Consider the following 53516-nt stretch of genomic DNA (forward strand, 5'->3'; position numbering starts at 1 on the left):
GCTGCCTGATGGTTGGGACAGCGTTCTACCCACCTACACCGCTGAAGACAAAGGTTTGCCTTCCCGCAAATACTCTGAAATCTGCCTCAACAAACTGGCTCCGATTCTTCCTGAACTGATCGGCGGTTCGGCTGACTTGACCCACTCCAACTTGACGGAACTCAAAGGCTTCGGCGATTTCCAGAAGGGGCACTACGAAAATCGCAACGTCCACTTCGGCGTTCGTGAACATGCCATGGGCGCAATTTGCAACGGTATGGCGCTGCACGGCTCTGGCTTGATTCCCTATGGCGCGACCTTTCTGATCTTCACTGACTATATGCGGGCAGCGATTCGTCTGTCGGCACTGTCTCAAGCCGGATCGATTTGGGTGATGACCCACGACTCCATTGGTCAAGGTGAAGACGGCCCCACGCACCAACCCATCGAAACCCTCGCGTCTCTAAGAGCCATTCCTAACTTGACCGTGATTCGTCCGGCAGATGGGAATGAGTCGTCTGGAGCTTACAAAGTGGCGATCGAAAATTCTAAGCAACATAAGCCGACGCTGATGGCGTTCTCTCGCCAAAACTTGCCTAGCTTGGCGGGTAGTTCCATGGAAGGCGTTGCCAAAGGTGGCTATGCGGTAATTGATTGTGAAGGCACACCCGACATTATCTTGATCGGCACGGGTTCGGAAGTGGGCTTATGCGTCACCGCTGCTGAAAAGCTGGCGGCTGAAGGCAAGAAAGTCCGCGTTGTATCCATGCCTTCGACCGATTTGTTTGATGCTCAAGATGCGGCGTACAGAGAGTCCGTCCTCCCTAAAGCTGTGACCAAGCGTTTAGTTGTGGAAGCCGGAACTAGCTTTGGCTGGCACAAGTATATTGGCACTGAAGGCGATGCTGTGTGTATCGATCGCTTTGGCGCTTCGGCTCCGGGTGGGGTTTGTCTGGAGAAGTTTGGCTTCTCGGCAGATAACGTGTTCGACAAAGCAAAAGCATTGTTGGGCTAATTGAATGGGTTGACTAAATTTGATTGAGTTAGCTCAATTGTAAAGAGTCCCGGCATTTTTAACGTGCCGGGACTCTTTGTGTTTTAGGATGCTTCAAAAGCCATGACAGAGAAATTAGAGCCGCGATCGCTGAGTATCAAATGAGCGAAGATAAGGGCGATCGGTGGCGAGTAAAGTAGCAGAAATCATTCTTGGAGTAGCAATGATCATTCTGAAAACAGCAAAAATTATTCCAAGAGCAGCAAAGACCATTCCAGAAGTAAAAACCATCATTCTGGAAGTAATGAAGATCATTTCAGGAGTAGCCATGATCATTTCAAAAGTAACAACGATCGCGATCAAAGCAACAAATCACGTAACAAAGGTTAGAGCGACCCTTGCGGTATCTGCAAAGCAGCGCGCGCCAACACAAGCTCATGCTTTATTAATCCTGCCCAAGTGCTCGAACTTGTGGATAATTAACGCAGACACATCCAAATCTGCCCATGCCTGACTCTTCGCGAAACCAGGGAATTGATCAAACGACGCTGCACGATAGCGCGATCCAGCAGACGCAAGCCGGACAGGATGCCCTGAGTTTTCAAAATTCGCCCCATGCGATCGTCACGATTAATCATGTAGTGCAAACGCTGTTTCCGCCGCAGCCCCAGCTTCAGGTCGATTGGCAATGGGCAACGCAGATTTTGAAACAACGACAGCAGCCAGAGATTCGGGGAAGATTGAAGGACGCGTTAATTCAGCAGCAGCAGTTGTGGGTAGAAGTGGAAGAGCAACCGCACCAGGTGGGACGGAATCCGTTGGAGACAGTACGACAGTTGCAAGTTGCAGACAAAACTCCAGAAACCCTAGAACCAGGGCAACTGATGGTTGAGGTGTTGGGGCGCGATGATATTCAGGGTCGGCTGTTGATTTTGGGTGTGCCGGGGGCTGGAAAAACGACGGTTCTCCTGCGTTTGGCAGAACAGTTGGTGATAGGAGCGCTGCAAAACCCCGAAACGGTGATTCCGATTATTTTTGAATTGTCGGCTTGGAAGGACGATCGCCAGGGGCTAGAAGCCTGGTTGATTGAGCAGCTTTACGATAATTTTGGGGGCAACCGTAAGACTTACAAGCAGTGGCTAGATCGGCGAGTATTGCTGCCGCTATTGGATGGGCTGGATGAGTTGGGCATGGAGCGGCAACGGAAATGTTCGGCAAAAATTAATGAGTTTGCACTGCATTATCCGCAGCTAGTGGTTTGCTGCCGCCTGAAGGAGTATGAAGAAGCGGGGGTGCGGCTGGATGGATTGCAGGGGGCAGTGTGTTTGCAGCCGTTAAGCAATGGGCAGATTCAAAACTATTTGGCGAAGATCGATCGCCTGGAACTATGGCAAGCAGTACAGGCATCGGATGAAATGCAGCGGTTACTAGAGCCGGACGCAGAGGGCGAAGTAGGGTTGTTGCGGGTGCCGTTGTTTGTGGCGATGGCGGCGGCGGTGTATGAGCCTTCGCAGCGGTTTGGCAGTAAGGCGGAGTTGCTGGAGAAGTATTGGGAGCGACAGTTGGCGCGGGATACGCGGGAGAGCGATCGACGGCAGAAGGTGGGCGATCGGCAGTGGGCTTATAAGACAGTGGAGTTGGAACCCGATCGGCGGGATACGCGGCAGTATTTAGAGTGGTTGGCAAGAACGTTGAAAAAGAACAATCAGACCGAGCTATTGCTTGAGAAAATGCAGCCGAGGTGGTTGGATACGCAGTGGCAAAAGTGGCACTATCGAATAATGGCTGGGTTAATTACTAACCTCATTTATGGACTGATTTTTGGGTTATTTCTTGCCGCATTGATAGGGCTGTTAATTTACCTTGGACAGAGTCCAGACATTTCGCTTGATGAACCAGTTGCAATCGTTGCCGCAATTCTTGCCTGTTTATTTCTGGGCTTAATAGTTGGACTAGCTTTTGGATTAATCTTCGGACTAATTGGTAAATTTTTTTTCAAGTTGGATAATATTCAACCTGTAGAATCCTTTCAGATTTCACTAACACTTGCAGTAAGACGTAAAGTTTTACAGAGCGTGATTTTTGGGTCAGTTATTGGGCTAATTTTTGGTTTGCTTGAGGGTTTGCCCCAGGGATTAGCTGTAATGCTAAAGCGTGCGTTATTCTATGCTTTGTTTTACGCAGCGTTTTATGGAGTTCCTTATGGATTAATTAGCGGATTGAAAGAGGAATTAAAAGTGCGATCGCGCCCCAACCAAGGTACTTGGAATTCCCTACGAAGCATGATATTTACGGCTGCCTTAAGCTACCCGCTTAGTCTTCTTTCGGTGGCATTCTATCTGCCTGCCCAAACCTTAAATGGTGCAACCGAAGAAACGAAAGCAATAATTTTGTCTCCTCTCCCGTTTCTAAGCTTAGGCACAGGACTCTCGATCTTCATCGGCTTTTGGTTTGGTGGCGGATACTCCTTCCTTAAACACTTCGCTCTCCGCTTCATCCTTGCCTGCCACCACTTCACTCCCTGGCGTTACGTCCGCTTCCTCAACTACTGCACCGAGCGCCGCTTGCTGCAACGGGTCGGTGGGCGCTATCGGTTTATTCACCGCGAGTTGTTAGAACACTTGGCACAGGGCGAGTACGGCAGCAACATAGAATAGCTCTTGTTTTATACTGAGGCTATGCCTAGGTTAGACATCATTCACGACGCTGTAAAAACAGCCCTAATCAAAGACGGTTGGACGATTACCGATCCTTACGTGATTCAGTATCAAAAAACAAAGCTTTACGCCGACCTAGGAGCAGAACGCCCGATCGCAGCTGAACGGGAAGGGCAAAAGCTCGTCATCGAAGTCAAAAGCTTCATTGGTGCATCAAAAATCCAAGACCTCAAAGAAGCACTGGGTCAGTATGATATCTACCGCTATCTTTTAGAAGCAACTGCCCCAGACCGCAAGCTTTATGTCGCAGTCAGCACGATCGCCTACAATACCTTCTTTAATCAAGATGTGATTCAGCTAATCCTTAACAGACACCAACTGCCGCTGATCGTAGTCAACATAGAAATAGAGGAGATTACACAATGGATAAATTAACTGAATATCCGACACTGATCAAACAAATCCTCACAGAGTACATTGAACTATGTAACCGCGCTCCTCAGCCGGGGATTGAAACCTTTTTAGTAGTTGATGAGCTAAAAGGTCACTATATCTGGATGAATCTGGGTTGGCAGAATGGGGAGCGGCTGGCTGGCATGACAGTTTACGTTCGTCTCTACGCGGGGCAATTTTGGATCGAGGAGGACTGGACTGAAGAAGGAATCGCTACGGAGCTAGTCCGGGCTGGAGTTCCGAAAGAAGATATTGTTCTAGCTTTTCATGAGCCTAAAATGCGGCAATATACCGACTTTGCAGTTGCTTCTTAGCCTATTGCACTTCTTGACGCTACGTCCGCTTCCTCAACTCCTGCACCGATCGCCGCCTGCTGCAACGGGTCGGCGGGCGCTATCGGTTTATTCACCGCGAGTTGTTAGAGCATTTGGCGCGGAGCGCGGAGTGAAGTACCATGATCAGCATGAGGCGATTAGATTTGGGAACCACTAATCATGAATAACAAAGTCTTAAATCTCACCTACGAAGTTGAACTTCAAGCAGGCGAAAAACTCTCCTTGCCTGATAGTTTGCTAAACAACATCGGTGCAGGACGCTGGGTGGTTACCGTTCAACCGATACCTCCTGAAGACTCTGTAGCAATGCTTGATCACACTGCTTTCCTAAACGGCTACGCTCCCGAAGACGAAGGGCTTTACGATGACTATCTAACCCGGTGAACTTTGGGTTGCCGATATTGCTTTTACAAACGGTATCGCTTCAAAAAAACGCCCTGTTTTGGTTCTCTGGTTAGATGACAATGATGCCGTGGTCGCAGTAGTCACTTCAGCCTTACCCCGAAACCCAACCGATTTTTGCCTCAATGACTGGGAACCTAGCGGTCTACGTGTGGCTTCCACGGTGCGCCTGTCTCGGTTGGTTTGCCTGACCCAATCGTTGCTTTTGGGTAAAATTGGACTTATCTCTCCAACGGACGCAGCTCAAGCAAAAGAAATTTGGCAACTTTATATCAAGCCTCAGTTTTAGATGACATCAGCCTAAAAGATCTCACTTGCTACCTCCCGCACCTTGCTTAGAGCAGATTGGCGTGCTCTTCGATATACCCGCAAGGGGTCGCCATAGATTTAATTTTCACGAGTTGCTAGAGCATTTAGCAAGAATTCACATTTCTAGAATTGCCACCTTACGTATCAGCAGCAGGCAAAATCTGTACGCCCTCTGACAGAATTTGCTGAGATTCAATAGATAATAAGGGTTCTGCATCGGGTCAGGCAACTATCGATCGCATCAATAAGGAGAATCTGGAATGAAAGCTACGGAATTAAAAGGTAAAACGATCGCATTTGCAGGTTCTGGTGGTTTGGATAGCTGTACGATCGCTCGGTGGTTGACTGATTTAGGGGTACAGGTCATTTGTTTTACTGCTGATTTGGGTCAGCCCGATGAAGACGACACCGATGCAATTCGTCAGCGAATGTTGAAAGCGGGAGCCGCTGATTTCGTGTTGTTGCCTGTGCAAGAAGCGATCGCCGAAATTGGACTACAGGTCATTCACGCCCAAGCCTGTTACGAAGGACGCTACTGGAATACTACTGGCATTGCCCGCTGCGTGTTGACCCAGGCAATGATTCAAGAAATGCAGAAGCGCGGACTCACCATCTTCAGCCACGGCGCTACTGGGCGCGGCAACGATCAGGTACGGTTCCAACTGATCACCAATATGCTTGCCCCCGACTTTGAAGTGTACGCACCTTGGCGAGACGACAACTTTTTAGCACGCTTCCCCGGTCGCAGCGAAATGATCGACTTCTGCCAGGAAAAAGGCTTATCTGTCACTGCCACCAAGGAAAAATCTTACTCAACCGATGCAAACCTGTTGGGTCTAACCCACGAATCGGGAATGTTGGAGGCGCTGACTACACCCGCCCATTTTGTCAAACCTGTCATGGGCTGCTATGCGGTTGACGCGCCCGATGCTGCTGAAGAGTTTACCGTTCATTTTGAACAAGGGCGACCTGTAAAGGTGAATGGTCAGGAGGTCGGTTTAGTTGAAGCGTTTAAGCAAGCCAATGCGATCGGGGGAAAACACGGAGTTGGCATTGGTACACACCTGGTTGAAAATCGCTTTGTCGGCATTAAATCACGTGGCGTTTATGAAAGCCCTGGGGTAGAAATTTTAGGAACCTGTTACGGTCTACTGCTGCAACTAGTGCTCGATCGCCGCGCCCGCGAATTTTATGAGCAACTTTCTCTTCTGATTGCCAAGCAAATTTATCAGGGCTATTGGTACGACCTCGCTACTCAAATGGCGCTGCAAGCCCTCCAGCCTACCGTTAACCTTGCCACCGGAACCATTTCTGTTTCCCTTTATAAAGGCAATATTTCCTTTACCGCCGCTAACCACGCGCCTCACTCCCTCTACTCCGAAGAAGATGCTTCAATGGAAGGGATTGGCAGTTACAACCACGCTGACTCGGAAGGATTGCTGCGGGTATATGGCGTAAGTGCGCGGGCGATCGCCACCAGTGGACAAGTTAAAAAGCTGTAGAGGGAAGAAAACCCAATGAGCGATCGCTCTATTAATCGCCAATACGCCCCTGCCACCGAGCGCAACCGAGAACCCATCCTTAAGGTTTTGCTAGAAGTCTTGCCACAAGAGGGGACAATTCTAGAAGTCTCTAGCGGCACAGGAGAACATGCCATCTATTTTGCGCCTCGGTTACATCCTCGCCGCTGGATACCGTCCGACCCTAACCCAGTCGCGCGAAACAGCATTGCAGCATGGCGACAAGACTCAACAGGTAATTTGTATCCACCGATCGCCCTGGATGCAAGTGAAGCTCGGTGGCTCGTCGAAATGCCGGAAGCCTTGAAGAATTTCGATTTAAAGGATCACCCAATTAGGGCGATCGTCAACATTAACATGATCCATATTGCCCCTTGGTCAGCTTGCCTGGGGCTAATGGCGGGTGCAGGAAGAATTTTGCCGACAGGTGGCATTCTCTATCTTTATGGGCCGTTCAAACAAGAGGGTCAGCATACTGCACCTAGCAATGCTGCCTTTGATGAAAGCCTGCAAATGCGCAATCCTGAGTGGGGCGTGCGTGATTTAGAGGCAGTAATTGCTGCTGCACAGACAGAAAATTTGTTGCTCACACAGATTTATCCCATGCCTGCAAATAATCTTTCGGTTGTTTTTCAAGCTTAGAAGAATATCATTCGATCCCTCACGACCCCTCATACCCCGTTATTCTTGAACGTAGTACCTAAAGGGATTGACGGAAGAATAAGGACTTCAGATCTTTTCTCCCGTCAATTCCATCATTTTCTCCCGTCAACCCCATCAATAGATCAACTCTGCCAAGAGACAAGGGGATCTCTAAGTCTAAGCCTTCACCATCAAGGGTTTAGAACACGTCCTAGCCTTAGCCCAAATAAGCTTGCCGAATGCGTTCATCGGTCAGCAAGTCTGCGGCATTGCGGGTGAAGCTGACTTGTCCGGCTTCTAAAACATAGGCGCGATCGGCAGTTTGAAGTGCCAGCTTAGCGTTTTGTTCTACCAGTAAAATCGTCACGCCCTGCTGATGCAGTTGCCGAATCACCGCGAAAATTCCTAACATGACTTGCGGTGCCAACCCCAGGCTAGGTTCATCCAGCAGCAGCAGTTTAGGACGGCTCATCACCGCACGAGCGATCGCCAGCATTTGTTGCTCTCCTCCGCTCAATGTTCCGGCTAGCTGGTGCCGCCGCTCTCTTAAACGCGGAAAGGTGAGAAACTGCCGCTCAATGTCTGCCCTAACGCCTAACCGATCCGAGCGAATGTAAGCCCCCAGTTCCAAGTTTCTCAGCACCGTCTGCCGTGCCAAAATCCGCCTTCCCTCTGGGCTGTGGGCAATTCCTAACTTCACCATTTGATCGGGCGATCGCTGCGCAATATCCTGCCCTTCATAAAAAATCTTGCCCTCTACAGGAGTCAGCAACCGCGAAATTGCCTTCAACAGTGTGCTTTTTCCGGCTCCATTGGCTCCAATCAGGGTGACAATTTCTCCGGCATTCACGACCAAATCAATCTGCCGGAGCGCTTGAATTGCCCCATAATTAACCGACAACCCCCGAATTTCTAGCAGCGTCATTTTTCAGCCCCCAAATAGGCAGCAATGACTGCCGGATCTTGGCGCACTGCCTCTGGAGTATCAAGGGCAATTAATTGCCCAAAGTTGAGAACCGCAATGCGATCGCACAACCCCATCACCAGCGGCACATGATGCTCAATTAAAATGACCGTCAAGCCAAACCGTTGCCGAATTTCTCGAATCAATTGACTCAATGCCGCCTTCTCGTTAGGATTCATCCCAGCCGCAGGTTCATCTAACAGCAACAGCCTTGGCTCTAGTGCCAGCGCCCGCGCCAGTTCTAGCCGCCGCTGATCGCCATAGGCAAGGTTGCGGGCAGTTTGCTCGGCTTTTTCTGCCAAACCCACCAGTTCCAATAACTCTAGTGCCTTTAGCTTCGTCTGTCGCTCTTCTTTCAGGGCTGAAGCCTGACCGAGAATGCCTTGAATTAAGCCTGTGCGCTGATGGATGTGTCGGGCGATCGCCACATTTTCAAGCACCGACAAATTATTAAACAAGCGCAAATTTTGAAACGTCCGGGCAATTCCCTGAGCGGCAATTTGGTGGGGTCTTAGCTTGCTAATACTGCGCTGCTGATAAATTAACTGACCGTTTGAGGGCGGAATGAGTCCCGTAATAATATTAAATAGCGTTGTTTTGCCTGCCCCATTCGGACCAATGAGTCCAAAAATCTGGCCCTGTTCTACCCCAAACGAAACCTTGTTAACTGCCACTAATCCACTAAAGCGACGGGTAACTTGGCGAATCTCTAACGTCAGAACGGCTAGCTGATTATTAGTCTGCTCCTCAACCTGAGAATCTGTAGAATCTTTGGTGGCGACGGATTCAGGTTCAACAAAAAGTTCTAGTTCTTTAAAAAGTTCGGTAGTTGCATGGGGCTTAGGCTGACGAGTAGGCCGCCATCGTTTCAAAAGATCTGGGGTAATAATCCCTTGCGGATAAAAGCGGCTACCGACGACAATCAGCAACCCAAAGACAATTAAACGCATGGCTTGGAGAAATTCTGATAGCCACAGCGGTAAGCCATTGATTCCCGCGATCGCCCTTAACACTTCTGGCAACGCTGTCAGAACAATCCCTCCCACCACAGGGCCCACAAACGTCCGTGAGCCTCCACCCAGTACAAATGCTAAGTAGATAATGCTGTTATCGAACGTGCCTTGCTTAGCATTCCAAGTGTTGAGGAAATGAGCGCTAATTGCCCCCGCCATTCCTGCCAAAACTGCGCCCAGTGCAAACGATAGCACCTTGTAATAGGTCGGATCAATCCCCATCGTATCAGCAGCTAACTCATCTTCTCGGATTGCCTGCATTACTCGCCCTGCCTGAATCCGCTCTAGTCGGTATAAAAACGCCATACTTCCTAGCAGCAAAGGCAGGACTATCCATAAATAGCCAATTTGTGAATCAAAGGGTTGAGGGATTCCAAAAATTCCGATCGCCCCTCCCGTGATTTCTAAGTTAAGGGCAAGCACCCGTAAGATTTCGACAAACGCAATGGTGGCGATCGCTAAATAAATCCCTTTCAGTCGCAGTACTGGAACGCCCAGGAGAATGGCAAGTAACCCAGAAGCGATCCCTGCTAGCACCATTTCTAGCAACAATAAAGGCAACGGAAACGTGCCCGCCTGCTTAGGAAACAGGAGAGGAAAAGCTTGGGTAGACAAAATTGCTGCAATATATCCGCCCAAAGCATAAAACCCTGGCGAAGCCAAAGATAACTGCCCCGCCATTAACGGCAAATAGACCGACAGTCCTAGCAATGCCCCAAACAGCATGGAAACAATGAGAAAGCCGTAAGCCTCAAAAAACTCAACCATGAACCCTACACTTTTTGAATAACCGCTCGACCTAATAACCCTTGAGGACGCACCAATAGCATGACGAAGAGTAAAGTAAAGGCGATCGCCTCCTTGTACCCCGAATAATCGGCAGGCACGAACGCCTCTGCTAACCCAATTAACAACCCCCCGATAACAGAGCCTGGAATGTTCCCTAGCCCTCCCAGTACAATCACTCCCAAGCCCTTCAACCCATAGGCAATTCCAAAGTAAGGGCCCGCCGCAATGCTCACACTAGAACCCACCAACGCCCCCGCCATACCGCCCAAAAACCCGCTCACAAAAAACGTCAGTGTAATTAACTGCTCTGTATTAATGCCCAGCAAACTCGCCGTTGTCGCATCTTCCGCTACTGCTTGCAACGCCTTTCCCAGCTTGGTGTAGCGCATGAAGCAGGTCAAAATTGCCACCATCACTGCCGACACCCCAAAAATTACAATCTGCACCGTCCGCATCATAATCGGTCGAGCTGTCGAACCGAAGTTAATGGCGGTCGGCAAATTACCGTACGTATTATCTGGAAAGGTATAGATTTCTGCCCCTACCAAATACTGAATCACATTGACAATGACCAACGCTGCCCCCAGGCTAGAAACCAGGGTTAGCAATGGATCAGCCCCCTGCCTCCGGAGCGGACGGAACGCCAGATGTTCAACTGCGATCGCGGTTAACCCGGCTAGAACGCTGCCCAGAAAAAGGGCGATCGCAAAGGGCAACTGAAACGGTAGCGCCCAGTTTGCCAATAGTCCATTTGCTCCAACGGCACCTCCTGTCAGCAGATACGTAAAATAAGCACCCAGCGTAAACACCGCCCCATGCGCAAAGTTGATAATGCCCAAAATAGAAAATACCAACGTATAACCCAAGGCAAAAATAGCGTAAACGCTCCCGATCGATAACCCATTGAGAAACTGCTGAAGAAAATTTGCAAAATCCATACGTTCAAGTTAATTCGGGTTAGTTCAAGTTAGGAGATTTCCGAATCAGAATATACCTGTGGGGCAGGCATCTTGCCCGCATACTGCTTTCAATGCAGGCAAGATGCCTGCCTCACCAAGGGATTCTAATTGATGGAAATCTCTTGAGTTCAAGTTAGTTCAAGTTAGTTCAGAAACTCAAACCGACCGTTGTTACCATCCTGATCCATTTTGATCTGAGCGACATAAAACTGGGTTTGGTTAACCTCTCCCTCTGGCGTAAAAGAAATTGCGCCCAATGGTGTGTCATATTTACCCGCTAAAATCTGCTGGTTTAATGCAGTCCGCAGAGGCGCGATCGCCAGTGTATTCAACTTCGTTTGACTATCCACTGCTCTCAACGCTTCGACAAATACCTGAACCCCCGTAAAAGCCTGCGCACTAAACTGGGGCGGCTCCTTTTTATTCTGAGCTTTGTAGGCATCTCGGAACGCCTTATTAATCTCACTGGGCAACTCAGGGCTATACGCTTGAGCAATCAACACTCCATCACAGTGCTGCTTACAAACCGAAAAAACATTAGAAGTATTAAGCCCATTGCCTCCGATAATTGAACCTTTGTAACCCAGTTCCCGCAGTTGCTTTACCAAGTTTCCACCATCAGCCGCCAACCCCGAAATAATAATTAGATCTGGCTTCAAATTCATGGCATTCGTCGCCTGCGTCTGAAAATCTGTATCCGTCGTTTGGAACTTCTGCACCGTCAACAAATTTAAATTCTGATCCTTCACTGTTTGCTGAAATGTTTCTGTTTCAGATTTACTAAATGCATCATTCTGTGCAAAAAATACTGCGACATTTTTAATCTTTGGATCAAGCTTCAGCGCAGTCTTCACTGCATTAGGAGCAACAACCGCCACCGGAGCCGAGACTCGGGCAACATAATCGCCAATCTGAGGAATGCCCTTTGCCGTGTTAGAAGGAGCCAGCACCGGAACCTTAGCGCGATCGGCGATCGGGTCTGCTCCAAAAGCTTGCTGCGAAAGGGTTGGGCCAACAATTCCCACAACCTGATCTTTTGTGATTAGCGTATTAAATGCATTGATAGCGCCCTGTTCATCTCCAGCGGTGTCTTGAATCATCAGCTTGATCGGCGTACCATTCACGCCCCCTTGCTGATTAAAATATGTCTCAGCAATTTTTGCACCAATCACTTGCTCTTGCCCCAACAACGCCACGTTACTGGTTTGAGCTACAGCAATGCCAATGGAAATTGCAGTCCCAGGAGATGCTCCTGTTGAAGCAGCAGGGCTATTAGAAGTAACAGAATTGTTAGATTGTGTACAAGCCACCACTAACGCAAACGTACACAGCGAGATTAAAACTTGAGTCACGCTTTTTTTGGGGAACATGTTAAAAAATCTCCACATTTTGTATAAAAACTTAAGCAAGTAAAAACTAAATGTTAGCTAAGAAGAACATTATTATAGAGCACAGAAATTACGCGAAATCAGGAGTTAATGGCTTGTAAAATGAGCGGGTATTATCCGTCCAGCCGCGCCTTTGCCCATGCAATCTTTCTTCAAAGTTTTCCAAAGCCGCAAAATGGCTGCCCTCCTTATGTTGGGTTTCGCCTCCGGTTTACCGCTATACCTCACCGACAAAACGCTTCAGGCTTGGTTGACTGTAGAAGGCGTAGATCTCAAGTCGATCGGACTGTTTAGCCTGGTTGCCCTTCCCTATTCTCTTAAGTTTCTGTGGTCGCCCTTCCTCGATCGCTTCATTCCTCCTTTTTTAGGACGAAGACGAGGTTGGCTGGTGATTGCTCAAGTTCTGCTGGTGATCGCGATCGCGGCTATGGCGTTCCAAAACCCGCAGCAGGGACTACGGGCGATCGCTATTAATGCGATCGTCATTGCCTTCTTCAGCGCCACCCAAGACATTGCTGCTGATGCTTATCGCACCGACGTGTTAGACAAACCCGAACTGGGAGCCGGAGCCGCTGTTTTTGTCTTGGGCTACCGCATTGCTCTCCTGCTGACGGGGGCTTTAGCGCTCAGGCTAGCCGACCAAATGCCCTGGAACTCGGTTTATCTCATTCTTGCAGGCATCATGTCCATTAGCGTTCTTTACTCCATCTTTGCCCCAGAACCCGTTCTTCGGGAACCGCCACCCACAACCCTGCAAGAAATTTTCATCGATCCCTTTCGCGAGTTTTTTCAGCGATCGGGACTGGTGCGTGGCGCAATGATTCTTCTATTTATTGTGCTGTACAAGCTGGGCGACGTTCTCGTCAGCAAAATGTCTACAACGTTCTTGCTCAAAACTGGGTTTAGCCAAACCACTATTGGCGATATTCAGGGCGGCATGGGCTTAATCGCGACCATTGTCGGGACGCTAGTCGGTGGAGCTTTACTCAGTCGCTGGGGCATCAACCGATCGCTCTGGGTCTTTGGCGGGCTGCAAGCCATCAGCAATCTGGCGTATTACATCTTGGCGCAACTGGGGCAAAACTATCCTGTCCTTGTCCTTGCCGTCAACATCGAAAACTTTTGCGGCGGACTGGGCACAGCCGCTTTCCTGGGCTTTCTCATGAGTCTGTGCAACCAGCGCTTTTCCGCCACCCAGTTTGCCTTACTCTCCAGTCTACTTGCTGTCAGCCGCGACATCTTAGGAGCCTCAGCAGGACAAATTGCTGAAGCGACCGGAGCCGAAACAACAGGCTGGAGTCCGTTCTTCCTTATTAGCATTCTTGCCGCTATTCCGGGTCTCCTCCTCCTCCCCATCTTCGCTCCCTGGAACGATCCCCCAGATCCTTTACCACGCCCTGGAATGGATTCATAATCTCTGCTCAAATCCAACCTTTGAGTGAGCCAGAATCAGGGGAAAACCATGTAGGATATAAAAACAAGCTTTACAAAACTTGAACGAAACTACTTATCCTCTCATAAATTCCCATGGCGATTTTCCGTCAGTATATTGCTCCCCTCATTGTCGTTTTGGTATTTTTGGTCGCCCTGTTAGCTGTTAGTGCCCGAATTTTTCTCCCTAATGATATGGCTGCCCCTGCGCCTATCGAGGAAGTTGGCTTTGTGATCAACGCCCTCAGCGATGAAGTAGCAGGCATTCCTTCCAGCCTCGAAACTTTAGTGAGAGGCTTACCTGTTGATCCAGCCGCACAGCTCTAATAATTCTGAGTTAAGTTTGTGACGGCATTGATTCCAGGCTATTCCCTTCGGATAGGTTCAGGGCTCGATCGCGCCTTGCTCCTAAAGTTTATGCAGCGAACTTATCAGGAACTTTACCCCGCTCACAGTTTTGCCCATCTTTCACAGACAATTGAGCAATATTTGTCAACTGAAACGCCGCTGCTATGGGTAGAGCAAACGCAGCAGCCAGTAGGGTGTTTGTGGATGGGCAACGCGACCGATCAGGTTCAAGGCGATCGCCACACTTACATTTTTTTGCTGTACGTCAATCCTGTGCACCGACGACAAGGCATTGGTGCAGCTTTAATTCAACAGGCAGAGAATTTAGCGAGGCAAAGGGGCGATCGGCAAATTGGGCTACAGGTCTTCCAACAAAACCAACCTGCCCTCAACCTCTATAAAAAGCTAGGCTATGAAGTCCAATCGCTATGGATGACTAAACCCCTTTAATAACTAGGCACGGACTAGCCCGTCATCAGCCACATTAGCTTTAGGATTTAGACTCCTCTAGAGTATTCACCCGCCGCAATCGCGAACCTGTTACCCGGCGATCGTTCTGTGTAGAAACCCGCTTTGACTTCGAGCCCAACTCCGGCTTCGCTTGGGGGGTTTGCATTCGATATCGAATTAGCTTCAAATATTCCCACCCTCGCTGCCGATTAATTGGACGACCCAGTTGTTGGCTCATCCAGCTTGCGACCTTCGTGCCATTCCAGCGCCCCCCTTCCTCGGGCGGAGACTGGACAACTTGGTGCAAAAGCTGCTGTTGCTCCTCATTTAAGAGTGGTTCAGCACCCGGAAGATCGTGCCGTTTGTCGCCCAACGTTTCGGGCCCAACGCGGTTGTAGCCCCAGACCAGTTCGTAGATCCAGCTACGGCTATAACCTGTAATGGAAGCAACTTCTTCGCTAGGTCTACCTTGAGCCAGCAGCCAAATAATTTGATAGTGGCTGCGTTCCACAGAGTCTTTTGCCCGACGATAACGAGCCTCTAATTCTTCAAGGGTAAGATGTGGTTCGATAATAATACGTTTGGGCATGGTAAAACACTGAGAGCATAGATTCTGTTTATACATAAACTTAATAAAAGATCTACAAATTTTTTACATCTATCTTCAGGATGTAATGGGTTTAAACCTGTCCATATTTGCCCTACTATTTGAGGATTCCTGTCCTATCTTTTTCATTTACCCATGTCCTCAGCGCCAGATATATCTAAAGTTCAGCAGTCTAGCAAAGATCAACAGCATCCTCAGTGGGGAAGCGATCGCCAGTCTGTTAGTAGCCTTCTCACTGGCGAACCCACCGACTATAACCTGGCAGAACTTGCCCGCCTCCGCATTCGCTACAATGGCTTTCCTGGCGCACGCGACATTCAATCTGACCTAGATAAAATTCTGAAGCTTTGGAGTTTTACCGAGTCTGAACTCTTCGCCAGAACTCGTAAAATTCACGAAGCTGCCGAAGTTTACAAAGGGCGGGGAGGCAAGCGCGAAGATTGGAGCTAACCCGATGACTGTTTTACAAGCCGACTGGCTAACCATCCTGATTCGCCTCAGCCTCGCCATTTTGGCTGGCGCGCTCATTGGCTTGGAGCGGGAGCTTGACGATAAGCCTGCCGGACTCCGCACCCATATGCTAGTGAGCCTCGGAGCCGCTGTTTTTGTTCTAGTCGGTATTCAAATTGGCACAGTGGAAGCAAGCGCTGATTCGATTAGTCGGATTATCCAAGGCATTACCGCAGGCATTGGTTTTCTAGGTGCTGGCGAAATTATTAACCAAGTGAAGCAGTCGGGCGAGGTTAAGGTGCAGGGGCTAACCTCGGCGGCGGCAATTTGGGTTTCTGCTTCATTAGGGGTTGCGGCAGGCTGCGGGCTCTGGGCGATCGCGTTATTTGGAGCGATCGCGACTCTCATCATTCTTCGCGTTGCTAAAAAGCTGGAAGGAAAGATTAAGTGCGATCGAAAGTAATCGTCTATCTAGGCTTTAGGCTGTTAGGTCTTTAGGCTGTTAGGTCTTTAAAAACAATTCATACAACGACAGCATAATCTCTACCACAATCAAAATCACGACGTACCACTCTACCCGCAGCCCCGTGTTGTGTTGCAGCAAATTCAACGCTGTTTCTGCCGTCCGCGAAATCAAATCCAGCTTTCGTTCCAGCGCCACTTGCCGCTCTCGAATCTCATACTCATCTTCTAGCCGTAGATAGATGCGCTCCAAATCTGGCACGTCCCACAGTAACTCCGGCTTATCAATAATTTCTACCCGACCCACAATTTTGTGCTGAATTGCCAACGCCCGACCCAACTGGCGTAGCAACTCCTTGCCCCATCGTTCATCGCGGGTTGTGCGTTGCAGCCCTTCTGCAAAAGGTTCAATCTGATCAAAAATGCGGGCAGTGCCCATCTCGTAATGCGCTAAAACGACGCTTTTCGCCAACACATCTGCCACAATTTGAAACTGATCAATAGCAAACTCTCGCAGCCCAATCACGCCATTCTCCACTTTTCCGGCAGCAGCGTCCAACATCAGTACCGCCGCTTCGGTTTCTGGAGTGGCAAAAGGCTCTGACACTAAAGGCGTGAGATAGCTCAGAAAAGAAACTTCCTCCACTTCATTTAAACCAAACAGCACCGCCGCCCCATACCGAAACAACACTGCACAGCCCCGATCGCCCGCACTTACCACTAGCGGCAGCGTTGCCAAATGACTGGTTCTTTCAAGAGACTTGAGATCTAGACTACCTCCCAAAAAAAGCGCGCGCACGCTCACACTGTCTTGATGTGTAAATAGAATTTTCTGCATAACCGTCGTTCATATTGTCTGTTTAGTTTAACTGTTCATTTTCCAGCACCAGAAATCTGTAGATCCGGAGTCTCGCTATGCTGCTAGATCCTGCTATTCGATCGCCCATCGCTATTAGTTTAGGCGCAATTGCTGGGGCACTCAGTCGCTACTACATCACCCAGTGGTCGATCCACCAATTCGGCACCCACTTTCCTTACGGCACCTTTTTGATCAACCTCACAGGCTGTCTGGGCATGGGCTTTTTTATCACATTGGCGATCGAAAAATCTCTTCCCTCGGATCTGCGTCTTCTAGTCAGCACAGGGTTTCTGGGTGCATACACCACCTTTTCCACCTATGGACTTGACACAATCGCTCTTCTCAATAGTGGCAAAGTCAGTCTGGCTGGATTGTACGGGACAAGTAGTGCTGTCTTGGGGATTTTGTGCGTTCAGTTAGGGGTCATGCTGGCAAACCTTGGCAAATAAAACTGCCATCAGTTAGTCCTTCGTCCTATCCAAATACTGGCTTTCCATTAAAAATATCCCCCTAGAAAACTTCACGCCCCAATATCCGCCCGGACGACGATCCATGACAACACCGCTCTCTCCTAGAGTCAGCACATTGGGAGGACGCAACATTGGCATCGGATCGGCAGTTTTGACGTAAGGCGGCAGAGAAATGAGAATAACGCGATCGCCCACTGAAAATTCTTTGACTTCAGACATAATGCTGCTCTGTAAGGCTGCTTTTAATCTATCTAATCAACTAGATCCCACGGATCGCACCGAATTTCAACCAAAAACCCATCTGGGTCATAAAAATAAACTCCTCGTCCTGTTGGGCGGCTCACAGGCCCATGATCAATAGGAATCTGATTTTGACGAATCACCTCTACCGCTTGTTCAAACATCTGTGGCTCAATATCAAATGCTAAATGCCCGGCGCGCGTGAACTCTCGCCCCGGATCAGCATCAGGCGGCAGTAAATCTGGCTTCCAAAACAAATCCAAAATCGTTCCATCAGGCGTGATGAAATTCGCCACTTTTCCCGACTCAAATAACAGCTTCAGCGTTGAAGGGACTTCTTCTGCCGTCAGTTCCCGCAACCCCAAAACCACTCCATAAAAATGACGCGAAGCATCCATGTCCTTCACATGCAGCGCTACATGGTGAACTCGCCGCAGCATTCCCGGCATCAACACTTGAGCAGTTTGATTATCACCAGAAATCATCACAAATCTCCAGGATTCAGAAGCAGAAAACCTTCTCTCACCATACCCCAGAGATGACCAACCCAGACACTTTTACTCTCTAATCCTGCCGTCTGGCATCATTGTTCTCAGAAAAATCGTCCCTGCTAAATTGGCGCTACTCATCTCTGCCCGAATCAAGCTAGCATGGGTCAAGTCTGCATCCATCAAATTTGCCCTTGCCAAGTAAGCATCTGTTAGGTTTGCCTCTTGCAAAATTGCCTCCCACAAATTTGCTCGGCTCAAATCTGCCCGCACCAAACTGCACGCCGTCAAATCTGCCCGGACTAAATGCGCCTTGCCCAGCTTTGCATCCGGCAACATTGCCCCCCGTAGATTTGCCGCCGTCAGGTCTGCCTCCACCAAGTTCGCCCGTTCAAACTTAGTGTTCGTCAAATTTGCTCCGCGCAACCTGGCATGGGTCAAATTCGCTTCTGTTAAGAACGCCCCCTTCAAGTTAGCCTCACTCAAATCTGCGCCTCGCAAATCTGCGCCTCGTAGCGTTGCTTCACTTAAGTTGGCTCCTCGTAAGTCTACCTTTGCCAAATCTGCCCCAGTCAGGTTTGCCCCGCGTAGATCTGCCTTGCGCAACGTTGCCCCGCGCAAATTAACGCTGTACCCCTGGTTTTCCTCTCGCAGGTTTGCACCTCGTAAGCAGGCTCCTGTGAGGTTTGCGCCTGCCAGGTTGGTATTGCGCAAGTCTGCCTCAATCAAATTAGCATCCAACAAATTTGCTAGGGTCAAGTTAGCACTCCGTAAATCTGCGCCCTGAAACGTTGTCCCATGCAGATCTGCATCTTGCAAATTGGCACCCACTAAGTCTGCCTGACTAAAGTTTGCGCCGCTCAATTTAGCGGTTGCCAAGTTGGCTTTGCCCAGCTTTGCCCGATTGAGATAAGCCCAGATTAAATTGGCGCTGTGCAAATCTGCGTTTGCTAAATTAATACCAATTAAGTCAGCCCTCGACAGGTTTACCCCTGTTAATTTTTCTCCCCTAAAGTCGGTCTTGCCTGCTCTGTAAAGGTTCAGAATTTCTTGTGCTTGCATGACAATTACCGTTTTTGATGAGCGAGAACTTAGTTAGAGATTGATTAGTTAGAGATTGAATTGGTGAGGACGATCGCCCCTTCAGCACTTTCATCGTCGCCATCTGTTCTGGGTGCAGTTGGGTTAGCCGCGATCGCTTGACTTCCTATGAATGCTGTTGCGTCCTCTAAAACTTTTGCCGCCTTTACCACGGTTGCCCAACTGCTCGGTAGATGAGCATAGAACGGCTTAACAGCCCGCAGAATTACATGAGCAGCTTGCACACAGTCCTCAGCGTCTTCCATATTTCTCGCTACTGCTAGCAGTTGCACCTGCACCTCCGACAGCTTATAGGTCTCAAGCATCGCTCGCAGCAAGTCATCTAGGGTTTGGATTTTAACCATCGACTCTTGTTCGGCAGAATGAGAGAAAGGTTGGTGCAGTAAGGAAAACAGCACAATCTTTGCCCGATAGGGATTGGTGTATCGCATAATTTCCAATCTCAGGTCGAACAAATTGGAGAGGTCTGCGGCTTGAGATGGAACAGACTGACTGGTTTCCTGAGTTTCGGCAACAGCAGGTAGAGAAGTTGCCCCTCTCTCAGGCAAGGTTGTTCTAATCTCAGTCATAGCCTCAGGGTAAAGCGGCTGAAAAGCAGTGCTAATTTCGTTAGAGGCAAGGGCGTACTCAGCCCGCTTGCTCAGGGTATTAACCAGACTTTCTAAAACAGCCTGAAGCGTGATTAAGCTAGGAGTTAGCCCATGTAAATCTCGAACCAGATCGGCTAGATTAACTTGAGCCAGTTGGGCTGGATCAGTGACCCAATTGCCCTTACAAGCTAGAAATAGAAGCTTTTTGATTCGATCGCTCCTCACATTTTGTTCTAACCGTTGGGCGATCGCTCTATACATAGTTTCGCTTGCCAATCCTGGCTGCGTTCCCATATTGGGATAAAGCCGACCAACACGGCTGATGATAACGTTCGACACGAGGGTATATTCTGCTGCCTTACTCAAGCTATGAACCGCAAAGTCTAACCGCGATTGAAGCTGTTCAACAGTGGGGGCGATCGCTCGTAAGTCTTGCAGCAAATTGAGTAGGCTAACTTGATCAAGGCGCTGGCGATCGCTCTCCCAAACCTGAGTGCAGCTGTAAATAAGAAGTTTTTTGATCCGAACCAGATTTTGCTCCTGTGCCAAATCTTGCGCAACTTCATTAAAAGGGAGCGGCATTACAAGCAATTCTACAGAAGAAGCACCAGGAATCATGGGGTTTTGAGAACAGATAGCTTTGCAGCTAGAGTTCCCAATTCAATAGAAGTCATTCTTAAAAGCTAGAAAAACATTCAATGAAGACAATTTTTAGGCAAAATTGCTCTATTCGCCCATAAACCTTCCCCTCAAGCGTCACGCTGCTTCTCTCTACAACATCCCTACCGCAAACGAGATGCAACATACCTCTGCAAAGAGAAAATCCGATGCGATTCTACATCATCTCTCAGGTACTGAGGTTCGCTTGAGCCTTGCATATTAACCAAACTGTACTCAACATTCTCTGAGTAAATAGTTGAAATAATTGTAAAAAGTTCTAAAAATTGAATTACCCATACACAATCTTCTTCCTGATAGTCCTCGTAGCATCTGACGACATTAGCAATACAAACCTCTATATGAGTCTTGACGTAGCGACAAATTAAAGTGAGCTTTAGCAGCAAAATCACCAGCATTAGTGGACTCTGCTGCAAACTCAAAAAACTAAATAAACTCGATAACTCTCCATTTCTGTCAGCGGTTAAGCTCTCAGCCAACCGTTTTACAGTCCTCAGCAACAGAGCCTCATCAATCCTCTTATCGTGATAGTTGACATAAAGAGTCTCAAGTTGGGCAGCAAGAATCCCTTTGATTCTTTTAGAGAATTCATCTAACTCAATGCCAAAAAACAAATATTCCAACAGACTTTTCTTAAATACCTCGTAGTCTAGGTCTTGTGTTTGCTGCAAAAAAATCTTAGCCAGGTTGGGATAACTATAAGTTCCACGCTTAATCACAACTGTTTTAATTAGTCGTAAAACCTCATCGCCCAAAGATGTTGGATTTTTGAGTCCTTTAAGTTTGACCCGACCCGATTCAGACCGAGCAGTATACATTGCCAACTCAAATTTAAATTGGTCTTTTAACTGCCGAGAGACTTTTTGGGCAAACTGACGTTGCTCCAAAGGGTTATTCAAATTAGCATACTGCGATGCCAAAAGATAAGGCGTGTAGCGCTGACTCCAATGCCAAGTTCTCCCATCTTCACAGCGCGTAGTTACCAGCTTAAGCGTCTCAAAATCTGAGCTAGCGATAAAACTTCTAATCCAATTTCTCAGCCGCCCTAAAATTAAAGCGTCCGTCTTTTCATAAAGACTAGACTCATCAAATAGGTGAATTAAACGAGAAATGTAGCTATGGTTCCTAGAGATATTCCAGTTATTGATTAAGATATAGCAACATCTTCTTAAAAGATTATCAAATTCTGACTTTTGATTTTTTAGAATAATTTCTGTCAAGCACTCTAGCGCAAATTCATCTGCGTCAGCCTGTCGTATAAATAGCTCCTGGAATTCAGATAGAACTGCTTCGGGTGACCATGTTTTGACAATGAAGATTAAAAACTCGCAAATAGCTTCTTGCGGTGAGACGATTCCTTGCGGGTATCTTGAAGATACAATCCACTTCTGTTTGGTCGAGAGGTTGGGAAGATGCCCAGAGGTTAATCTATTGTCGATCATAGTCATGTTCCCCGTACTTTTTAACCTAGGAGTTTTCAGGATGAACTCAGTAGTAGTCCTAAGTAAATCGTAGCTAAGAGTAAGATTTTATACGTATACGACACAGGATCTTTATCATTTTATGGACGAAAACTTTATAGTACTGACCATACAGGCTGATATTGAAGCAGAGAGACATAAATCTTCATGCCCTTGCAGTTAACAACTTGCAGGTATTTACACGTTAGTTCTAAAAAACTTGTAGATATGTTTCTTAAAAGTAGTCCTTTGCAACAGGTCTACAAGTGCGGTATCGCAAGGCGATCGCCCCCTCAAAGTAGCAGGGTAGGCTACTCTTCATCCACTTCATCAAACTCTGGTGACCACAAATCATCCACTCGAACTTCCCAACCTGGTAAGAGGTCAGGGATAGACAGCACATCCCCATCCTGTAATGTGACAGGGTCTTGACCCATGCGGCGGATCTCAATCCAGCGTTGCTCCGGGTGAATCAAAATCCCAACTGTTGTCCCTTGAGATAGGAAGCTATCAATTTTCTCACGTAGTTTCTTAAGGCTGTCAGTTGGAGACTTCACCTCAAACATTAAATCAGGAGCGAGTTCGGCAAAACCCCGTGGGCTTGTTCGCAGTCGTTGCGCCAAAACAAACGAAACATCAGGGGCACGCACATCAGAATTCGGAAGGATAAAACCCGCATTAGAACCTGTTACTCTTCCTAAACGGTTCTTATCAACGTGCTCAAATAGCTTGCTAGAAATGCGAGTTGTTATTTCTTCTGACTCGTAGCCAGATGGACTCATGACAATCACTTCCCCATCGACTAATTCCATTCGATAGTCAGGGCTTAGCTCTTGCAGTTTCTCTAAGTCTTTGACAGTGAGTTGCATAGAACCTCCACAGCTATCCTTTCCCCTAATGGGGGCGGAGAGACTCGAACTCTCACGACCTTGCGGTCAACGGATTTTAAGTCCCTAGACCGCCGTTCTGAAAAGCTTGCTAGATATGCCTTTCAGGACTAACCCATCGGTAATTGCCTAAATTCTAGCCTAAAAACTGGGTTAGATCCCCTCAATGAGGGCAAAATTCTGGCTTAAAATCCATAGTCCCATCTTGCTTCGTAGCCCCGTGCATCAAGATGGGTAAAAACAGATGAACTAGCCAGCCCGCCTCGATCGCCCCACCAAGGGCTTAACCTATCATAAATGTCATAAGGGCTGACCCCATCTATCACAAAATCAACGGCATCCCCCCACATGTGGCGAGACTGGGAAGCCCCCCCTACCGATGCATTAGTTCTAGGATCTCTGTACCAAGAATTAATTTTTATGGGAGCATTGCCTAACTTTTCTCTCACAAGTTCTAGAGATTTGGCGATCCGAATGATGCCCTCAATGACTGCCACGTCTTGGACTTGCCTAGTCCCCCCGTGTGTCGCTTCTCCCCATGTGAAATTCCCACCGGGAAGGATTGATTGATTCCCATAGAATTTAGACCTGTTACCAGGGAGAACGATAATAGCTCCCCTTGCCTTCGCAGTTGGATTCTTATCACTGGGTTTATTGCCAGGTTCTAACCCTTCCATTTTTATGTCAGGTGAATAGACTAACCAGGTATTTCTCCCCTTAAACATGCGATCGAAAGTAACTTGAATAAATAGACCCACATTAGGTTTATAGGCTTTAACTCCAACCATTAACGCTTTCGGAACAGTGCAGAAATAATCCTCTGTCAGATCACTAATAGCTTTAGGCTGGAGCCGAAGGAAGGAACTTTTGACAAATTGGATTGTGATCATAAGTCAGGTTCAGTCCTATTCCCTAGTCTCGTAAGAAGTCGTTTTAGATAGGTAATGATCAATGTGCTTAACCTGCTTTTCAATTGATACGACTTCTGTTCTAATTCGTTCACTGAAATGAGAGAATTTTTCTTTGAAACCGTTATGGGATAGGCTTTGCACATCTTGCAAGTTTGAGATCTGAAGGTCTTTTTTCTCAAGGTCATGTCGTAGCAATAGCATTTCACTATTGACCTTGATGAGAATTACCCGCCATAAAATAGTGCCAACTGTGACAGAGCAACCGATCGCCCCAAAAATGAAGCCCGTTATATCACTGTTCATACATCTAGCGCCCCTTCCATTTCTGGAATAGACTTAGCCTCTAGATAGCCCAAACTGCGGATCGTTACCAAAATTTTCACCTTGGCATCGTCCGGCACCTCCGGATCAATCTCCACAAGGTAGGGAAGATTTTTGATCGGTTCCTTGCCCTCCTGGAAGGCTTGTTGAGATGCATACCCATTGAGAGCCAACCTCACTGAAAGAGGTTCATTGATGCTCCAATGTAATTCGCTCAACCTCCAGTAACCCTTCTCACTGGTTAACCCATGAATCTCTATCGGTGCTTGTAATCCCATTACCAAACCTCCGTTAATTGCACTGAGGCTACCCATTTGATGGTTTTCCCAGCATCCCCTTTAACCTGAATTTTCAGCCCTCCGTTCACCGTGTCAGCCGTTACGGTCGGTGTCCAGTTCGTGCCATTGCCCAGCGACGATCGCCGGGTTCCCGTGGCAGTTTGTAAAACAGTGCTTGCCGCTGCCGCCCCTCGGTAGAGTGCCCCTGAACCAAGCCAGTAAATAAATTCAGGCGTTGCCGCTGTGCTGTGACCTACCAAGGAAATTTCATAGCCTGCTGACGAATTGGCATGAATTAGAACCCTCTGAGGGGTAACTATCTCCGTTAATGTGGCATCAGTGGTTTGAGCCGTTAGGGTGATCCGGTTGGCATTAGCAGCAAGCGCCGTCATCAATGCTGCGGTTGTCACCTTGTCAGCCAGCGCCGCTGTTAAATCTGAGGTCTTCACTCTGTCAGCCAGCGCCACCAGCAATTCTGTAGAGTCTACATACTGGCTATGCGCTGTTAGGTCAGCCTCATGATCATCAATTGCTAGCGATAGCAATGTTGGTTCATTAGTCGGATCTACCGCTTCAAAAACGTCGATGGCTACAGTCCATGAAGTTGTAGAAAACGTGTTCAGTTTGAGAGCAAGCCGACGATAACCAATAAGTTCATCAGGGCAAACGAAATCAATCAAATCATGCTGATTCTTAGGATTGATCCGGCGTGTATCTAACAGCTCGAAAGTCTCATTTAAGAACCCTTGACTAACTAGACCTCTAGATTCTGGGTCAGATGTTAAATGCCGAAAACGGAACAACCGTCCTGCTAGTGGCGCGGTATATTGCCAGTTTTGAGTCAACGTAAATTCAGCAATCTGGTTCCAAGTCATAGCAAGCTATTCACCTTACCCTCAAGGCGTTGTAAGTCTTCCCTAATGAATTCAAGAGTTTCGGTGTCAGATGCCTCTGTACCGCTGTACTCCCAAATCGTGACCCGCATAGTTCGATGCCATTTGGGAACCTCAACCCGCAAACGGTATAGGGTTGAAAGCTTTGGAAACCTCACCAATAGACCGCGATTGATGGGAATTGAGATTTGATTGGTATCAATCTGAACAAAATCAGTACTTGGTGCATCAATGATCATTTGCACCCGTACACCTAACCGCCAATGTGCTAGAGCCTCTGACGAGTCAGTGGCAATCAGAAGCGTGTGAGAAGGAAAGAGCCGACTGATCACAAACGGGGGAATAGGGGTGTACCTGGTAGGTGTGATAGCTGAACCTTGGTAGCTCTGGTCATAGACCTTTTCCCAGTTGGCAGCATCTTGTAGTTGAAACTCTGGCATTTTTCCCTATTCCCTACTCTTCACCTTCCCAATCTTCATCCATATCCTCTAGTCGTTCGTCGTACTCGCCCCCCTCAAGGTAGTCTTGCAAATCGCCAGGTGAGGCAGGACGCATCACGCCGCTACCAGGCTCTGCGATAAATGCAAACGTGTCATGCTTCACAGCCACGTCACGCCAATTCGGGGGAACTGCCGTCGAAAGCGTCAGGTCAAATAAAGGATTACCGGGAAGGATCAGCATTAGAGATCGGGAATCAAATTGTACTTATCAGAAACTGTCCACCCCGCCGCCGCCGCGGCGTTTGCAACTGCGGTGGTAGGTTTCATGAAAGTTGACTCAGATCCAGTTAAAGTCCTACGGGTTGCACGTGGTGGTTTAGGAGTCGAACCCCACACCATGTTAGGAGTCGAACCAACAGCCAGTTCAAACCCTAAATCAGCCGCCAAGTCCACATCATCGACCGTGATATTCCAGGCATAGTTATAGGTTCCCATGTCAATGAAAACCGTACGAACTCGACCGGAACGCTTGAGACCACGACGGATGCCAGACTGAGTTACAGTCCAACCCGTAGTTTTCAGCGTGGCAATTTTGCTGTCATCGCAGAAGCTGCCTACAATTGTGGTTGTAAACTCTTTAGTAGCCCTAGCAGGTTTGGGCGCATTGGCACCAAAAAACACACCCGCTTGCGCTACAAACGGTGTGTGTCCCAACTCAGCCGCATAAGTTGAAGATGTAGAACTGGCTTGAAATCCATACTTTAGGGTTCCAATCGTAACAAAGACTGGGGAACGCGCCCCGCGTGCTCGTGGCATTGATCAAACTCCTGAATAGGTAACCGATTTGATTCCTACGCTATGAAGCCTAACAACGCCCGTCAAGGCTCGGAAAATACTGACACCTATCATGCCGCCCCCCTAGGGTAGCGCCTATGTACAGGCTAGAAGTAAGAGGCAAAATTTTTATAATTAACTGCTATTTCTGAGCAAATCTTGCCTGATATCCAGAAGTTGCTGATAGACTTGCTCACGAGATTGCCCTGTTTCTTCTGAGAGCCGCTGTAACAGGTCACCCCGTGGGTTATAGGTGTATGAGCGCCCAAAGCGCGATCGCCTACGTTTGATCGCCCGTCTGGTGTTCGTGCCCAACAGTGTCCATAAATCGCTCATTGTAAGGGGGAAATGCCTTCCGGCTCCGTCTCAGTCCAAAGCTCTAGCCTGATATGTTCTTGCTTAAAGTTCTGCCCTGATAGGTCATTTGTTCCGGTTAACTCAGCAGTAGAGCGCCGAATGAGTAGAGTTGCATAAGCTGGGTACATCTGAACCGGATCTTTTTTGAGGTTCTGATGCCGATCCTTCTCTTCAGTGACCGATAGGGTCAGGATGTTAGCTGTGGAAAGAGCAAGTAACTCTCTTAACTTTGTTTCGGCTTGCCCTTCACTAGCGCCATAAACCGCCATTTGCCTCCCATTGTCTAGGTTTGCAGTCGCTCGATACTTCCCCCATGTCCAAGGGTTAGCCGCCGCTTTGATGGTTGCCCAAGATAAGCCAACCTTTGCGTCTGGGATGGTTGCCGTCACCTCTCTAACCCTTCCAGAGGGAATGATCCAAGGTGGCTCTGGTTTTGACTTGAATACAATCGTCAGTTTGCGCCGCTGTGTGCCTGCCTTCAGCCAGTCCTCAGCAGGTTGACCCACAATCTGCCCTACATCTCGGTTATAGACTAGCTTATGGGTTGCTAACGTGGTTTGAATATCTTGCTGGATCAGCTTCTGAGATCCAGTTAAAACGATGGTTTCACCTTCCACCCGTGCATCTGGAGTAATTTTTACCGCTCGTTTCTCTCCAAATGCCCCCTCATTAGCAAGCTTGGTAGAAGAGTAGTAATCATCTAAGGCATAGGAAACCACATAACCGACCTCAATAATTGCTTCCGTTGCTGACTCAATGAAGTTACTAACAAATGCCTTAAGCTGTGGGTTGCCAATGCTTTCCACACTTTTCTCAACCTGCCCCGCGATTGTCCAGGGTTCCCGCTCGCTTGTGATTGGCGCTTGTCCAAAAAGCCTCAATCTACGCTGTGTGAGAACTTCAGTTAACACCCAATTCGACAGCAACGATCGGCGGGCAGTGCTGAAAAGTTGGGCAAGCTGTCCCCGAATCTCTTCGCCCCCCTCTTCTGCTAGAGCTAGGGCGATTTTCCCCGCAATCACCGGGAACTTGATCGCAGCTAGGGAGGCAACCCCAAGGCTAGTCAGCCATACTAGCCCCGTTCCTGCGAGGTTCCCTAAAGCGCCAAAAATAGCGGTGTTATTTTGGCTGATTTCTGCCTTGATAGAAGCGTCTGTTTGGTTCCAGTCAAAAGTGACAATGGTAAATGTCAACTCAACTAGCGATTCCCATGCATGAGTCAGAAGCCAAGTGCCAATAGAGAACGCCGCCTGAATTAGGAAGCCTCCAAAGCGGGTCAATCCTCCGATCGCCCAATTAATCAGCCCTCCCCCTTGTCCACCGTCTCCTTCTGGCTCTGCTGATAGGGATGCGAAAACATCTATCACCCGTGATCCGACTAATGCCCTCACTTGTTGGCTCTTTAGCGCATCCCTAGAAATCGTGATTAGGCTCATTCTGCCCCCTCATTTTGTGCCAGGTTGCGAATATCGGCTTGGGGCGCTGTCGGGTCAAGTTGGTTAGCAGGTGGGTTCTTAATCTGTGCAATGAACTCTGCCCACGCCTGATCATCCTGGTTAGAACTAGCCTCTTGAGCCGATTTAATGCGATCGCCGGGTAGTTCACTGTTTAGAATGTCCCACGGTCTAAACACAGAAGCTTTTGTCATCTCACCTGCCGTCACCAACGCTTGAAGAACTTCTTGAAGATCTTTATCCCCCGCGAATTCCCACGAGGGTATTTTTTTGGTAGATGGTTTGAGAGCGTCTTTAATTGATTTAGCGCCCGGTGAAACTGAAAGTTTTATATCTCTTTCTGATTCTCTGTGCCGATAGCCCAAATATTTAGCGTTCGCCTTGGCATAGTCTGAAGCCGTTACCGCCGCCGCCTGCCCCTTAATGGTTTCAGCAATTCCCTTAAATGCTAATTCTTGTAAAATATCGGTATCAACATCGAGTGACATCGTTAAACCAATAAGTTCCGCTAGTGCTTCCGCTTGGTTGAGAAACTCAATGTTCTTCTCAATCCCCGCCGCATTCTTATACTTAATTTTTATCGGGTAATTTCCTGATATTGAATCGAGTTGTAGAAACAGCCATTCTTGCCATGATGCAGCATCATAGATGGTTACTGTTTCATTACTATTACTTGTGATGTTTTTGGGTACAGTTGCCGGGAAACGATTGAAGCCAGAGCGTTGATAGTTAACTGCGGATAGATTGGTAATTATATTAATGAGGTTCAGTACTCTAACCCCGCTGGAGGTGTTTCCATCTCCATATAGTCCCGTTCTCGCTTCGCGTATCAAGTTCTCTGGATCTATGCGCCCCTCTGGTAATCTCTGATCATCGATCGCCCCCCAAAAAGTGCCCCCCAGAATAGCGTAAACTCTAGCTATTCTGTACCCAAGCTTTTCTAGTTGCTTAAGGACAGGTTCGAGTGCTTTTTTGATGGCTTCTAGGATCTGCTTTGTTTGATCTTTTGTTTGAGCCTCGTTCTTATCGATAGCGTTTTTTATAGCCCCAAGTATTTGAGTTGATAAGCTTTTGATTGACTCTTTCAACACTGTGAAAGCGCTATCAAACTTAGCAGCAAAATCCTTCACCTGTTGACTTAAAGCTCTGACGATAGTAGTGAGAGATGATAAGGAATCGATGACTTGCTGTTGGAACTGTCGAATCAGCGCCTTAATTTCAGCAGACTCTAGTTTGATGTGGCTAATGATTTCAGACTTAGCCACGTTAATCGCGCTTACTGCATCATTGCCGCCGCCCTGGTTAGCGAATAGCGCAATGATTTGAGCTATAAATGACGCAAATTGCTCTAGAAAAATTGCTCTTAGAGCATTTTGAATCTGACTTGATAAATCTCTCAGGTTAGCCAAGATGGAGTTGATAATGACCTCTAGCCCGCTGAATCTGTTATCAATGCTTTGAATCAAACTTTTCAGAGCGTTGATACCATCAATAATGAGCCGAATCTGGGCGGCAATGCCTACCAGTTCTGCCAATGAACCAGACAGCCTTTGCACGAGAGAGAGTAGATTCTCTAATGCAGTCATGATTTGGGCTTGGGCTTGGCGAACCAGTCCCTTAGTTTCAGCCGCTTCTAGCTTGACATGACTGATGATTTCAGACTTTGCTACATTGATCGCGCTCACCGCTTCACTGTTGGCACTGCCGCCAATAAACAGAGCAACCATCTGAATTAATTGGGCGATCGCCTGAGCAATTGGGGATATGAGTTCAATAACTACATTCCTAATTTCAGATGTAATTGCTTGAATTGGAGCCAGTAGCTCATCCCGGACTGTTCTAATTGCTGCTATTAGGTCTGGTGAAAGCTGCCGAATAGCCATCAGAACATCGCTAACTATCCCTCTAAACCTTGATTCAACTCCTGAGAGGACGCTCGATAGGGTAGATATGATGGTGTTTTCGGTGGCTTGAATCTGCCCACTCAGTCCTGAAACTTGTGACCGGATTTGACTGAGCTGGCTAAGGACACTTGATAAATCAACTGAACCGCGATCTTGTGACATTTCTTGCACCAATGCTTCTAATCTGGCAATTCTAGGCAGTACACCCGCTAACCCCTCACTCTCACTCCGTAAGGCTCTAACCTGGGCTAGAAGCTCTTCACAACAATCGCTCATAACCGCCTCATTGCTTGCCTAATAGCTTCTAAATTTTCCGTTAAGTCGCTACAGTCAACGCAACAGCCGCCAATTCTAGCTCCACCTGGTAGACACGTGCCCTCACAGGTCACGGTTGTCGAGGGACACACAGATTCAGTGCGATCGTAAATGTAGCCCGTGCCATCTAAGACGACAAACCGACAGGGTGGAACTGGATTAGTAAAATATCTAATTGCTTGAACTCTGATGTTATCCGGGTCTAAGAAGTGCGCATTATTTCTAGTCCCTGCAAGAATTCCGATCTCGTAAAAATCAGGAGTAAAACACCCTCCTGAGAAATAGCCGAAAGGGGCACGGCAAAATAATTCTATTTTTTGCCGAGTCCCGTTAGAGGTTGGCACATTAATGATCCGAGCTTCCCCAATCGGTCCATAAACAGTAGCCTCTACGATGTAATCGTTAAAGAGATCCACTCGTTGCCCCAATTGCATGGGTTCAGTTCTGCTGTATTGTCCTACAACAATTTCAAGAGTGTAGAGACGACAGTTTACATTACCACCCTCATCATTTAGCTTGATCTTACTAACGATTACACCCGGTTCGTTTGAGACTATTACCCCGGTTGGTGAATACTCAATCCCATTATCGAGGTAGTCATAAGTAACGCGTGCAGTAACGGCTCTGGGACATTGAGCAATGGGCATAATTATCCTAAATTAAGTCAGGGTCGGGAACATTTGTGCCTGTATCTGTAACGTAGATTTGAACGTTGTAGGAATACTCTCGTTTTAGTTCATTGTTCCTGGTTAGCAAGCCTGGGTAAGGTTCTTGCACAACTACGTTAGGTAGTTGATCTGTGTTAGACACGCTGAATGCACGGGCTTTTAGGAGGATGGCAGTTAGCCACTTTTCCGCATCAGTTGTTCCCGCTGCTGTGTCCCATCCGACGTTGGAAAAGTCTGAGAACTTTATGGTTAGTTCGCCGGTGGCACTAACAGATGCATTATTTCCAAATATTTGACCTAATGAAGGCTTGGGCATGATGATGACTCTCAAAACATTGAGGAGAGAGTGCCCTTACCCAATGAAAAACCCTACTACAGGAGCAGGGTTAGGGCGTATGACTTCCACTCATACCTCTTACTTGGGGAGAAGATACCCTCATTCAATAAAAAACCCGCTCACAAGGGGCGAGTTACTTCATTGCTATCGATACGCTTCCCGGCGATGTTTGACTCTCAAAACCAAAATGAGAAGCTGTTTGTCTCGAATTTGGTAGACTACTCGGTAGTCTCGGACTCTGATACGGTAAACATCAGTCATGCCTTTGATTTTGCTGACTCCGTTGGGGCGTGGCTGGGAACTCAGTTCGTTGATGGCGGTACTGATCTGCTGTTGCAATTCCTCATCAGACAGGGCTGCCAACTGTTTCTGCGCCTCTCTAGAAAGCTCAATGCTGTAGGGCATCACTTCACCCCTAATTCGGCTTTCACTTGTTCCCAGGGCACAGTCCCTTGAATTTCGATTTCTCGCAGTGCGGCTTGTGCATCTGCTAGGTCTTCGGCATCTTCGTCTGACTCCATCTCAATGTCGTAGCGTTCTTTGAGGAACAAAATGAAGTGAAGCAATTCTCCAAAGTAGAAATCATCAGGGGTTTGCTCTAGCTCTTGAAGGATTTGGTCTTTAATGTCGGTGGATAAGAAGTTGGGACGGGGCATACAATTAACTCCACTACTGTTTTTTGTAGGGGCAACCTGTTGGGGTGTGCCCCTCTCTCTATTTTGGGCTGATCTTACAACCTGGTAGCTATGCCCTGTCCAATAAAAAACCCGCTCACTGAGGCGGGTTAGTGTCCATTGATGAATGTAAGGTTATGCGACGCTTCCTTCAAGCTGGTACTCAGCAAAGTTAACCAACATGATTACGGAAAACTGGTCATTTCCACCACCACCGCCACTGCCGCCGCCGCCAACAGATACAACTATTTGTCGTTACACCCCTGCTACTGTAGGACAGATTTTCCCGCGTTAGGGGCCCGCCGATCGCCTCTACCTACAGCCATGAGGCGATGTTCCACTAGATAAAAGCAGTGGTAGAGGTAAGCCGCACAGGTTAACCAGGTCAGTGATAAAAGTCCAAAAAACTGCTCTGAGTTGCCATTAGGCAAGGGGATCTGGTAGCTAATGCTGAAAAGTGGATGAATGAGCCAACCTATGAAGGTTGTGGTAGTAGATGCAATACCGATCGCCGCACAGCCCCAAATTCCTTCCCAAAAACTCATTAAGTTAGGAACTATCCCTTTGACAATGCCGATTTCAGGGGCTTGAAGCTTAGGGACGTAGCGACTCAATACTAAATGAATAAGGTGGTGAACAATAGCGATCGCCAAAATTGGAGACAGCAAGGTGAAGCAAATGACTGGGATGAACTGATCAGGACGGTTAGCCAAGTAGGACAGCACAGCCTGAGAAATGAAGACGGACTTGATGATATAAATATTCATTGCAGCAAGTAGAAGCAGAAACAAGGCATTCAGCCACGAGCTAGGGTAAGGCAGGCACTTAGGGTACTTCATTGGGCAAACTCCATATCTATCTATGTTTGACCGCCTTAGCCTCTAAGCGCGGTCTTTTCTAAAGTGCCCAATAAAAAACCCGCTCACTGAGGCGGGTTCGTGTCCATTGATGAGTGAATTGATTAACCTACTTTCTTTAATTGATCCTTTTGTCTCAAGTGGTTCAGCCTTGCCTGTACTACAGCGGGGGACTTGATTTTCATCGACTCCATCATTCTCCTAGTAGCTTCTTTCATGTTCAGACTCCTTTACGGTTGTAGTACACTTCTCAAGAGTTATCGTACAATTCTCGAACTTGGCTGTCTACTTCAGCCTCATAATATTCATCTTTTTCAAGTCGGTCGTTTAGCTCATTGTGCCAAGAATCAGGATAGTCGGCATTGTAGCAACCGCCTGTAGGGTCTCCATCTGCATCAGGGCTTGATAGGAATGGATCGCCCCCTTCCCTTGCTGCAAGTCCCTGTTCTTGCCCACGTCTACCCCAATCTTCTTGGGTCATATCGTCTTCACCATCATTACCGCGCCATGAAGTACCGCTAAACATAGAATTAAATTAGCTCCGTGTGGGGTTGCCAGGGGTCGAGGGTCTCAAGCTATCCCCCTGGCTTTTACATTGCCGTCTTTCCGGGCTGTCACCCCTGATGATTCATCAGTGGGAAAAGGAAGGGGCGGGAATGATCCGCCCTGGTGCCGACCTTCCTACTCTCCTGCCCAAGTGCGATAACCGATCGCCTCACTTCCAGCAAACTCAATGGCAACCCATCCAAGAGTGCCTGCCACTTTGTAATAGTCCAACCTCGCATCCATGCACTTGGGTGAGCCGAAGCGGTTTCTCATATCGGCAGAGGTTTGAGGGAAAGCAAGGTAGGAGAGATCCTCTACATCTCCTTGTGATAGCTCCCCATCAAGTCCGTAGGGGTTAGCGGCGCAGTAATCATCGACTATTGAGGCGTTGCTTGGGGGCAAGTGGACAGAACTTGCAATCATCAGTAGTGACCCTACCAACGGTAGGGATACTGGAATCATCGAACGTCGCATAATTGATAAAGCTCCATAGTTGTTTGTGAACTTGGGGTCATGCCAGTGGGTAATGCAACTACCCACTGGCTCTTGTTTGTCGCCACAGCGACAGAGGAAGGGGAGGGGACGATCCTCCCAAGTGCCAACCTTCCTAATTAATTGCGTCACCTTCAGGAATATCAGCCCGTCCAAATTGCCGTGGAATGTCGTGAACAGAGCAGTCCAGCAAAGTGCATAGGGCTTGAACCTGAGTAATGGTTAACCGAGGTTCTCGTTGACCTGATACCCAGTAATAGACGGCTCTAAGTGACACATCAAGAGCTTCTGCAACTTGTTCAGGGGTTTTGTTCTTAGCTTCCAGGAGACTCATGAACTGTGAGGGGTGTTGATTTTTATTCATCTTACACTGAACTACTGTTCATGAACAGCCGTTCACTGTAGAATGCTCTAAGAGTGAACAACTGTTCATTTTGGTTGTGCGGGACGGGGTTGATTTCGAGGTCTCACCCGTGCTGCATCCCATCAGTTTCTCAGACCTTATGAGAAACAAGGCGATCGCACCTCTTCGGGGGGCGATCGCCAATAAAAAAGCGCCCTGGTAGGGACGCTTGATTTTCGCTTTGTCAATCTAAACAAACAGTGAATTATTTATGAATACGCAAACCTCCGGATTTATTCAGCAACATTTCAACGAATTAGAAGACGAGGTTAGAACCCTCGCTGTGAAACATAACTACTTAGTAGAGTCCATCAGCCTGCTCTGGTCAGAGATCCAGCGAACCACCACCGACCCGCTAACCAGACAGCGCTGTGAAAGACGAATAGGAGAGCTAAACCTCCTACTGCATGACATTGAACCGAAACCAGAAAACCTAACCCCAACCAGTGGGCAAGTTTCACCGGACGGTATCCCCTTTTAGAGCTAAGGAGGGCGCACTCCTTACCTCTAACTCGTAAACTTTACCCATCACTAATCGTATGTTATCAGCATCTATTGAGGTGTCAATTGGCACACAGACAGGGGCGGGAAGATGGTAGCTTCTCCCTTTGCCTCAGTTCAGCACAAATTCCGGTTCGTTCCAGAGTGGGATGACTTCCTAGAGCTATTCCCTCACCGTGGCTCATACCTCTGGGCAGAACATCCAGGGGCAGGCGATCGCCCGGATTGGCAAACCGAGACGCGCCACTTGTTAAGCGATCGATTAGTCCAGCAAGGGGCTTACCTGTATGGAGTCAGGTTCGGGCAAAACACCCATTACCTGATGATTGATATCGATCGCGGTTCCCGGTTGCACCCAGCCCATGATCCATTCGCCATTGGTCGAGTCATCGATGCATTAGAGCCGCTGGGATTGGTTTCATGTGTGCCAATTCGCAGTTCCTACTCTGATGGGATTCATCTTTACTTCCCGTTTTCCCATGGGCAGAAAAGCTGGGCGATCGCCCAGGCAGCTGAGTCATTGATTCAGAGTGCTGGATTTAAGCTCGACAAAGGGCAGGTAGAACTATTTCCCAACCCGCGCCGCTGTACAGGTCGAGATTACAATGGGCACCGCCTGCCACTGCAACAAGGGTCTTACCTGCTCGATCGAGATATGGAACCCGTCCTCTCATCCCGTGCCGAGTTCGTCCGGCGCTGGAGACTAGCCGAAGGTCGAAACACCCTCACAGAAGAGACTCTTACCCTCACCCTGAAGCAATTCAGCCGCCAAGCCCCCAAAAAACTGAGGTTCTCAGCCCAAAAGTTTCTCAATGATCTGAATGCAGATGTAGAAGGCGGCTGGACAGGCTCCGGACAAACCAACTACATCCTAGGGCGCATTGCTCAACGAGAGTACGTGTTTTTCCATGCCCTCTACGGTGGATCACCCCTAAGCGGTGAACGGCTTGCCGCTCGGATCTGCGAGGTTGCAGAAGACTTACCAGGCTACAAACAGTACTGCCATCATCAATACGAGATGTTTGACCGATGCATGGAGTTTGCGCGGTCGATCGAACATAGCGGCTATTACCCGTACGGGGGGGATGTGGTGCTTAGGGTAGTTCGCAGTGACCCAAAAGCGAACTCATGGAACAAGCAACAAGCCAGTGAAGCCCGTCAAAGGATTGAATCTGCCCTAAGTGACATGACCCAGAAAGGCACGTTACCCAGTGGGATTAGAAACCTGCTCTATGCGATTAAAAGCTATGGGGTATCAGCGGGCAGTTTCTACAAAAATAGGGACTTATGGGAGGGTAAAAATCAACTGAAACCCGCTCCTGGAGCCATGATCCGACCTACTTTAGAGGAAATAGAAGAACCTGAAAACCTGAAACCCGCTCCTGGAGCCATGATCCGACCTACTGATCCAATAAGCTTGTACACTGCTGATCCGGATGACCCCCCCAAAGGGGTCAAGCCGGATTCTGCTTTAAGGGCTGTTGGGGGGCGCGGGGGGTTATCCACAAGTACAAATGAACCGCCGCCAGAACCGCCGCCCGTGGGAATCGAGTTCATCCGCCACACCCTCAACCAAATTAAGCAACGCCGCCGGCAGCCGCAGCCGCCATCGTCAGCCAGTTCCCTACCGCCGCCTGACGAAAGTTGGTTCAACCAATGGCGAACGGAGGGCACTGCATGACCCTTGCCACTCAAAAAACCTTTGTCGATGTGCTAGTGAGCATTGAGATGAAGCTAGTCAAGCTGGGATGGGTAACGATTTCCCGCAGCGGGGAACGCCGTACCGCCAATGTCACAGAACCTCGCGTGCTGAAATGGGCGATCGCAGTCTGCATCAAGTCAGGCATATCTAGCGAATTTATCAACACAGTGCTAGAAAAAACGCCGCCTGAGAGACATTGGCATCGCATTAGGGCACATCTACCCGAATCTGCCTTCTACGTCCTAGAGGGAAAACTAGACGGCTTTCTCCTGAGTGATGAACATTGATGAACATTGACGGACGCATCGCCCAAGCCAACGGGCGATTAAAAGCCGCTCGTGTGGGTGTGGCGATCGAGCGAACTGGGGGCAAGTTGCGGCTACGTGCCACACTGCCCCCGCGCCCTGGTGCGGTTCAGTCAGTCCCACATCAGCAACGAATCACCCTTGGCATTGCTGCCAGCATCGATGGCGTGAAGTTGGCAGAAGCCAAAGCGCGAGAAATTGGGGCAATGCTCACCCAAAATAAATTTGATTGGAGTCTGTACGCCAAAAATGACGTACAGATTCAGCCCCAAAACTGTGGGCAATGGGTTGAGCAGTTCGAGCAAGATTACTTCCAGAAGCGCAAACGAACTTACAAAACTGAGACCACCTGGAACGGTGACTATGCAGAAGTGTTTAAATTTCTGCCCAAAGGTCAGCCCCTCACATCGAGGCTCATGGATCAACTCATTAAGGCAACTGAACCAGACACCAAAAAACGGCAGCGCTATTGCATGGCAATGAAGGCGATCGCCAAATTTGCCGCGGTTGATTACGACCCCTCACCACTTGCCGGGAACTACTCACCCGCAAGCGCGGCTCATCGTGACCTCCCAGATGACCAAACCATCATTGAGTGTTTCCATAAAATTCCCCATTCGGGTTGGCGCTGGGTCTACGGGATGATGGCAACCTACGGGCTGAGGAATCATGAAGCCTTCAAGATTGACTTTGAGCAATTGCGATCGGGTGATCCAATTCTCTCGGTTCTGGATGACACCAAAACTAACGCCCGTGAAATCTGGGCTTGCTACCCCGAATGGGTTGAGCAATTCGACTTGTGCAATGTCCAACTGCCACCCGTTAACCTCGACCGCCCCAATAAAGCGATCGGCGGGTCGGTCTCCAAAGCATTCGCCCGGTATGAACTGCCCTTTACCCCATACGACTTAAGGCACTGTTGGGCAGTTCGGACGCTGTTGTTTGGCATGGACTACGGCATGGCAGCGCTACAGATGGGGCATTCTGTCGCAGTTCACAAAGCTACCTACCACCGCTGGATCACCCGTGATCATCTACGCAGTGCCTACAGTCGCGTCATGTTGCACCCCGATCGCCCCAAGCCACCCAAGCCACTTGCCTAAATTTTGCCTAAAAATGGGCGTTGATTCTAAAGCCTTTCTGGGCAAGGGTTACAGCGGTACTGCTACACCCTAAAACCCTCAATTGACCAATGGGGGCGGAGAGACTCGAACTCTCACGACCTTGCGGTCAACGGATTTTAAGTCCCTAGACCGCCGTTCTGAAAAGCTTGCTAGATATGCCTTTCAGGACTAACCCATCGGTAATTGCCTAAATTCTAGCCTAAAAACTGGGTTAGATCCCCTCAATGAGGGCAAAATTCTGGCTTAAAATCCATAGTCCCATCTTGCTTCGTAGCCCCGTGCATCAAGATGGGTAAAAACAGATGAACTAGCCAGCCCGCCTCGATCGCCCCACCAAGGGCTTAACCTATCATAAATGTCATAAGGGCTGACCCCATCTATCACAAAATCAACGGCATCCCCCCACATGTGGCGAGACTGGGAAGCCCCCCCTACCGATGCATTAGTTCTAGGATCTCTGTACCAAGAATTAATTTTTATGGGAGCATTGCCTAACTTTTCTCTCACAAGTTCTAGAGATTTGGCGATCCGAATGATGCCCTCAATGACTGCCACGTCTTGGACTTGCCTAGTCCCCCCGTGTGTCGCTTCTCCCCATGTGAAATTCCCACCGGGAAGGATTGATTGATTCCCATAGAATTTAGACCTGTTACCAGGGAGAACGATAATAGCTCCCCTTGCCTTCGCAGTTGGATTCTTATCACTGGGTTTATTGCCAGGTTCTAACCCTTCCATTTTTATGTCAGGTGAATAGACTAACCAGGTATTTCTCCCCTTAAACATGCGATCGAAAGTAACTTGAATAAATAGACCCACATTAGGTTTATAGGCTTTAACTCCAACCATTAACGCTTTCGGAACAGTGCAGAAATAATCCTCTGTCAGATCACTAATAGCTTTAGGCTGGAGCCGAAGGAAGGAACTTTTGACAAATTGGATTGTGATCATAAGTCAGGTTCAGTCCTATTCCCTAGTCTCGTAAGAAGTCGTTTTAGATAGGTAATGATCAATGTGCTTAACCTGCTTTTCAATTGATACGACTTCTGTTCTAATTCGTTCACTGAAATGAGAGAATTTTTCTTTGAAACCGTTATGGGATAGGCTTTGCACATCTTGCAAGTTTGAGATCTGAAGGTCTTTTTTCTCAAGGTCATGTCGTAGCAATAGCATTTCACTATTGACCTTGATGAGAATTACCCGCCATAAAATAGTGCCAACTGTGACAGAGCAACCGATCGCCCCAAAAATGAAGCCCGTTATATCACTGTTCATACATCTAGCGCCCCTTCCATTTCTGGAATAGACTTAGCCTCTAGATAGCCCAAACTGCGGATCGTTACCAAAATTTTCACCTTGGCATCGTCCGGCACCTCCGGATCAATCTCCACAAGGTAGGGAAGATTTTTGATCGGTTCCTTGCCCTCCTGGAAGGCTTGTTGAGATGCATACCCATTGAGAGCCAACCTCACTGAAAGAGGTTCATTGATGCTCCAATGTAATTCGCTCAACCTCCAGTAACCCTTCTCACTGGTTAACCCATGAATCTCTATCGGTGCTTGTAATCCCATTACCAAACCTCCGTTAATTGCACTGAGGCTACCCATTTGATGGTTTTCCCAGCATCCCCTTTAACCTGAATTTTCAGCCCTCCGTTCACCGTGTCAGCCGTTACGGTCGGTGTCCAGTTCGTGCCATTGCCCAGCGACGATCGCCGGGTTCCCGTGGCAGTTTGTAAAACAGTGCTTGCCGCTGCCGCCCCTCGGTAGAGTGCCCCTGAACCAAGCCAGTAAATAAATTCAGGCGTTGCCGCTGTGCTGTGACCTACCAAGGAAATTTCATAGCCTGCTGACGAATTGGCATGAATTAGAACCCTCTGAGGGGTAACTATCTCCGTTAATGTGGCATCAGTGGTTTGAGCCGTTAGGGTGATCCGGTTGGCATTAGCAGCAAGCGCCGTCATCAATGCTGCGGTTGTCACCTTGTCAGCCAGCGCCGCTGTTAAATCTGAGGTCTTCACTCTGTCAGCCAGCGCCACCAGCAATTCTGTAGAGTCTACATACTGGCTATGCGCTGTTAGGTCAGCCTCATGATCATCAATTGCTAGCGATAGCAATGTTGGTTCATTAGTCGGATCTACCGCTTCAAAAACGTCGATGGCTACAGTCCATGAAGTTGTAGAAAACGTGTTCAGTTTGAGAGCAAGCCGACGATAACCAATAAGTTCATCAGGGCAAACGAAATCAATCAAATCATGCTGATTCTTAGGATTGATCCGGCGTGTATCTAACAGCTCGAAAGTCTCATTTAAGAACCCTTGACTAACTAGACCTCTAGATTCTGGGTCAGATGTTAAATGCCGAAAACGGAACAACCGTCCTGCTAGTGGCGCGGTATATTGCCAGTTTTGAGTCAACGTAAATTCAGCAATCTGGTTCCAAGTCATAGCAAGCTATTCACCTTACCCTCAAGGCGTTGTAAGTCTTCCCTAATGAATTCAAGAGTTTCGGTGTCAGATGCCTCTGTACCGCTGTACTCCCAAATCGTGACCCGCATAGTTCGATGCCATTTGGGAACCTCAACCCGCAAACGGTATAGGGTTGAAAGCTTTGGAAACCTCACCAATAGACCGCGATTGATGGGAATTGAGATTTGATTGGTATCAATCTGAACAAAATCAGTACTTGGTGCATCAATGATCATTTGCACCCGTACACCTAACCGCCAATGTGCTAGAGCCTCTGACGAGTCAGTGGCAATCAGAAGCGTGTGAGAAGGAAAGAGCCGACTGATCACAAACGGGGGAATAGGGGTGTACCTGGTAGGTGTGATAGCTGAACCTTGGTAGCTCTGGTCATAGACCTTTTCCCAGTTGGCAGCATCTTGTAGTTGAAACTCTGGCATTTTTCCCTATTCCCTACTCTTCACCTTCCCAATCTTCATCCATATCCTCTAGTCGTTCGTCGTACTCGCCCCCCTCAAGGTAGTCTTGCAAATCGCCAGGTGAGGCAGGACGCATCACGCCGCTACCAGGCTCTGCGATAAATGCAAACGTGTCATGCTTCACAGCCACGTCACGCCAATTCGGGGGAACTGCCGTCGAAAGCGTCAGGTCAAATAAAGGATTACCGGGAAGGATCAGCATTAGAGATCGGGAATCAAATTGTACTTATCAGAAACTGTCCACCCCGCCGCCGCCGCGGCGTTTGCAACTGCGGTGGTAGGTTTCATGAAAGTTGACTCAGATCCAGTTAAAGTCCTACGGGTTGCACGTGGTGGTTTAGGAGTCGAACCCCACACCATGTTAGGAGTCGAACCAACAGCCAGTTCAAACCCTAAATCAGCCGCCAAGTCCACATCATCGACCGTGATATTCCAGGCATAGTTATAGGTTCCCATGTCAATGAAAACCGTACGAACTCGACCGGAACGCTTGAGACCACGACGGATGCCAGACTGAGTTACAGTCCAACCCGTAGTTTTCAGCGTGGCAATTTTGCTGTCATCGCAGAAGCTGCCTACAATTGTGGTTGTAAACTCTTTAGTAGCCCTAGCAGGTTTGGGCGCATTGGCACCAAAAAACACACCCGCTTGCGCTACAAACGGTGTGTGTCCCAACTCAGCCGCATAAGTTGAAGATGTAGAACTGGCTTGAAATCCATACTTTAGGGTTCCAATCGTAACAAAGACTGGGGAACGCGCCCCGCGTGCTCGTGGCATTGATCAAACTCCTGAATAGGTAACCGATTTGATTCCTACGCTATGAAGCCTAACAACGCCCGTCAAGGCTCGGAAAATACTGACACCTATCATGCCGCCCCCCTAGGGTAGCGCCTATGTACAGGCTAGAAGTAAGAGGCAAAATTTTTATAATTAACTGCTATTTCTGAGCAAATCTTGCCTGATATCCAGAAGTTGCTGATAGACTTGCTCACGAGATTGCCCTGTTTCTTCTGAGAGCCGCTGTAACAGGTCACCCCGTGGGTTATAGGTGTATGAGCGCCCAAAGCGCGATCGCCTACGTTTGATCGCCCGTCTGGTGTTCGTGCCCAACAGTGTCCATAAATCGCTCATTGTAAGGGGGAAATGCCTTCCGGCTCCGTCTCAGTCCAAAGCTCTAGCCTGATATGTTCTTGCTTAAAGTTCTGCCCTGATAGGTCATTTGTTCCGGTTAACTCAGCAGTAGAGCGCCGAATGAGTAGAGTTGCATAAGCTGGGTACATCTGAACCGGATCTTTTTTGAGGTTCTGATGCCGATCCTTCTCTTCAGTGACCGATAGGGTCAGGATGTTAGCTGTGGAAAGAGCAAGTAACTCTCTTAACTTTGTTTCGGCTTGCCCTTCACTAGCGCCATAAACCGCCATTTGCCTCCCATTGTCTAGGTTTGCAGTCGCTCGATACTTCCCCCATGTCCAAGGGTTAGCCGCCGCTTTGATGGTTGCCCAAGATAAGCCAACCTTTGCGTCTGGGATGGTTGCCGTCACCTCTCTAACCCTTCCAGAGGGAATGATCCAAGGTGGCTCTGGTTTTGACTTGAATACAATCGTCAGTTTGCGCCGCTGTGTGCCTGCCTTCAGCCAGTCCTCAGCAGGTTGACCCACAATCTGCCCTACATCTCGGTTATAGACTAGCTTATGGGTTGCTAACGTGGTTTGAATATCTTGCTGGATCAGCTTCTGAGATCCAGTTAAAACGATGGTTTCACCTTCCACCCGTGCATCTGGAGTAATTTTTACCGCTCGTTTCTCTCCAAATGCCCCCTCATTAGCAAGCTTGGTAGAAGAGTAGTAATCATCTAAGGCATAGGAAACCACATAACCGACCTCAATAATTGCTTCCGTTGCTGACTCAATGAAGTTACTAACAAATGCCTTAAGCTGTGGGTTGCCAATGCTTTCCACACTTTTCTCAACCTGCCCCGCGATTGTCCAGGGTTCCCGCTCGCTTGTGATTGGCGCTTGTCCAAAAAGCCTCAATCTACGCTGTGTGAGAACTTCAGTTAACACCCAATTCGACAGCAACGATCGGCGGGCAGTGCTGAAAAGTTGGGCAAGCTGTCCCCGAATCTCTTCGCCCCCCTCTTCTGCTAGAGCTAGGGCGATTTTCCCCGCAATCACCGGGAACTTGATCGCAGCTAGGGAGGCAACCCCAAGGCTAGTCAGCCATACTAGCCCCGTTCCTGCGAGGTTCCCTAAAGCGCCAAAAATAGCGGTGTTATTTTGGCTGATTTCTGCCTTGATAGAAGCGTCTGTTTGGTTCCAGTCAAAAGTGACAATGGTAAATGTCAACTCAACTAGCGATTCCCATGCATGAGTCAGAAGCCAAGTGCCAATAGAGAACGCCGCCTGAATTAGGAAGCCTCCAAAGCGGGTCAATCCTCCGATCGCCCAATTAATCAGCCCTCCCCCTTGTCCACCGTCTCCTTCTGGCTCTGCTGATAGGGATGCGAAAACATCTATCACCCGTGATCCGACTAATGCCCTCACTTGTTGGCTCTTTAGCGCATCCCTAGAAATCGTGATTAGGCTCATTCTGCCCCCTCATTTTGTGCCAGGTTGCGAATATCGGCTTGGGGCGCTGTCGGGTCAAGTTGGTTAGCAGGTGGGTTCTTAATCTGTGCAATGAACTCTGCCCACGCCTGATCATCCTGGTTAGAACTAGCCTCTTGAGCCGATTTAATGCGATCGCCGGGTAGTTCACTGTTTAGAATGTCCCACGGTCTAAACACAGAAGCTTTTGTCATCTCACCTGCCGTCACCAACGCTTGAAGAACTTCTTGAAGATCTTTATCCCCCGCGAATTCCCACGAGGGTATTTTTTTGGTAGATGGTTTGAGAGCGTCTTTAATTGATTTAGCGCCCGGTGAAACTGAAAGTTTTATATCTCTTTCTGATTCTCTGTGCCGATAGCCCAAATATTTAGCGTTCGCCTTGGCATAGTCTGAAGCCGTTACCGCCGCCGCCTGCCCCTTAATGGTTTCAGCAATTCCCTTAAATGCTAATTCTTGTAAAATATCGGTATCAACATCGAGTGACATCGTTAAACCAATAAGTTCCGCTAGTGCTTCCGCTTGGTTGAGAAACTCAATGTTCTTCTCAATCCCCGCCGCATTCTTATACTTAATTTTTATCGGGTAATTTCCTGATATTGAATCGAGTTGTAGAAACAGCCATTCTTGCCATGATGCAGCATCATAGATGGTTACTGTTTCATTACTATTACTTGTGATGTTTTTGGGTACAGTTGCCGGGAAACGATTGAAGCCAGAGCGTTGATAGTTAACTGCGGATAGATTGGTAATTATATTAATGAGGTTCAGTACTCTAACCCCGCTGGAGGTGTTTCCATCTCCATATAGTCCCGTTCTCGCTTCGCGTATCAAGTTCTCTGGATCTATGCGCCCCTCTGGTAATCTCTGATCATCGATCGCCCCCCAAAAAGTGCCCCCCAGAATAGCGTAAACTCTAGCTATTCTGTACCCAAGCTTTTCTAGTTGCTTAAGGACAGGTTCGAGTGCTTTTTTGATGGCTTCTAGGATCTGCTTTGTTTGATCTTTTGTTTGAGCCTCGTTCTTATCGATAGCGTTTTTTATAGCCCCAAGTATTTGAGTTGATAAGCTTTTGATTGACTCTTTCAACACTGTGAAAGCGCTATCAAACTTAGCAGCAAAATCCTTCACCTGTTGACTTAAAGCTCTGACGATAGTAGTGAGAGATGATAAGGAATCGATGACTTGCTGTTGGAACTGTCGAATCAGCGCCTTAATTTCAGCAGACTCTAGTTTGATGTGGCTAATGATTTCAGACTTAGCCACGTTAATCGCGCTTACTGCATCATTGCCGCCGCCCTGGTTAGCGAATAGCGCAATGATTTGAGCTATAAATGACGCAAATTGCTCTAGAAAAATTGCTCTTAGAGCATTTTGAATCTGACTTGATAAATCTCTCAGGTTAGCCAAGATGGAGTTGATAATGACCTCTAGCCCGCTGAATCTGTTATCAATGCTTTGAATCAAACTTTTCAGAGCGTTGATACCATCAATAATGAGCCGAATCTGGGCGGCAATGCCTACCAGTTCTGCCAATGAACCAGACAGCCTTTGCACGAGAGAGAGTAGATTCTCTAATGCAGTCATGATTTGGGCTTGGGCTTGGCGAACCAGTCCCTTAGTTTCAGCCGCTTCTAGCTTGACATGACTGATGATTTCAGACTTTGCTACATTGATCGCGCTCACCGCTTCACTGTTGGCACTGCCGCCAATAAACAGAGCAACCATCTGAATTAATTGGGCGATCGCCTGAGCAATTGGGGATATGAGTTCAATAACTACATTCCTAATTTCAGATGTAATTGCTTGAATTGGAGCCAGTAGCTCATCCCGGACTGTTCTAATTGCTGCTATTAGGTCTGGTGAAAGCTGCCGAATAGCCATCAGAACATCGCTAACTATCCCTCTAAACCTTGATTCAACTCCTGAGAGGACGCTCGATAGGGTAGATATGATGGTGTTTTCGGTGGCTTGAATCTGCCCACTCAGTCCTGAAACTTGTGACCGGATTTGACTGAGCTGGCTAAGGACACTTGATAAATCAACTGAACCGCGATCTTGTGACATTTCTTGCACCAATGCTTCTAATCTGGCAATTCTAGGCAGTACACCCGCTAACCCCTCACTCTCACTCCGTAAGGCTCTAACCTGGGCTAGAAGCTCTTCACAACAATCGCTCATAACCGCCTCATTGCTTGCCTAATAGCTTCTAAATTTTCCGTTAAGTCGCTACAGTCAACGCAACAGCCGCCAATTCTAGCTCCACCTGGTAGACACGTGCCCTCACAGGTCACGGTTGTCGAGGGACACACAGATTCAGTGCGATCGTAAATGTAGCCCGTGCCATCTAAGACGACAAACCGACAGGGTGGAACTGGATTAGTAAAATATCTAATTGCTTGAACTCTGATGTTATCCGGGTCTAAGAAGTGCGCATTATTTCTAGTCCCTGCAAGAATTCCGATCTCGTAAAAATCAGGAGTAAAACACCCTCCTGAGAAATAGCCGAAAGGGGCACGGCAAAATAATTCTATTTTTTGCCGAGTCCCGTTAGAGGTTGGCACATTAATGATCCGAGCTTCCCCAATCGGTCCATAAACAGTAGCCTCTACGATGTAATCGTTAAAGAGATCCACTCGTTGCCCCAATTGCATGGGTTCAGTTCTGCTGTATTGTCCTACAACAATTTCAAGAGTGTAGAGACGACAGTTTACATTACCACCCTCATCATTTAGCTTGATCTTACTAACGATTACACCCGGTTCGTTTGAGACTATTACCCCGGTTGGTGAATACTCAATCCCATTATCGAGGTAGTCATAAGTAACGCGTGCAGTAACGGCTCTGGGACATTGAGCAATGGGCATAATTATCCTAAATTAAGTCAGGGTCGGGAACATTTGTGCCTGTATCTGTAACGTAGATTTGAACGTTGTAGGAATACTCTCGTTTTAGTTCATTGTTCCTGGTTAGCAAGCCTGGGTAAGGTTCTTGCACAACTACGTTAGGTAGTTGATCTGTGTTAGACACGCTGAATGCACGGGCTTTTAGGAGGATGGCAGTTAGCCACTTTTCCGCATCAGTTGTTCCCGCTGCTGTGTCCCATCCGACGTTGGAAAAGTCTGAGAACTTTATGGTTAGTTCGCCGGTGGCACTAACAGATGCATTATTTCCAAATATTTGACCTAATGAAGGCTTGGGCATGATGATGACTCTCAAAACATTGAGGAGAGAGTGCCCTTACCCAATGAAAAACCCTACTACAGGAGCAGGGTTAGGGCGTATGACTTCCACTCATACCTCTTACTTGGGGAGAAGATACCCTCATTCAATAAAAAACCCGCTCACAAGGGGCGAGTTACTTCATTGCTATCGATACGCTTCCCGGCGATGTTTGACTCTCAAAACCAAAATGAGAAGCTGTTTGTCTCGAATTTGGTAGACTACTCGGTAGTCTCGGACTCTGATACGGTAAACATCAGTCATGCCTTTGATTTTGCTGACTCCGTTGGGGCGTGGCTGGGAACTCAGTTCGTTGATGGCGGTACTGATCTGCTGTTGCAATTCCTCATCAGACAGGGCTGCCAACTGTTTCTGCGCCTCTCTAGAAAGCTCAATGCTGTAGGGCATCACTTCACCCCTAATTCGGCTTTCACTTGTTCCCAGGGCACAGTCCCTTGAATTTCGATTTCTCGCAGTGCGGCTTGTGCATCTGCTAGGTCTTCGGCATCTTCGTCTGACTCCATCTCAATGTCGTAGCGTTCTTTGAGGAACAAAATGAAGTGAAGCAATTCTCCAAAGTAGAAATCATCAGGGGTTTGCTCTAGCTCTTGAAGGATTTGGTCTTTAATGTCGGTGGATAAGAAGTTGGGACGGGGCATACAATTAACTCCACTACTGTTTTTTGTAGGGGCAACCTGTTGGGGTGTGCCCCTCTCTCTATTTTGGGCTGATCTTACAACCTGGTAGCTATGCCCTGTCCAATAAAAAACCCGCTCACTGAGGCGGGTTAGTGTCCATTGATGAATGTAAGGTTATGCGACGCTTCCTTCAAGCTGGTACTCAGCAAAGTTAACCAACATGATTACGGAAAACTGGTCATTTCCACCACCACCGCCACTGCCGCCGCCGCCAACAGATACAACTATTTGTCGTTACACCCCTGCTACTGTAGGACAGATTTTCCCGCGTTAGGGGCCCGCCGATCGCCTCTACCTACAGCCATGAGGCGATGTTCCACTAGATAAAAGCAGTGGTAGAGGTAAGCCGCACAGGTTAACCAGGTCAGTGATAAAAGTCCAAAAAACTGCTCTGAGTTGCCATTAGGCAAGGGGATCTGGTAGCTAATGCTGAAAAGTGGATGAATGAGCCAACCTATGAAGGTTGTGGTAGTAGATGCAATACCGATCGCCGCACAGCCCCAAATTCCTTCCCAAAAACTCATTAAGTTAGGAACTATCCCTTTGACAATGCCGATTTCAGGGGCTTGAAGCTTAGGGACGTAGCGACTCAATACTAAATGAATAAGGTGGTGAACAATAGCGATCGCCAAAATTGGAGACAGCAAGGTGAAGCAAATGACTGGGATGAACTGATCAGGACGGTTAGCCAAGTAGGACAGCACAGCCTGAGAAATGAAGACGGACTTGATGATATAAATATTCATTGCAGCAAGTAGAAGCAGAAACAAGGCATTCAGCCACGAGCTAGGGTAAGGCAGGCACTTAGGGTACTTCATTGGGCAAACTCCATATCTATCTATGTTTGACCGCCTTAGCCTCTAAGCGCGGTCTTTTCTAAAGTGCCCAATAAAAAACCCGCTCACTGAGGCGGGTTCGTGTCCATTGATGAGTGAATTGATTAACCTACTTTCTTTAATTGATCCTTTTGTCTCAAGTGGTTCAGCCTTGCCTGTACTACAGCGGGGGACTTGATTTTCATCGACTCCATCATTCTCCTAGTAGCTTCTTTCATGTTCAGACTCCTTTACGGTTGTAGTACACTTCTCAAGAGTTATCGTACAATTCTCGAACTTGGCTGTCTACTTCAGCCTCATAATATTCATCTTTTTCAAGTCGGTCGTTTAGCTCATTGTGCCAAGAATCAGGATAGTCGGCATTGTAGCAACCGCCTGTAGGGTCTCCATCTGCATCAGGGCTTGATAGGAATGGATCGCCCCCTTCCCTTGCTGCAAGTCCCTGTTCTTGCCCACGTCTACCCCAATCTTCTTGGGTCATATCGTCTTCACCATCATTACCGCGCCATGAAGTACCGCTAAACATAGAATTAAATTAGCTCCGTGTGGGGTTGCCAGGGGTCGAGGGTCTCAAGCTATCCCCCTGGCTTTTACATTGCCGTCTTTCCGGGCTGTCACCCCTGATGATTCATCAGTGGGAAAAGGAAGGGGCGGGAATGATCCGCCCTGGTGCCGACCTTCCTACTCTCCTGCCCAAGTGCGATAACCGATCGCCTCACTTCCAGCAAACTCAATGGCAACCCATCCAAGAGTGCCTGCCACTTTGTAATAGTCCAACCTCGCATCCATGCACTTGGGTGAGCCGAAGCGGTTTCTCATATCGGCAGAGGTTTGAGGGAAAGCAAGGTAGGAGAGATCCTCTACATCTCCTTGTGATAGCTCCCCATCAAGTCCGTAGGGGTTAGCGGCGCAGTAATCATCGACTATTGAGGCGTTGCTTGGGGGCAAGTGGACAGAACTTGCAATCATCAGTAGTGACCCTACCAACGGTAGGGATACTGGAATCATCGAACGTCGCATAATTGATAAAGCTCCATAGTTGTTTGTGAACTTGGGGTCATGCCAGTGGGTAATGCAACTACCCACTGGCTCTTGTTTGTCGCCACAGCGACAGAGGAAGGGGAGGGGACGATCCTCCCAAGTGCCAACCTTCCTAATTAATTGCGTCACCTTCAGGAATATCAGCCCGTCCAAATTGCCGTGGAATGTCGTGAACAGAGCAGTCCAGCAAAGTGCATAGGGCTTGAACCTGAGTAATGGTTAACCGAGGTTCTCGTTGACCTGATACCCAGTAATAGACGGCTCTAAGTGACACATCAAGAGCTTCTGCAACTTGTTCAGGGGTTTTGTTCTTAGCTTCCAGGAGACTCATGAACTGTGAGGGGTGTTGATTTTTATTCATCTTACACTGAACTACTGTTCATGAACAGCCGTTCACTGTAGAATGCTCTAAGAGTGAACAACTGTTCATTTTGGTTGTGCGGGACGGGGTTGATTTCGAGGTCTCACCCGTGCTGCATCCCATCAGTTTCTCAGACCTTATGAGAAACAAGGCGATCGCACCTCTTCGGGGGGCGATCGCCAATAAAAAAGCGCCCTGGTAGGGACGCTTGATTTTCGCTTTGTCAATCTAAACAAACAGTGAATTATTTATGAATACGCAAACCTCCGGATTTATTCAGCAACATTTCAACGAATTAGAAGACGAGGTTAGAACCCTCGCTGTGAAACATAACTACTTAGTAGAGTCCATCAGCCTGCTCTGGTCAGAGATCCAGCGAACCACCACCGACCCGCTAACCAGACAGCGCTGTGAAAGACGAATAGGAGAGCTAAACCTCCTACTGCATGACATTGAACCGAAACCAGAAAACCTAACCCCAACCAGTGGGCAAGTTTCACCGGACGGTATCCCCTTTTAGAGCTAAGGAGGGCGCACTCCTTACCTCTAACTCGTAAACTTTACCCATCACTAATCGTATGTTATCAGCATCTATTGAGGTGTCAATTGGCACACAGACAGGGGCGGGAAGATGGTAGCTTCTCCCTTTGCCTCAGTTCAGCACAAATTCCGGTTCGTTCCAGAGTGGGATGACTTCCTAGAGCTATTCCCTCACCGTGGCTCATACCTCTGGGCAGAACATCCAGGGGCAGGCGATCGCCCGGATTGGCAAACCGAGACGCGCCACTTGTTAAGCGATCGATTAGTCCAGCAAGGGGCTTACCTGTATGGAGTCAGGTTCGGGCAAAACACCCATTACCTGATGATTGATATCGATCGCGGTTCCCGGTTGCACCCAGCCCATGATCCATTCGCCATTGGTCGAGTCATCGATGCATTAGAGCCGCTGGGATTGGTTTCATGTGTGCCAATTCGCAGTTCCTACTCTGATGGGATTCATCTTTACTTCCCGTTTTCCCATGGGCAGAAAAGCTGGGCGATCGCCCAGGCAGCTGAGTCATTGATTCAGAGTGCTGGATTTAAGCTCGACAAAGGGCAGGTAGAACTATTTCCCAACCCGCGCCGCTGTACAGGTCGAGATTACAATGGGCACCGCCTGCCACTGCAACAAGGGTCTTACCTGCTCGATCGAGATATGGAACCCGTCCTCTCATCCCGTGCCGAGTTCGTCCGGCGCTGGAGACTAGCCGAAGGTCGAAACACCCTCACAGAAGAGACTCTTACCCTCACCCTGAAGCAATTCAGCCGCCAAGCCCCCAAAAAACTGAGGTTCTCAGCCCAAAAGTTTCTCAATGATCTGAATGCAGATGTAGAAGGCGGCTGGACAGGCTCCGGACAAACCAACTACATCCTAGGGCGCATTGCTCAACGAGAGTACGTGTTTTTCCATGCCCTCTACGGTGGATCACCCCTAAGCGGTGAACGGCTTGCCGCTCGGATCTGCGAGGTTGCAGAAGACTTACCAGGCTACAAACAGTACTGCCATCATCAATACGAGATGTTTGACCGATGCATGGAGTTTGCGCGGTCGATCGAACATAGCGGCTATTACCCGTACGGGGGGGATGTGGTGCTTAGGGTAGTTCGCAGTGACCCAAAAGCGAACTCATGGAACAAGCAACAAGCCAGTGAAGCCCGTCAAAGGATTGAATCTGCCCTAAGTGACATGACCCAGAAAGGCACGTTACCCAGTGGGATTAGAAACCTGCTCTATGCGATTAAAAGCTATGGGGTATCAGCGGGCAGTTTCTACAAAAATAGGGACTTATGGGAGGGTAAAAATCAACTGAAACCCGCTCCTGGAGCCATGATCCGACCTACTTTAGAGGAAATAGAAGAACCTGAAAACCTGAAACCCGCTCCTGGAGCCATGATCCGACCTACTGATCCAATAAGCTTGTACACTGCTGATCCGGATGACCCCCCCAAAGGGGTCAAGCCGGATTCTGCTTTAAGGGCTGTTGGGGGGCGCGGGGGGTTATCCACAAGTACAAATGAACCGCCGCCAGAACCGCCGCCCGTGGGAATCGAGTTCATCCGCCACACCCTCAACCAAATTAAGCAACGCCGCCGGCAGCCGCAGCCGCCATCGTCAGCCAGTTCCCTACCGCCGCCTGACGAAAGTTGGTTCAACCAATGGCGAACGGAGGGCACTGCATGACCCTTGCCACTCAAAAAACCTTTGTCGATGTGCTAGTGAGCATTGAGATGAAGCTAGTCAAGCTGGGATGGGTAACGATTTCCCGCAGCGGGGAACGCCGTACCGCCAATGTCACAGAACCTCGCGTGCTGAAATGGGCGATCGCAGTCTGCATCAAGTCAGGCATATCTAGCGAATTTATCAACACAGTGCTAGAAAAAACGCCGCCTGAGAGACATTGGCATCGCATTAGGGCACATCTACCCGAATCTGCCTTCTACGTCCTAGAGGGAAAACTAGACGGCTTTCTCCTGAGTGATGAACATTGATGAACATTGACGGACGCATCGCCCAAGCCAACGGGCGATTAAAAGCCGCTCGTGTGGGTGTGGCGATCGAGCGAACTGGGGGCAAGTTGCGGCTACGTGCCACACTGCCCCCGCGCCCTGGTGCGGTTCAGTCAGTCCCACATCAGCAACGAATCACCCTTGGCATTGCTGCCAGCATCGATGGCGTGAAGTTGGCAGAAGCCAAAGCGCGAGAAATTGGGGCAATGCTCACCCAAAATAAATTTGATTGGAGTCTGTACGCCAAAAATGACGTACAGATTCAGCCCCAAAACTGTGGGCAATGGGTTGAGCAGTTCGAGCAAGATTACTTCCAGAAGCGCAAACGAACTTACAAAACTGAGACCACCTGGAACGGTGACTATGCAGAAGTGTTTAAATTTCTGCCCAAAGGTCAGCCCCTCACATCGAGGCTCATGGATCAACTCATTAAGGCAACTGAACCAGACACCAAAAAACGGCAGCGCTATTGCATGGCAATGAAGGCGATCGCCAAATTTGCCGCGGTTGATTACGACCCCTCACCACTTGCCGGGAACTACTCACCCGCAAGCGCGGCTCATCGTGACCTCCCAGATGACCAAACCATCATTGAGTGTTTCCATAAAATTCCCCATTCGGGTTGGCGCTGGGTCTACGGGATGATGGCAACCTACGGGCTGAGGAATCATGAAGCCTTCAAGATTGACTTTGAGCAATTGCGATCGGGTGATCCAATTCTCTCGGTTCTGGATGACACCAAAACTAACGCCCGTGAAATCTGGGCTTGCTACCCCGAATGGGTTGAGCAATTCGACTTGTGCAATGTCCAACTGCCACCCGTTAACCTCGACCGCCCCAATAAAGCGATCGGCGGGTCGGTCTCCAAAGCATTCGCCCGGTATGAACTGCCCTTTACCCCATACGACTTAAGGCACTGTTGGGCAGTTCGGACGCTGTTGTTTGGCATGGACTACGGCATGGCAGCGCTACAGATGGGGCATTCTGTCGCAGTTCACAAAGCTACCTACCACCGCTGGATCACC

The 53516-nt window shown here is 48.4% G+C and carries 72 protein-coding genes and 2 tRNA genes (2 of these 74 cut by a window edge); 24 read left to right on the forward strand and 50 right to left on the reverse strand.

All coding sequences use genetic code 11. The annotated features are described in order from the left end of the window. The 10 genes from tkt to KME11_02850 all read left to right on the forward strand — a co-directional run. Positions 1–994 carry the end of a transketolase gene (tkt, locus tag KME11_02805; GenBank protein ID MBW4514138.1) on the forward strand. 1019 nt of this gene lie to the left of the window's left edge, so only the last 994 of its 2013 coding nucleotides appear in the window; its start codon lies off the left edge, out of view; its stop codon occupies positions 992–994. Between the two features lie 202 nt (positions 995–1196). Continuing rightward, positions 1197–1487 carry a hypothetical protein gene (locus tag KME11_02810; protein ID MBW4514139.1) on the forward strand — a complete coding sequence of 97 codons (291 nt, stop codon included), beginning with the start codon at positions 1197–1199 and terminating at the stop codon, positions 1485–1487. Then, entirely contained in the window at positions 1480–3630 is a 2151-nt protein-coding gene (locus KME11_02815) for a hypothetical protein (GenBank protein ID MBW4514140.1), read from the forward strand. The genes KME11_02810 and KME11_02815 overlap by 8 nt, the downstream gene beginning before the upstream one ends. Positions 3631–3651: 21 nt before the next feature. After that, a complete protein-coding gene (locus tag KME11_02820) occupies positions 3652–4065 on the forward strand; it encodes a XisH family protein (GenBank protein ID MBW4514141.1) in 414 nt (137 codons plus the stop codon). Then, complete coding sequence (locus KME11_02825; protein MBW4514142.1) at positions 4053–4397, forward strand: XisI protein; 345 nt, start codon at positions 4053–4055, stop codon at positions 4395–4397. The genes KME11_02820 and KME11_02825 overlap by 13 nt, the downstream gene beginning before the upstream one ends. Before the next feature lie 13 nt (positions 4398–4410). Beyond that, entirely contained in the window at positions 4411–4575 is a 165-nt protein-coding gene (locus KME11_02830) for a hypothetical protein (protein MBW4514143.1), read from the forward strand. A gap of 2 nt (positions 4576–4577) precedes the next feature. Next, positions 4578–4802: a hypothetical protein gene (locus KME11_02835; protein ID MBW4514144.1), complete on the forward strand. Its 225-nt coding sequence runs from the start codon at positions 4578–4580 to the stop codon at positions 4800–4802. 16 nt (positions 4803–4818) lie between these two features. Next, positions 4819–5109, forward strand: coding sequence for a PemK-like protein (locus tag KME11_02840; GenBank protein MBW4514145.1), 291 nt, complete (start codon positions 4819–4821; stop codon positions 5107–5109). A 280-nt stretch (positions 5110–5389) separates the two neighbouring features. Further along, complete coding sequence (gene argG / locus KME11_02845; GenBank protein ID MBW4514146.1) at positions 5390–6631, forward strand: argininosuccinate synthase; 1242 nt, start codon at positions 5390–5392, stop codon at positions 6629–6631. Positions 6632–6646: 15 nt separating this feature from the next. Beyond that, positions 6647–7291: a DUF938 domain-containing protein gene (locus KME11_02850; GenBank protein ID MBW4514147.1), complete on the forward strand. Its 645-nt coding sequence runs from the start codon at positions 6647–6649 to the stop codon at positions 7289–7291. A 217-nt stretch (positions 7292–7508) separates the two neighbouring features. Here KME11_02850 and KME11_02855 read toward each other — a convergent pair whose 3' ends face one another. The 4 genes from KME11_02855 to KME11_02870 form a co-directional block, all read right to left on the reverse strand. After that, positions 7509–8216 carry an ABC transporter ATP-binding protein gene (locus KME11_02855; GenBank protein MBW4514148.1) on the reverse strand — a complete coding sequence of 236 codons (708 nt, stop codon included), beginning with the start codon at positions 8214–8216 and terminating at the stop codon, positions 7509–7511. Further along, complete coding sequence (locus KME11_02860; GenBank protein MBW4514149.1) at positions 8213–9205, reverse strand: ABC transporter ATP-binding protein; 993 nt, start codon at positions 9203–9205, stop codon at positions 8213–8215. Before KME11_02860 ends, KME11_02855 begins: the two co-directional genes overlap by 4 nt. An 836-nt stretch (positions 9206–10041) precedes the next feature. Next, positions 10042–10995 (reverse strand): branched-chain amino acid ABC transporter permease, encoded by a 954-nt coding sequence (locus tag KME11_02865; GenBank protein MBW4514150.1) that lies wholly within the window; start codon positions 10993–10995, stop codon positions 10042–10044. A gap of 164 nt (positions 10996–11159) precedes the next feature. Further along, entirely contained in the window at positions 11160–12386 is a 1227-nt protein-coding gene (locus KME11_02870) for an ABC transporter substrate-binding protein (GenBank protein MBW4514151.1), read from the reverse strand. 193 nt (positions 12387–12579) lie between these two features. Between KME11_02870 and KME11_02875 the strand changes: the two genes are divergently transcribed. The 3 genes from KME11_02875 (at position 12580) to KME11_02885 (ending at position 14633) form a co-directional block, all read left to right on the forward strand. Further along, complete coding sequence (locus KME11_02875) at positions 12580–13818, forward strand: AmpG family muropeptide MFS transporter (GenBank protein MBW4514152.1); 1239 nt, start codon at positions 12580–12582, stop codon at positions 13816–13818. Between the two features lie 113 nt (positions 13819–13931). After that, on the forward strand, positions 13932–14162 hold the full coding sequence (locus tag KME11_02880; protein ID MBW4514153.1) for a hypothetical protein: 231 nt from the start codon (positions 13932–13934) through the stop codon (positions 14160–14162). A gap of 90 nt (positions 14163–14252) precedes the next feature. Further along, positions 14253–14633 carry a GNAT family N-acetyltransferase gene (locus tag KME11_02885; GenBank protein ID MBW4514154.1) on the forward strand — a complete coding sequence of 127 codons (381 nt, stop codon included), beginning with the start codon at positions 14253–14255 and terminating at the stop codon, positions 14631–14633. A 40-nt stretch (positions 14634–14673) separates the two neighbouring features. Here the strand turns inward: KME11_02885 and KME11_02890 are convergent, their stop codons facing one another. Continuing rightward, a complete protein-coding gene (locus KME11_02890) occupies positions 14674–15222 on the reverse strand; it encodes a helix-turn-helix domain-containing protein (GenBank protein MBW4514155.1) in 549 nt (182 codons plus the stop codon). Positions 15223–15375: 153 nt separating this feature from the next. On the opposite strand from KME11_02890, the gene KME11_02895 reads away from it, so the two are divergent. After that, positions 15376–15690, forward strand: a complete 315-nt coding sequence (locus KME11_02895; GenBank protein MBW4514156.1) for a DUF3288 family protein — start codon at positions 15376–15378, stop codon at positions 15688–15690. A gap of 4 nt (positions 15691–15694) precedes the next feature. Continuing rightward, a complete protein-coding gene (locus KME11_02900; GenBank protein ID MBW4514157.1) occupies positions 15695–16153 on the forward strand; it encodes an MgtC/SapB family protein in 459 nt (152 codons plus the stop codon). 39 nt (positions 16154–16192) lie between these two features. On the opposite strand, the gene KME11_02905 is transcribed toward KME11_02900, so the two are convergent. Next, positions 16193–16990: an RMD1 family protein gene (locus KME11_02905; GenBank protein MBW4514158.1), complete on the reverse strand. Its 798-nt coding sequence runs from the start codon at positions 16988–16990 to the stop codon at positions 16193–16195. Positions 16991–17067: 77 nt separating this feature from the next. Here KME11_02905 and crcB point away from each other — a divergent pair, with 77 nt between their 5' ends. After that, positions 17068–17460 (forward strand): fluoride efflux transporter CrcB, encoded by a 393-nt coding sequence (gene crcB / locus KME11_02910; GenBank protein MBW4514159.1) that lies wholly within the window; start codon positions 17068–17070, stop codon positions 17458–17460. Between the two features lie 12 nt (positions 17461–17472). Here crcB and KME11_02915 read toward each other — a convergent pair whose 3' ends face one another. From KME11_02915 to KME11_03035, 25 genes are all read right to left on the reverse strand, one after another. After that, positions 17473–17700, reverse strand: coding sequence for a DUF3148 domain-containing protein (locus KME11_02915; GenBank protein MBW4514160.1), 228 nt, complete (start codon positions 17698–17700; stop codon positions 17473–17475). Positions 17701–17732: 32 nt separating this feature from the next. Beyond that, a complete protein-coding gene (locus KME11_02920; protein ID MBW4514161.1) occupies positions 17733–18206 on the reverse strand; it encodes a VOC family protein in 474 nt (157 codons plus the stop codon). Between the two features lie 72 nt (positions 18207–18278). Further along, the gene (locus KME11_02925) at positions 18279–19271 is read right to left on the reverse strand and encodes a pentapeptide repeat-containing protein (protein MBW4514162.1); all 993 of its coding nucleotides are present in this window, start codon (positions 19269–19271) and stop codon (positions 18279–18281) included. A gap of 44 nt (positions 19272–19315) precedes the next feature. Beyond that, entirely contained in the window at positions 19316–20482 is a 1167-nt protein-coding gene (locus tag KME11_02930) for a hypothetical protein (GenBank protein MBW4514163.1), read from the reverse strand. Positions 20483–20682: 200 nt separating this feature from the next. Continuing rightward, positions 20683–22020 (reverse strand): hypothetical protein, encoded by a 1338-nt coding sequence (locus KME11_02935; protein MBW4514164.1) that lies wholly within the window; start codon positions 22018–22020, stop codon positions 20683–20685. 329 nt (positions 22021–22349) lie between these two features. Next, a complete protein-coding gene (locus tag KME11_02940; GenBank protein MBW4514165.1) occupies positions 22350–22907 on the reverse strand; it encodes a Uma2 family endonuclease in 558 nt (185 codons plus the stop codon). Between the two features lie 29 nt (positions 22908–22936). Beyond that, positions 22937–23042 (reverse strand) — tRNA-Leu (locus KME11_02945). Between the two features lie 68 nt (positions 23043–23110). Then, on the reverse strand, positions 23111–23815 hold the full coding sequence (locus KME11_02950) for a DUF882 domain-containing protein (GenBank protein MBW4514166.1): 705 nt from the start codon (positions 23813–23815) through the stop codon (positions 23111–23113). 15 nt (positions 23816–23830) lie between these two features. Beyond that, a complete protein-coding gene (locus KME11_02955) occupies positions 23831–24139 on the reverse strand; it encodes a hypothetical protein (protein ID MBW4514167.1) in 309 nt (102 codons plus the stop codon). Beyond that, positions 24136–24435: a hypothetical protein gene (locus KME11_02960; GenBank protein MBW4514168.1), complete on the reverse strand. Its 300-nt coding sequence runs from the start codon at positions 24433–24435 to the stop codon at positions 24136–24138. The genes KME11_02955 and KME11_02960 overlap by 4 nt, the downstream gene beginning before the upstream one ends. After that, the gene (locus tag KME11_02965) at positions 24435–25310 is read right to left on the reverse strand and encodes a hypothetical protein (protein MBW4514169.1); all 876 of its coding nucleotides are present in this window, start codon (positions 25308–25310) and stop codon (positions 24435–24437) included. The genes KME11_02960 and KME11_02965 overlap by 1 nt, the downstream gene beginning before the upstream one ends. Further along, positions 25307–25768, reverse strand: a complete 462-nt coding sequence (locus KME11_02970; protein MBW4514170.1) for a hypothetical protein — start codon at positions 25766–25768, stop codon at positions 25307–25309. The genes KME11_02965 and KME11_02970 overlap by 4 nt, the downstream gene beginning before the upstream one ends. Positions 25769–25781: 13 nt before the next feature. Further along, positions 25782–26009, reverse strand: coding sequence for a hypothetical protein (locus tag KME11_02975; protein MBW4514171.1), 228 nt, complete (start codon positions 26007–26009; stop codon positions 25782–25784). Continuing rightward, positions 26009–26584, reverse strand: coding sequence for a hypothetical protein (locus tag KME11_02980; protein MBW4514172.1), 576 nt, complete (start codon positions 26582–26584; stop codon positions 26009–26011). Before KME11_02980 ends, KME11_02975 begins: the two co-directional genes overlap by 1 nt. A 153-nt stretch (positions 26585–26737) precedes the next feature. After that, the gene (locus tag KME11_02985) at positions 26738–26938 is read right to left on the reverse strand and encodes a hypothetical protein (protein MBW4514173.1); all 201 of its coding nucleotides are present in this window, start codon (positions 26936–26938) and stop codon (positions 26738–26740) included. Next, the gene (locus KME11_02990) at positions 26935–28395 is read right to left on the reverse strand and encodes a hypothetical protein (protein ID MBW4514174.1); all 1461 of its coding nucleotides are present in this window, start codon (positions 28393–28395) and stop codon (positions 26935–26937) included. The genes KME11_02985 and KME11_02990 overlap by 4 nt, the downstream gene beginning before the upstream one ends. Then, positions 28392–30593 carry a hypothetical protein gene (locus KME11_02995; GenBank protein ID MBW4514175.1) on the reverse strand — a complete coding sequence of 734 codons (2202 nt, stop codon included), beginning with the start codon at positions 30591–30593 and terminating at the stop codon, positions 28392–28394. The genes KME11_02990 and KME11_02995 overlap by 4 nt, the downstream gene beginning before the upstream one ends. Further along, a complete protein-coding gene (locus KME11_03000) occupies positions 30590–31279 on the reverse strand; it encodes a hypothetical protein (protein ID MBW4514176.1) in 690 nt (229 codons plus the stop codon). Before KME11_03000 ends, KME11_02995 begins: the two co-directional genes overlap by 4 nt. A gap of 7 nt (positions 31280–31286) precedes the next feature. Next, positions 31287–31616: a hypothetical protein gene (locus KME11_03005; GenBank protein MBW4514177.1), complete on the reverse strand. Its 330-nt coding sequence runs from the start codon at positions 31614–31616 to the stop codon at positions 31287–31289. Between the two features lie 165 nt (positions 31617–31781). Then, positions 31782–32042 carry a type II toxin-antitoxin system RelE/ParE family toxin gene (locus tag KME11_03010; protein MBW4514178.1) on the reverse strand — a complete coding sequence of 87 codons (261 nt, stop codon included), beginning with the start codon at positions 32040–32042 and terminating at the stop codon, positions 31782–31784. Further along, positions 32042–32293, reverse strand: a complete 252-nt coding sequence (locus KME11_03015; GenBank protein ID MBW4514179.1) for a hypothetical protein — start codon at positions 32291–32293, stop codon at positions 32042–32044. Before KME11_03015 ends, KME11_03010 begins: the two co-directional genes overlap by 1 nt. A 284-nt stretch (positions 32294–32577) precedes the next feature. Next, complete coding sequence (locus KME11_03020) at positions 32578–33150, reverse strand: hypothetical protein (GenBank protein MBW4514180.1); 573 nt, start codon at positions 33148–33150, stop codon at positions 32578–32580. Between the two features lie 268 nt (positions 33151–33418). After that, positions 33419–33694, reverse strand: coding sequence for a hypothetical protein (locus KME11_03025; GenBank protein ID MBW4514181.1), 276 nt, complete (start codon positions 33692–33694; stop codon positions 33419–33421). 155 nt (positions 33695–33849) lie between these two features. Continuing rightward, positions 33850–34188 carry a hypothetical protein gene (locus KME11_03030; protein MBW4514182.1) on the reverse strand — a complete coding sequence of 113 codons (339 nt, stop codon included), beginning with the start codon at positions 34186–34188 and terminating at the stop codon, positions 33850–33852. 133 nt (positions 34189–34321) lie between these two features. After that, entirely contained in the window at positions 34322–34540 is a 219-nt protein-coding gene (locus KME11_03035; GenBank protein ID MBW4514183.1) for a helix-turn-helix transcriptional regulator, read from the reverse strand. A 280-nt stretch (positions 34541–34820) separates the two neighbouring features. Here KME11_03035 and KME11_03040 point away from each other — a divergent pair, with 280 nt between their 5' ends. The 4 genes from KME11_03040 to KME11_03055 all read left to right on the forward strand — a co-directional run bounded on the left by KME11_03040 (position 34821) and on the right by KME11_03055 (position 38220). Continuing rightward, on the forward strand, positions 34821–35090 hold the full coding sequence (locus KME11_03040; GenBank protein ID MBW4514184.1) for a hypothetical protein: 270 nt from the start codon (positions 34821–34823) through the stop codon (positions 35088–35090). Positions 35091–35201: 111 nt separating this feature from the next. Beyond that, positions 35202–36791 (forward strand): hypothetical protein, encoded by a 1590-nt coding sequence (locus tag KME11_03045; GenBank protein ID MBW4514185.1) that lies wholly within the window; start codon positions 35202–35204, stop codon positions 36789–36791. Continuing rightward, on the forward strand, positions 36788–37099 hold the full coding sequence (locus KME11_03050) for a hypothetical protein (protein MBW4514186.1): 312 nt from the start codon (positions 36788–36790) through the stop codon (positions 37097–37099). The genes KME11_03045 and KME11_03050 overlap by 4 nt, the downstream gene beginning before the upstream one ends. A 434-nt stretch (positions 37100–37533) precedes the next feature. Beyond that, positions 37534–38220 carry a hypothetical protein gene (locus KME11_03055; protein ID MBW4514187.1) on the forward strand — a complete coding sequence of 229 codons (687 nt, stop codon included), beginning with the start codon at positions 37534–37536 and terminating at the stop codon, positions 38218–38220. Between the two features lie 90 nt (positions 38221–38310). Here the strand turns inward: KME11_03055 and KME11_03060 are convergent. From KME11_03060 to KME11_03150, 19 genes are all read right to left on the reverse strand, one after another. Further along, a tRNA-Leu gene (locus tag KME11_03060) sits at positions 38311–38416 on the reverse strand. Positions 38417–38484: 68 nt separating this feature from the next. Further along, positions 38485–39189 carry a DUF882 domain-containing protein gene (locus tag KME11_03065; GenBank protein ID MBW4514188.1) on the reverse strand — a complete coding sequence of 235 codons (705 nt, stop codon included), beginning with the start codon at positions 39187–39189 and terminating at the stop codon, positions 38485–38487. Positions 39190–39204: 15 nt separating this feature from the next. Next, positions 39205–39513 carry a hypothetical protein gene (locus tag KME11_03070; GenBank protein ID MBW4514189.1) on the reverse strand — a complete coding sequence of 103 codons (309 nt, stop codon included), beginning with the start codon at positions 39511–39513 and terminating at the stop codon, positions 39205–39207. Continuing rightward, positions 39510–39809 carry a hypothetical protein gene (locus KME11_03075; GenBank protein ID MBW4514190.1) on the reverse strand — a complete coding sequence of 100 codons (300 nt, stop codon included), beginning with the start codon at positions 39807–39809 and terminating at the stop codon, positions 39510–39512. Before KME11_03075 ends, KME11_03070 begins: the two co-directional genes overlap by 4 nt. After that, entirely contained in the window at positions 39809–40684 is an 876-nt protein-coding gene (locus KME11_03080; protein ID MBW4514191.1) for a hypothetical protein, read from the reverse strand. Before KME11_03080 ends, KME11_03075 begins: the two co-directional genes overlap by 1 nt. Next, positions 40681–41142: a hypothetical protein gene (locus KME11_03085; protein MBW4514192.1), complete on the reverse strand. Its 462-nt coding sequence runs from the start codon at positions 41140–41142 to the stop codon at positions 40681–40683. The genes KME11_03080 and KME11_03085 overlap by 4 nt, the downstream gene beginning before the upstream one ends. Positions 41143–41155: 13 nt before the next feature. Further along, positions 41156–41383, reverse strand: coding sequence for a hypothetical protein (locus KME11_03090; protein ID MBW4514193.1), 228 nt, complete (start codon positions 41381–41383; stop codon positions 41156–41158). Further along, positions 41383–41958, reverse strand: a complete 576-nt coding sequence (locus tag KME11_03095) for a hypothetical protein (protein MBW4514194.1) — start codon at positions 41956–41958, stop codon at positions 41383–41385. Before KME11_03095 ends, KME11_03090 begins: the two co-directional genes overlap by 1 nt. A gap of 153 nt (positions 41959–42111) precedes the next feature. Then, the gene (locus KME11_03100; GenBank protein MBW4514195.1) at positions 42112–42312 is read right to left on the reverse strand and encodes a hypothetical protein; all 201 of its coding nucleotides are present in this window, start codon (positions 42310–42312) and stop codon (positions 42112–42114) included. Beyond that, the gene (locus tag KME11_03105; GenBank protein ID MBW4514196.1) at positions 42309–43769 is read right to left on the reverse strand and encodes a hypothetical protein; all 1461 of its coding nucleotides are present in this window, start codon (positions 43767–43769) and stop codon (positions 42309–42311) included. The genes KME11_03100 and KME11_03105 overlap by 4 nt, the downstream gene beginning before the upstream one ends. Next, positions 43766–45967: a hypothetical protein gene (locus KME11_03110; GenBank protein MBW4514197.1), complete on the reverse strand. Its 2202-nt coding sequence runs from the start codon at positions 45965–45967 to the stop codon at positions 43766–43768. The genes KME11_03105 and KME11_03110 overlap by 4 nt, the downstream gene beginning before the upstream one ends. Then, positions 45964–46653, reverse strand: coding sequence for a hypothetical protein (locus KME11_03115; protein ID MBW4514198.1), 690 nt, complete (start codon positions 46651–46653; stop codon positions 45964–45966). Before KME11_03115 ends, KME11_03110 begins: the two co-directional genes overlap by 4 nt. Before the next feature lie 7 nt (positions 46654–46660). Then, positions 46661–46990, reverse strand: coding sequence for a hypothetical protein (locus KME11_03120; GenBank protein ID MBW4514199.1), 330 nt, complete (start codon positions 46988–46990; stop codon positions 46661–46663). 165 nt (positions 46991–47155) lie between these two features. After that, positions 47156–47416, reverse strand: a complete 261-nt coding sequence (locus KME11_03125) for a type II toxin-antitoxin system RelE/ParE family toxin (GenBank protein ID MBW4514200.1) — start codon at positions 47414–47416, stop codon at positions 47156–47158. Then, a complete protein-coding gene (locus KME11_03130) occupies positions 47416–47667 on the reverse strand; it encodes a hypothetical protein (GenBank protein MBW4514201.1) in 252 nt (83 codons plus the stop codon). Before KME11_03130 ends, KME11_03125 begins: the two co-directional genes overlap by 1 nt. A gap of 284 nt (positions 47668–47951) precedes the next feature. Next, complete coding sequence (locus KME11_03135) at positions 47952–48524, reverse strand: hypothetical protein (protein ID MBW4514202.1); 573 nt, start codon at positions 48522–48524, stop codon at positions 47952–47954. Between the two features lie 268 nt (positions 48525–48792). Next, positions 48793–49068, reverse strand: coding sequence for a hypothetical protein (locus KME11_03140; protein MBW4514203.1), 276 nt, complete (start codon positions 49066–49068; stop codon positions 48793–48795). Positions 49069–49223: 155 nt separating this feature from the next. Continuing rightward, positions 49224–49562: a hypothetical protein gene (locus KME11_03145; protein ID MBW4514204.1), complete on the reverse strand. Its 339-nt coding sequence runs from the start codon at positions 49560–49562 to the stop codon at positions 49224–49226. Positions 49563–49695: 133 nt separating this feature from the next. Continuing rightward, positions 49696–49914, reverse strand: coding sequence for a helix-turn-helix transcriptional regulator (locus KME11_03150; GenBank protein ID MBW4514205.1), 219 nt, complete (start codon positions 49912–49914; stop codon positions 49696–49698). 280 nt (positions 49915–50194) lie between these two features. On the opposite strand from KME11_03150, the gene KME11_03155 reads away from it, so the two are divergent. The 4 genes from KME11_03155 to KME11_03170 form a co-directional block, all read left to right on the forward strand. Further along, entirely contained in the window at positions 50195–50464 is a 270-nt protein-coding gene (locus tag KME11_03155; protein ID MBW4514206.1) for a hypothetical protein, read from the forward strand. 111 nt (positions 50465–50575) lie between these two features. Continuing rightward, the gene (locus KME11_03160) at positions 50576–52165 is read left to right on the forward strand and encodes a hypothetical protein (GenBank protein MBW4514207.1); all 1590 of its coding nucleotides are present in this window, start codon (positions 50576–50578) and stop codon (positions 52163–52165) included. Then, positions 52162–52473, forward strand: coding sequence for a hypothetical protein (locus KME11_03165; protein ID MBW4514208.1), 312 nt, complete (start codon positions 52162–52164; stop codon positions 52471–52473). The genes KME11_03160 and KME11_03165 overlap by 4 nt, the downstream gene beginning before the upstream one ends. A gap of 434 nt (positions 52474–52907) precedes the next feature. Then, positions 52908–53516: the 5' portion of a hypothetical protein gene (locus KME11_03170; GenBank protein ID MBW4514209.1), read on the forward strand. The gene runs 78 nt beyond the window's last position; only the first 609 of its 687 coding nucleotides appear in the window; its start codon is at positions 52908–52910; its stop codon lies off the right edge, out of view.

Source organism: Timaviella obliquedivisa GSE-PSE-MK23-08B (genome assembly GCA_019358855.1).
Classification (GTDB): Bacteria; Cyanobacteriota; Cyanobacteriia; order Elainellales; family Elainellaceae; genus Timaviella; species Timaviella obliquedivisa.

Excerpts from the sequence above, each read along its gene's own strand:
- KME11_02960 (MBW4514168.1), bottom strand. The coding sequence starts at position 24,435 with ATGGGATTACAAGCACCGATAGAGATTCATGGGTTAACCAGTGAGAAG.
- KME11_02815 (MBW4514140.1), top strand. The coding sequence starts at position 1,480 with ATGCCTGACTCTTCGCGAAACCAGGGAATTGATCAAACGACGCTGCAC.
- KME11_03000 (MBW4514176.1), bottom strand. The coding sequence starts at position 31,279 with ATGCCCATTGCTCAATGTCCCAGAGCCGTTACTGCACGCGTTACTTAT.
- KME11_02990 (MBW4514174.1), bottom strand. The coding sequence starts at position 28,395 with ATGAGCCTAATCACGATTTCTAGGGATGCGCTAAAGAGCCAACAAGTG.
- KME11_02940 (MBW4514165.1), bottom strand. The coding sequence starts at position 22,907 with ATGCAACTCACTGTCAAAGACTTAGAGAAACTGCAAGAGCTAAGCCCT.
- KME11_03150 (MBW4514205.1), bottom strand. The coding sequence starts at position 49,914 with ATGAGTCTCCTGGAAGCTAAGAACAAAACCCCTGAACAAGTTGCAGAA.
- KME11_03110 (MBW4514197.1), bottom strand. The coding sequence starts at position 45,967 with ATGAGCGATTGTTGTGAAGAGCTTCTAGCCCAGGTTAGAGCCTTACGG.
- KME11_02875 (MBW4514152.1), top strand. The coding sequence starts at position 12,580 with ATGGCTGCCCTCCTTATGTTGGGTTTCGCCTCCGGTTTACCGCTATAC.
- KME11_03030 (MBW4514182.1), bottom strand. The coding sequence starts at position 34,188 with ATGCGACGTTCGATGATTCCAGTATCCCTACCGTTGGTAGGGTCACTA.
- KME11_03050 (MBW4514186.1), top strand. The coding sequence starts at position 36,788 with ATGACCCTTGCCACTCAAAAAACCTTTGTCGATGTGCTAGTGAGCATT.
- KME11_02810 (MBW4514139.1), top strand. The coding sequence starts at position 1,197 with ATGATCATTCTGAAAACAGCAAAAATTATTCCAAGAGCAGCAAAGACC.
- KME11_03155 (MBW4514206.1), top strand. The coding sequence starts at position 50,195 with ATGAATACGCAAACCTCCGGATTTATTCAGCAACATTTCAACGAATTA.
- KME11_03010 (MBW4514178.1), bottom strand. The coding sequence starts at position 32,042 with ATGCCCTACAGCATTGAGCTTTCTAGAGAGGCGCAGAAACAGTTGGCA.
- KME11_03145 (MBW4514204.1), bottom strand. The coding sequence starts at position 49,562 with ATGCGACGTTCGATGATTCCAGTATCCCTACCGTTGGTAGGGTCACTA.
- KME11_03035 (MBW4514183.1), bottom strand. The coding sequence starts at position 34,540 with ATGAGTCTCCTGGAAGCTAAGAACAAAACCCCTGAACAAGTTGCAGAA.
- KME11_03095 (MBW4514194.1), bottom strand. The coding sequence starts at position 41,958 with ATGCCACGAGCACGCGGGGCGCGTTCCCCAGTCTTTGTTACGATTGGA.
- KME11_03085 (MBW4514192.1), bottom strand. The coding sequence starts at position 41,142 with ATGCCAGAGTTTCAACTACAAGATGCTGCCAACTGGGAAAAGGTCTAT.
- KME11_02975 (MBW4514171.1), bottom strand. The coding sequence starts at position 26,009 with ATGCTGATCCTTCCCGGTAATCCTTTATTTGACCTGACGCTTTCGACG.
- argG (MBW4514146.1), top strand. The coding sequence starts at position 5,390 with ATGAAAGCTACGGAATTAAAAGGTAAAACGATCGCATTTGCAGGTTCT.
- KME11_02915 (MBW4514160.1), bottom strand. The coding sequence starts at position 17,700 with ATGTCTGAAGTCAAAGAATTTTCAGTGGGCGATCGCGTTATTCTCATT.
- KME11_03070 (MBW4514189.1), bottom strand. The coding sequence starts at position 39,513 with ATGAACAGTGATATAACGGGCTTCATTTTTGGGGCGATCGGTTGCTCT.
- KME11_02870 (MBW4514151.1), bottom strand. The coding sequence starts at position 12,386 with ATGTTCCCCAAAAAAAGCGTGACTCAAGTTTTAATCTCGCTGTGTACG.
- KME11_03125 (MBW4514200.1), bottom strand. The coding sequence starts at position 47,416 with ATGCCCTACAGCATTGAGCTTTCTAGAGAGGCGCAGAAACAGTTGGCA.
- KME11_02935 (MBW4514164.1), bottom strand. The coding sequence starts at position 22,020 with ATGATCGACAATAGATTAACCTCTGGGCATCTTCCCAACCTCTCGACC.
- KME11_02985 (MBW4514173.1), bottom strand. The coding sequence starts at position 26,938 with ATGAGCGATTTATGGACACTGTTGGGCACGAACACCAGACGGGCGATC.
- KME11_02930 (MBW4514163.1), bottom strand. The coding sequence starts at position 20,482 with ATGCCGCTCCCTTTTAATGAAGTTGCGCAAGATTTGGCACAGGAGCAA.
- KME11_02950 (MBW4514166.1), bottom strand. The coding sequence starts at position 23,815 with ATGATCACAATCCAATTTGTCAAAAGTTCCTTCCTTCGGCTCCAGCCT.
- KME11_03165 (MBW4514208.1), top strand. The coding sequence starts at position 52,162 with ATGACCCTTGCCACTCAAAAAACCTTTGTCGATGTGCTAGTGAGCATT.
- KME11_03055 (MBW4514187.1), top strand. The coding sequence starts at position 37,534 with ATGGATCAACTCATTAAGGCAACTGAACCAGACACCAAAAAACGGCAG.
- KME11_03140 (MBW4514203.1), bottom strand. The coding sequence starts at position 49,068 with ATGTTTAGCGGTACTTCATGGCGCGGTAATGATGGTGAAGACGATATG.
- KME11_03040 (MBW4514184.1), top strand. The coding sequence starts at position 34,821 with ATGAATACGCAAACCTCCGGATTTATTCAGCAACATTTCAACGAATTA.
- KME11_03120 (MBW4514199.1), bottom strand. The coding sequence starts at position 46,990 with ATGCCCAAGCCTTCATTAGGTCAAATATTTGGAAATAATGCATCTGTT.
- KME11_02825 (MBW4514142.1), top strand. The coding sequence starts at position 4,053 with ATGGATAAATTAACTGAATATCCGACACTGATCAAACAAATCCTCACA.
- KME11_03025 (MBW4514181.1), bottom strand. The coding sequence starts at position 33,694 with ATGTTTAGCGGTACTTCATGGCGCGGTAATGATGGTGAAGACGATATG.
- KME11_02995 (MBW4514175.1), bottom strand. The coding sequence starts at position 30,593 with ATGAGCGATTGTTGTGAAGAGCTTCTAGCCCAGGTTAGAGCCTTACGG.
- KME11_02925 (MBW4514162.1), bottom strand. The coding sequence starts at position 19,271 with ATGCAAGCACAAGAAATTCTGAACCTTTACAGAGCAGGCAAGACCGAC.
- KME11_02890 (MBW4514155.1), bottom strand. The coding sequence starts at position 15,222 with ATGCCCAAACGTATTATTATCGAACCACATCTTACCCTTGAAGAATTA.
- KME11_02955 (MBW4514167.1), bottom strand. The coding sequence starts at position 24,139 with ATGAACAGTGATATAACGGGCTTCATTTTTGGGGCGATCGGTTGCTCT.
- KME11_03115 (MBW4514198.1), bottom strand. The coding sequence starts at position 46,653 with ATGCCCATTGCTCAATGTCCCAGAGCCGTTACTGCACGCGTTACTTAT.
- KME11_03100 (MBW4514195.1), bottom strand. The coding sequence starts at position 42,312 with ATGAGCGATTTATGGACACTGTTGGGCACGAACACCAGACGGGCGATC.
- KME11_03015 (MBW4514179.1), bottom strand. The coding sequence starts at position 32,293 with ATGCCCCGTCCCAACTTCTTATCCACCGACATTAAAGACCAAATCCTT.
- KME11_02895 (MBW4514156.1), top strand. The coding sequence starts at position 15,376 with ATGTCCTCAGCGCCAGATATATCTAAAGTTCAGCAGTCTAGCAAAGAT.
- KME11_02900 (MBW4514157.1), top strand. The coding sequence starts at position 15,695 with ATGACTGTTTTACAAGCCGACTGGCTAACCATCCTGATTCGCCTCAGC.
- KME11_02970 (MBW4514170.1), bottom strand. The coding sequence starts at position 25,768 with ATGCCAGAGTTTCAACTACAAGATGCTGCCAACTGGGAAAAGGTCTAT.
- KME11_03135 (MBW4514202.1), bottom strand. The coding sequence starts at position 48,524 with ATGAAGTACCCTAAGTGCCTGCCTTACCCTAGCTCGTGGCTGAATGCC.
- KME11_02905 (MBW4514158.1), bottom strand. The coding sequence starts at position 16,990 with ATGCAGAAAATTCTATTTACACATCAAGACAGTGTGAGCGTGCGCGCG.
- KME11_02865 (MBW4514150.1), bottom strand. The coding sequence starts at position 10,995 with ATGGATTTTGCAAATTTTCTTCAGCAGTTTCTCAATGGGTTATCGATC.
- KME11_03080 (MBW4514191.1), bottom strand. The coding sequence starts at position 40,684 with ATGACTTGGAACCAGATTGCTGAATTTACGTTGACTCAAAACTGGCAA.
- KME11_02835 (MBW4514144.1), top strand. The coding sequence starts at position 4,578 with ATGAATAACAAAGTCTTAAATCTCACCTACGAAGTTGAACTTCAAGCA.
- KME11_02820 (MBW4514141.1), top strand. The coding sequence starts at position 3,652 with ATGCCTAGGTTAGACATCATTCACGACGCTGTAAAAACAGCCCTAATC.
- KME11_03045 (MBW4514185.1), top strand. The coding sequence starts at position 35,202 with ATGGTAGCTTCTCCCTTTGCCTCAGTTCAGCACAAATTCCGGTTCGTT.
- KME11_02850 (MBW4514147.1), top strand. The coding sequence starts at position 6,647 with ATGAGCGATCGCTCTATTAATCGCCAATACGCCCCTGCCACCGAGCGC.
- KME11_03020 (MBW4514180.1), bottom strand. The coding sequence starts at position 33,150 with ATGAAGTACCCTAAGTGCCTGCCTTACCCTAGCTCGTGGCTGAATGCC.
- KME11_02885 (MBW4514154.1), top strand. The coding sequence starts at position 14,253 with ATGCAGCGAACTTATCAGGAACTTTACCCCGCTCACAGTTTTGCCCAT.
- KME11_03090 (MBW4514193.1), bottom strand. The coding sequence starts at position 41,383 with ATGCTGATCCTTCCCGGTAATCCTTTATTTGACCTGACGCTTTCGACG.
- KME11_02965 (MBW4514169.1), bottom strand. The coding sequence starts at position 25,310 with ATGACTTGGAACCAGATTGCTGAATTTACGTTGACTCAAAACTGGCAA.
- KME11_03065 (MBW4514188.1), bottom strand. The coding sequence starts at position 39,189 with ATGATCACAATCCAATTTGTCAAAAGTTCCTTCCTTCGGCTCCAGCCT.
- KME11_03005 (MBW4514177.1), bottom strand. The coding sequence starts at position 31,616 with ATGCCCAAGCCTTCATTAGGTCAAATATTTGGAAATAATGCATCTGTT.
- KME11_03160 (MBW4514207.1), top strand. The coding sequence starts at position 50,576 with ATGGTAGCTTCTCCCTTTGCCTCAGTTCAGCACAAATTCCGGTTCGTT.
- KME11_02855 (MBW4514148.1), bottom strand. The coding sequence starts at position 8,216 with ATGACGCTGCTAGAAATTCGGGGGTTGTCGGTTAATTATGGGGCAATT.
- KME11_03075 (MBW4514190.1), bottom strand. The coding sequence starts at position 39,809 with ATGGGATTACAAGCACCGATAGAGATTCATGGGTTAACCAGTGAGAAG.
- KME11_02880 (MBW4514153.1), top strand. The coding sequence starts at position 13,932 with ATGGCGATTTTCCGTCAGTATATTGCTCCCCTCATTGTCGTTTTGGTA.
- KME11_02980 (MBW4514172.1), bottom strand. The coding sequence starts at position 26,584 with ATGCCACGAGCACGCGGGGCGCGTTCCCCAGTCTTTGTTACGATTGGA.
- KME11_03130 (MBW4514201.1), bottom strand. The coding sequence starts at position 47,667 with ATGCCCCGTCCCAACTTCTTATCCACCGACATTAAAGACCAAATCCTT.
- KME11_02860 (MBW4514149.1), bottom strand. The coding sequence starts at position 9,205 with ATGCGTTTAATTGTCTTTGGGTTGCTGATTGTCGTCGGTAGCCGCTTT.
- crcB (MBW4514159.1), top strand. The coding sequence starts at position 17,068 with ATGCTGCTAGATCCTGCTATTCGATCGCCCATCGCTATTAGTTTAGGC.
- KME11_02920 (MBW4514161.1), bottom strand. The coding sequence starts at position 18,206 with ATGATTTCTGGTGATAATCAAACTGCTCAAGTGTTGATGCCGGGAATG.
- KME11_03105 (MBW4514196.1), bottom strand. The coding sequence starts at position 43,769 with ATGAGCCTAATCACGATTTCTAGGGATGCGCTAAAGAGCCAACAAGTG.